The sequence below is a fragment of the Exiguobacterium sp. E4787 genome (assembly GCF_018618375.1).
Taxonomy (GTDB): Bacteria; Bacillota; Bacilli; order Exiguobacteriales; family Exiguobacteriaceae; genus Exiguobacterium; species Exiguobacterium chiriqhucha.
Window position 1 is genome coordinate 230687 of record NZ_JACSLY010000002.1, and the last position, 57671, is coordinate 288357.

The 57671-nt window shown below is 54.6% G+C and carries 56 protein-coding genes, 1 pseudogene and 1 riboswitch (2 of these 58 running past the window's edge); of the genes and pseudogenes, 3 read left to right on the plus strand and 54 right to left on the minus strand.

Going from position 1 to position 57671, the window contains the following annotated elements; all coding sequences use genetic code 11:
• From ffh to smc, 4 genes are all read right to left on the minus strand, one after another.
• Positions 1-465: the 5' end (the start) of a signal recognition particle protein gene (gene ffh, locus KNP80_RS03695; RefSeq protein ID WP_021067097.1), read on the minus strand. Its footprint begins 876 nt before the window's first position; only the first 465 of its 1341 coding nucleotides appear in the window; its start codon is at positions 463-465; the stop codon falls past the left edge of the window.
• 11 nt (positions 466-476) lie between these two features.
• Positions 477-800, minus strand: coding sequence for a putative DNA-binding protein (locus KNP80_RS03700; RefSeq protein ID WP_214719450.1), 324 nt, complete (start codon positions 798-800; stop codon positions 477-479).
• 96 nt (positions 801-896) lie between these two features.
• Positions 897-1898 carry a signal recognition particle-docking protein FtsY gene (gene ftsY / locus KNP80_RS03705; protein ID WP_021067095.1) on the minus strand — a complete coding sequence of 334 codons (1002 nt, stop codon included), beginning with the start codon at positions 1896-1898 and terminating at the stop codon, positions 897-899.
• Positions 1895-5452 carry a chromosome segregation protein SMC gene (gene smc, locus KNP80_RS03710; protein ID WP_214833695.1) on the minus strand — a complete coding sequence of 1186 codons (3558 nt, stop codon included), beginning with the start codon at positions 5450-5452 and terminating at the stop codon, positions 1895-1897. Before smc ends, ftsY begins: the two co-directional genes overlap by 4 nt.
• A 115-nt stretch (positions 5453-5567) precedes the next feature.
• Here smc and KNP80_RS03715 point away from each other — a divergent pair, with 115 nt between their 5' ends.
• Positions 5568-5762 (plus strand): DUF1128 family protein, encoded by a 195-nt coding sequence (locus tag KNP80_RS03715; protein WP_021067093.1) that lies wholly within the window; start codon positions 5568-5570, stop codon positions 5760-5762.
• Positions 5763-5812: 50 nt separating this feature from the next.
• Here the strand turns inward: KNP80_RS03715 and rnc are convergent, their stop codons facing one another.
• The 11 genes from rnc to KNP80_RS03770 all read right to left on the minus strand — a co-directional run bounded on the left by rnc (position 5813) and on the right by KNP80_RS03770 (position 15989).
• Complete coding sequence (gene rnc, locus KNP80_RS03720; protein ID WP_021067092.1) at positions 5813-6592, minus strand: ribonuclease III; 780 nt, start codon at positions 6590-6592, stop codon at positions 5813-5815.
• A 58-nt stretch (positions 6593-6650) separates the two neighbouring features.
• Positions 6651-6890, minus strand: a complete 240-nt coding sequence (gene acpP / locus KNP80_RS03725) for an acyl carrier protein (RefSeq protein ID WP_021067091.1) — start codon at positions 6888-6890, stop codon at positions 6651-6653.
• Between the two features lie 59 nt (positions 6891-6949).
• Positions 6950-7690, minus strand: a complete 741-nt coding sequence (gene fabG / locus KNP80_RS03730) for a 3-oxoacyl-[acyl-carrier-protein] reductase (protein ID WP_021067090.1) — start codon at positions 7688-7690, stop codon at positions 6950-6952.
• Entirely contained in the window at positions 7683-8603 is a 921-nt protein-coding gene (gene fabD, locus KNP80_RS03735; RefSeq protein WP_214719452.1) for an ACP S-malonyltransferase, read from the minus strand. Before fabD ends, fabG begins: the two co-directional genes overlap by 8 nt.
• Before the next feature lie 18 nt (positions 8604-8621).
• Complete coding sequence (gene plsX, locus KNP80_RS03740) at positions 8622-9611, minus strand: phosphate acyltransferase PlsX (RefSeq protein WP_021067088.1); 990 nt, start codon at positions 9609-9611, stop codon at positions 8622-8624.
• Entirely contained in the window at positions 9608-10177 is a 570-nt protein-coding gene (gene fapR / locus KNP80_RS03745; protein ID WP_021067087.1) for a transcription factor FapR, read from the minus strand. The genes plsX and fapR overlap by 4 nt, the downstream gene beginning before the upstream one ends.
• Before the next feature lie 92 nt (positions 10178-10269).
• On the minus strand, positions 10270-12300 hold the full coding sequence (gene recG / locus KNP80_RS03750) for an ATP-dependent DNA helicase RecG (RefSeq protein ID WP_214833698.1): 2031 nt from the start codon (positions 12298-12300) through the stop codon (positions 10270-10272).
• On the minus strand, positions 12287-13174 hold the full coding sequence (sdaAA, locus tag KNP80_RS03755) for an L-serine ammonia-lyase, iron-sulfur-dependent, subunit alpha (RefSeq protein WP_021067085.1): 888 nt from the start codon (positions 13172-13174) through the stop codon (positions 12287-12289). The genes recG and sdaAA overlap by 14 nt, the downstream gene beginning before the upstream one ends.
• A 12-nt stretch (positions 13175-13186) precedes the next feature.
• Positions 13187-13849 (minus strand): L-serine ammonia-lyase, iron-sulfur-dependent subunit beta, encoded by a 663-nt coding sequence (sdaAB, locus tag KNP80_RS03760; RefSeq protein ID WP_214833701.1) that lies wholly within the window; start codon positions 13847-13849, stop codon positions 13187-13189.
• Between the two features lie 63 nt (positions 13850-13912).
• The gene (locus tag KNP80_RS03765; protein WP_214832332.1) at positions 13913-15604 is read right to left on the minus strand and encodes a DAK2 domain-containing protein; all 1692 of its coding nucleotides are present in this window, start codon (positions 15602-15604) and stop codon (positions 13913-13915) included.
• Between the two features lie 22 nt (positions 15605-15626).
• Positions 15627-15989, minus strand: a complete 363-nt coding sequence (locus KNP80_RS03770; protein WP_016509701.1) for an Asp23/Gls24 family envelope stress response protein — start codon at positions 15987-15989, stop codon at positions 15627-15629.
• Positions 15990-16242: 253 nt separating this feature from the next.
• On the opposite strand from KNP80_RS03770, the gene rpmB reads away from it, so the two are divergent.
• Complete coding sequence (gene rpmB / locus KNP80_RS03775; RefSeq protein ID WP_015881349.1) at positions 16243-16431, plus strand: 50S ribosomal protein L28; 189 nt, start codon at positions 16243-16245, stop codon at positions 16429-16431.
• A gap of 58 nt (positions 16432-16489) precedes the next feature.
• On the opposite strand, the gene KNP80_RS03780 is transcribed toward rpmB, so the two are convergent.
• The 14 genes and pseudogenes from KNP80_RS03780 to gmk all read right to left on the minus strand — a co-directional run bounded on the left by KNP80_RS03780 (position 16490) and on the right by gmk (position 30367).
• Positions 16490-17077, minus strand: a complete 588-nt coding sequence (locus tag KNP80_RS03780) for a thiamine diphosphokinase (protein WP_214719456.1) — start codon at positions 17075-17077, stop codon at positions 16490-16492.
• Positions 17077-17649: an energy-coupled thiamine transporter ThiT gene (gene thiT, locus KNP80_RS03785; RefSeq protein WP_021067081.1), complete on the minus strand. Its 573-nt coding sequence runs from the start codon at positions 17647-17649 to the stop codon at positions 17077-17079. The genes KNP80_RS03780 and thiT overlap by 1 nt, the downstream gene beginning before the upstream one ends.
• A gap of 76 nt (positions 17650-17725) precedes the next feature.
• Positions 17726-17826: riboswitch (TPP riboswitch) on the minus strand.
• Positions 17827-17845: 19 nt separating this feature from the next.
• Positions 17846-18502, minus strand: coding sequence for a ribulose-phosphate 3-epimerase (rpe, locus tag KNP80_RS03790; protein ID WP_029595716.1), 657 nt, complete (start codon positions 18500-18502; stop codon positions 17846-17848).
• 1 nt (position 18503) lies between these two features.
• Positions 18504-19388, minus strand: a complete 885-nt coding sequence (rsgA, locus tag KNP80_RS03795) for a ribosome small subunit-dependent GTPase A (RefSeq protein ID WP_214719457.1) — start codon at positions 19386-19388, stop codon at positions 18504-18506.
• 44 nt (positions 19389-19432) lie between these two features.
• A complete protein-coding gene (gene pknB / locus KNP80_RS03800) occupies positions 19433-21376 on the minus strand; it encodes a Stk1 family PASTA domain-containing Ser/Thr kinase (protein ID WP_214719458.1) in 1944 nt (647 codons plus the stop codon).
• Between the two features lie 5 nt (positions 21377-21381).
• Positions 21382-22116 (minus strand): Stp1/IreP family PP2C-type Ser/Thr phosphatase, encoded by a 735-nt coding sequence (locus KNP80_RS03805; protein WP_214719459.1) that lies wholly within the window; start codon positions 22114-22116, stop codon positions 21382-21384.
• A gap of 8 nt (positions 22117-22124) precedes the next feature.
• Entirely contained in the window at positions 22125-23210 is a 1086-nt protein-coding gene (gene rlmN / locus KNP80_RS03810) for a dual-specificity RNA methyltransferase RlmN (RefSeq protein ID WP_021067076.1), read from the minus strand.
• Positions 23211-23212: 2 nt separating this feature from the next.
• Entirely contained in the window at positions 23213-24541 is a 1329-nt protein-coding gene (rsmB, locus tag KNP80_RS03815) for a 16S rRNA (cytosine(967)-C(5))-methyltransferase RsmB (protein ID WP_214833704.1), read from the minus strand.
• Between the two features lies 1 nt (position 24542).
• On the minus strand, positions 24543-25457 hold the full coding sequence (gene fmt, locus KNP80_RS03820; protein WP_353047970.1) for a methionyl-tRNA formyltransferase: 915 nt from the start codon (positions 25455-25457) through the stop codon (positions 24543-24545).
• Positions 25458-25502: 45 nt separating this feature from the next.
• A pseudogene (gene def / locus KNP80_RS15955) lies at positions 25503-25928 on the minus strand (peptide deformylase); the annotation flags it as partial.
• Between the two features lie 11 nt (positions 25929-25939).
• Positions 25940-28264, minus strand: coding sequence for a primosomal protein N' (gene priA / locus KNP80_RS03825; RefSeq protein ID WP_214832337.1), 2325 nt, complete (start codon positions 28262-28264; stop codon positions 25940-25942).
• On the minus strand, positions 28261-29451 hold the full coding sequence (gene coaBC / locus KNP80_RS03830; RefSeq protein ID WP_214833707.1) for a bifunctional phosphopantothenoylcysteine decarboxylase/phosphopantothenate--cysteine ligase CoaBC: 1191 nt from the start codon (positions 29449-29451) through the stop codon (positions 28261-28263). Before coaBC ends, priA begins: the two co-directional genes overlap by 4 nt.
• A 59-nt stretch (positions 29452-29510) precedes the next feature.
• On the minus strand, positions 29511-29720 hold the full coding sequence (rpoZ, locus tag KNP80_RS03835; RefSeq protein WP_214833709.1) for a DNA-directed RNA polymerase subunit omega: 210 nt from the start codon (positions 29718-29720) through the stop codon (positions 29511-29513).
• Positions 29720-30367, minus strand: a complete 648-nt coding sequence (gene gmk, locus KNP80_RS03840; RefSeq protein ID WP_029595720.1) for a guanylate kinase — start codon at positions 30365-30367, stop codon at positions 29720-29722. The genes rpoZ and gmk overlap by 1 nt, the downstream gene beginning before the upstream one ends.
• A gap of 131 nt (positions 30368-30498) precedes the next feature.
• On the opposite strand from gmk, the gene KNP80_RS03845 reads away from it, so the two are divergent.
• The gene (locus KNP80_RS03845) at positions 30499-32187 is read left to right on the plus strand and encodes an Rqc2 family fibronectin-binding protein (protein WP_214719465.1); all 1689 of its coding nucleotides are present in this window, start codon (positions 30499-30501) and stop codon (positions 32185-32187) included.
• A gap of 401 nt (positions 32188-32588) precedes the next feature.
• Here the strand turns inward: KNP80_RS03845 and KNP80_RS03850 are convergent, their stop codons facing one another.
• The 25 genes from KNP80_RS03850 to murG form a co-directional block, all read right to left on the minus strand.
• Positions 32589-33521 carry an FUSC family protein gene (locus tag KNP80_RS03850; RefSeq protein ID WP_251132321.1) on the minus strand — a complete coding sequence of 311 codons (933 nt, stop codon included), beginning with the start codon at positions 33519-33521 and terminating at the stop codon, positions 32589-32591.
• A complete protein-coding gene (locus tag KNP80_RS03855; RefSeq protein ID WP_251130302.1) occupies positions 33521-34336 on the minus strand; it encodes a hypothetical protein in 816 nt (271 codons plus the stop codon). Before KNP80_RS03855 ends, KNP80_RS03850 begins: the two co-directional genes overlap by 1 nt.
• Positions 34337-34452: 116 nt before the next feature.
• The gene (pyrE, locus tag KNP80_RS03860) at positions 34453-35082 is read right to left on the minus strand and encodes an orotate phosphoribosyltransferase (RefSeq protein WP_131471147.1); all 630 of its coding nucleotides are present in this window, start codon (positions 35080-35082) and stop codon (positions 34453-34455) included.
• A complete protein-coding gene (gene pyrF / locus KNP80_RS03865) occupies positions 35066-35770 on the minus strand; it encodes an orotidine-5'-phosphate decarboxylase (RefSeq protein WP_214832340.1) in 705 nt (234 codons plus the stop codon). The genes pyrE and pyrF overlap by 17 nt, the downstream gene beginning before the upstream one ends.
• Positions 35745-36671 (minus strand): dihydroorotate dehydrogenase, encoded by a 927-nt coding sequence (locus KNP80_RS03870; RefSeq protein ID WP_214719470.1) that lies wholly within the window; start codon positions 36669-36671, stop codon positions 35745-35747. Before KNP80_RS03870 ends, pyrF begins: the two co-directional genes overlap by 26 nt.
• On the minus strand, positions 36668-37387 hold the full coding sequence (locus KNP80_RS03875) for a dihydroorotate dehydrogenase electron transfer subunit (RefSeq protein WP_214832341.1): 720 nt from the start codon (positions 37385-37387) through the stop codon (positions 36668-36670). Before KNP80_RS03875 ends, KNP80_RS03870 begins: the two co-directional genes overlap by 4 nt.
• Positions 37384-40587, minus strand: coding sequence for a carbamoyl-phosphate synthase large subunit (gene carB, locus KNP80_RS03880; protein ID WP_214833715.1), 3204 nt, complete (start codon positions 40585-40587; stop codon positions 37384-37386). The genes KNP80_RS03875 and carB overlap by 4 nt, the downstream gene beginning before the upstream one ends.
• 1 nt (position 40588) lies before the next feature.
• Positions 40589-41671 (minus strand): carbamoyl phosphate synthase small subunit, encoded by a 1083-nt coding sequence (locus tag KNP80_RS03885; protein WP_214832344.1) that lies wholly within the window; start codon positions 41669-41671, stop codon positions 40589-40591.
• Complete coding sequence (locus tag KNP80_RS03890) at positions 41649-42929, minus strand: dihydroorotase (RefSeq protein ID WP_214833718.1); 1281 nt, start codon at positions 42927-42929, stop codon at positions 41649-41651. Before KNP80_RS03890 ends, KNP80_RS03885 begins: the two co-directional genes overlap by 23 nt.
• Positions 42926-43831, minus strand: a complete 906-nt coding sequence (locus tag KNP80_RS03895) for an aspartate carbamoyltransferase catalytic subunit (protein ID WP_021067059.1) — start codon at positions 43829-43831, stop codon at positions 42926-42928. The genes KNP80_RS03890 and KNP80_RS03895 overlap by 4 nt, the downstream gene beginning before the upstream one ends.
• A gap of 130 nt (positions 43832-43961) precedes the next feature.
• Positions 43962-45263: a uracil-xanthine permease family protein gene (locus KNP80_RS03900; RefSeq protein WP_214833721.1), complete on the minus strand. Its 1302-nt coding sequence runs from the start codon at positions 45261-45263 to the stop codon at positions 43962-43964.
• 49 nt (positions 45264-45312) lie between these two features.
• The gene (pyrR, locus tag KNP80_RS03905) at positions 45313-45846 is read right to left on the minus strand and encodes a bifunctional pyr operon transcriptional regulator/uracil phosphoribosyltransferase PyrR (protein ID WP_021067057.1); all 534 of its coding nucleotides are present in this window, start codon (positions 45844-45846) and stop codon (positions 45313-45315) included.
• 201 nt (positions 45847-46047) lie between these two features.
• On the minus strand, positions 46048-46959 hold the full coding sequence (locus tag KNP80_RS03910; RefSeq protein WP_214719477.1) for an RluA family pseudouridine synthase: 912 nt from the start codon (positions 46957-46959) through the stop codon (positions 46048-46050).
• Complete coding sequence (gene lspA / locus KNP80_RS03915; protein WP_021067055.1) at positions 46959-47432, minus strand: signal peptidase II; 474 nt, start codon at positions 47430-47432, stop codon at positions 46959-46961. The genes KNP80_RS03910 and lspA overlap by 1 nt, the downstream gene beginning before the upstream one ends.
• 58 nt (positions 47433-47490) lie before the next feature.
• Positions 47491-50217 carry an isoleucine--tRNA ligase gene (gene ileS, locus KNP80_RS03920; RefSeq protein ID WP_058763332.1) on the minus strand — a complete coding sequence of 909 codons (2727 nt, stop codon included), beginning with the start codon at positions 50215-50217 and terminating at the stop codon, positions 47491-47493.
• Between the two features lie 270 nt (positions 50218-50487).
• Positions 50488-51033, minus strand: a complete 546-nt coding sequence (locus KNP80_RS03925; protein WP_021067053.1) for a DivIVA domain-containing protein — start codon at positions 51031-51033, stop codon at positions 50488-50490.
• Positions 51034-51051: 18 nt separating this feature from the next.
• Positions 51052-51822: a YlmH family RNA-binding protein gene (locus KNP80_RS03930; RefSeq protein WP_214833724.1), complete on the minus strand. Its 771-nt coding sequence runs from the start codon at positions 51820-51822 to the stop codon at positions 51052-51054.
• Positions 51823-52095, minus strand: coding sequence for a YggT family protein (locus KNP80_RS03935; RefSeq protein ID WP_021067051.1), 273 nt, complete (start codon positions 52093-52095; stop codon positions 51823-51825). It abuts the gene before it with no gap.
• Between the two features lie 4 nt (positions 52096-52099).
• Entirely contained in the window at positions 52100-52567 is a 468-nt protein-coding gene (locus KNP80_RS03940) for a cell division protein SepF (protein ID WP_029595732.1), read from the minus strand.
• A gap of 23 nt (positions 52568-52590) precedes the next feature.
• Complete coding sequence (locus KNP80_RS03945; RefSeq protein ID WP_214833727.1) at positions 52591-53244, minus strand: YggS family pyridoxal phosphate-dependent enzyme; 654 nt, start codon at positions 53242-53244, stop codon at positions 52591-52593.
• Positions 53241-54002 carry a peptidoglycan editing factor PgeF gene (gene pgeF / locus KNP80_RS03950; RefSeq protein ID WP_214719480.1) on the minus strand — a complete coding sequence of 254 codons (762 nt, stop codon included), beginning with the start codon at positions 54000-54002 and terminating at the stop codon, positions 53241-53243. The genes KNP80_RS03945 and pgeF overlap by 4 nt, the downstream gene beginning before the upstream one ends.
• Before the next feature lie 54 nt (positions 54003-54056).
• Positions 54057-55202, minus strand: coding sequence for a cell division protein FtsZ (ftsZ, locus tag KNP80_RS03955; protein ID WP_021067047.1), 1146 nt, complete (start codon positions 55200-55202; stop codon positions 54057-54059).
• Positions 55203-55250: 48 nt separating this feature from the next.
• Positions 55251-56486: a cell division protein FtsA gene (ftsA, locus tag KNP80_RS03960; RefSeq protein WP_483297737.1), complete on the minus strand. Its 1236-nt coding sequence runs from the start codon at positions 56484-56486 to the stop codon at positions 55251-55253.
• Positions 56487-56773: 287 nt separating this feature from the next.
• The gene (locus tag KNP80_RS03965; RefSeq protein ID WP_214719482.1) at positions 56774-57544 is read right to left on the minus strand and encodes a cell division protein FtsQ/DivIB; all 771 of its coding nucleotides are present in this window, start codon (positions 57542-57544) and stop codon (positions 56774-56776) included.
• Positions 57545-57557: 13 nt separating this feature from the next.
• Positions 57558-57671 carry the 3' portion of an undecaprenyldiphospho-muramoylpentapeptide beta-N-acetylglucosaminyltransferase gene (murG, locus tag KNP80_RS03970; RefSeq protein WP_214719483.1) on the minus strand. 963 nt of this gene lie beyond the right edge of the window, so 114 of the gene's 1077 nt are visible here — the last part of the coding sequence; its start codon lies off the right edge, out of view; it ends in the stop codon at positions 57558-57560.

Consider the following 57671-nt stretch of genomic DNA (forward strand, 5'->3'; position numbering starts at 1 on the left):
TTGCTTGCCGAGTGTCTCGAGCTGTTTGATGGCCGCAGGCCGATAAATATCTGCCGCGACGAGAAGTGGACTCCGGTTATGCTTTTTGCGAATCAAGTTCGCGAGCTTCCCGGTCGTCGTCGTTTTCCCCGCACCTTGTAACCCGACCATCATGACGACTGTCGGTGGTTTTGGGTTAAATGTGATCGGGACGACGTCGCTTCCCATCAAAGTCGTTAGCTCTTCATGAACGATTTTGACAACTTGTTGGCCCGGTGTCAACGATTTCATGACGTCTTGGCCGATGGCCCGTTCTTTCACGTCGTTGACGAACTGTTTGACCACTTTGAAGTTGACATCGGCTTCAAGGAGAGCGAGACGAACTTCTCTCATCATCTCTTTGACATCTGCTTCGGAAATTTTACCTTTCCCCCGCATTTTCGCCAGTGTCGATTGCAACCGTTCGGATAATCCTTCAAATGCCATGCTTCAGCCCCCTACTCTAAATTCTCAAGCGCCGAAATCGTTTCCGTCGCATCGGGCGAATGCTCGACTTGACGTTTGAGCGTCTGAAGCAGTTGTTGCCGCTGTTCGAATTTGTCGAACAAGGCCAACTTCTCCTCATACTGCTCAAGCATCGCTTCGGTACGCTTTATGTTATCGTAGACCGCTTGACGGCTGACTTCAAACTCTTCCGCAATCTCTCCGAGCGAGTAGTCATCTAGGTAATAAAGAGACATATAGTTGCGCTGCTTCGGTGTGAGTAGTGCTTGATAAAAATCGAACAAGTAGTTCATTCGATTCGTCTTTTCGAGCGACATGACCTCCACCTCCACATGTTAAGTGAAATCCCTTTACAACTACCAATAGTACAGCCGTCCCTAGCTCTTGTCAAGTTTTTTTCTTAACAGAGAAACTTAGGCGAGGTCATCGTTTGTCTGTTGTTTTTCTTCGAAGATGTCCCCGAATAATCCGTATACGAACTGTTCCGGGTCGAACGCTTGTAAATCATCGATTTTCTCGCCGAGCCCGACGTATTTGACCGGAATATCGAGCTCGTTTCGAATCGCGAGCACGATACCGCCTTTGGCCGTGCCGTCGAGCTTCGTCAAGACGATGCCGCTCACGTTCGTCGCTTGTTTGAACGCCTTCGCCTGGACCATCGCGTTCTGCCCAGTCGTCGCGTCAAGCGCGAGCAACACTTCATGCGGTCCGTTCGGCACTTCGCGCTCGATGACCCGTTTCACTTTTTCAAGCTCGTTCATCAAGTTGACCTTGTTTTGCAAACGTCCGGCCGTGTCACAAATCAAGACGTCAACGCCGCGTGATTTCGCTGCCTGGACGGCGTCGAACACGACCGCGGCCGGGTCGGAACCTTCGGCTTGACGGATGACCGGGACTCCGACGCGTTCGCCCCATACTTGGAGCTGGTCGATGGCACCGGCCCGGAATGTGTCGCCCGCCGCGAGCATGACCGAACGGCCTTCCGACTTCAATTGATGGGCGAGCTTGCCGATCGTCGTCGTCTTGCCGACGCCGTTGACGCCGACGAACAAGATGACCGTCAATCCGTCTTGCATGTTCAACTCACGGTCCGACTCGTCCTCTTGAAGTCGCTTCGCCACGACTTCGACGAGCGCGTCGCGGACGGCGACCGGATCTTTCAAGTTGCGGCGCTTCACTTCTTCTTTCAAATCTTCGACAAGGTCCATCGTTGTCGTCACTCCGACGTCCGCCTGGATGAGCAGATCCTCGAGTTCATCGAAGAAATCCTCATCGACTTCGCGGAACCGATAGACGAGATCGTTGACGGCATTCGCGAACCCGTCGCGGGTCTTTGTCAATCCATCGGTAAACTTTTGTGACGCTTCTTGCGTCGAGGTCGTCAATTTATCTTTTAGCTTCTTAAAAAAACTCAACTTAATTCCTCCATCTCTTCTTCCGTCTCAACGACGCGCCTCGCTTCAGATAATTCGACCGAAAGCACCTCGGAGACCCCGTTTTGTTGCATCGTCACGCCATAGAGCGTATCCGCCGCCTCCATCGTCCCTTTCCGGTGCGTGATGATGACGAATTGCGTGTCGATCGACAGCGTCCGGATATATTCCCCGAACCGATGGACGTTCGCCTCATCGAGCGCCGCCTCGACTTCATCGAGTACACAGAACGGCACCGGACGCGTCTTCAAAATCGCGAATAAGAGCGCAATCGCCGTCAAGGCCCGTTCTCCCCCTGAGAGCAGACTGAGCGTCTGCAGTTTCTTCCCGGGTGGTTTGGCGACGATATCGATGCCCGTATTGAGCAAGTCGGACTCGTCGACCAATTTCAAATCGGCCTCGCCGCCACCGAACAGTTCGTGGAACGTCTGTTTGAAGTGACCGCGGACGAGCGTATACGTCTCTTTGAACAACCGTGTCACTTCGCGGTCCATCTCGTTGATGATGTCATACAAGTCCTCTTTGGCGCTGACGAGGTCGTCCCGCTGTTCAGACAAGAACATGAACCGTTCATTGACGAGATCGAACTCTTCAATCGCATTCAAGTTGACCGGACCGATTTCCTCGATTTGACGGACGAGCAGTTTGAACTCCTCTTTCGCCTCATCGAGCGGGATTGTGAGCGTCGGCAGCAAATCGAAGACGAGTCCACGTTCATCGAGCGCATCGAGTTTCCACTTCCGTTTCAACTCCAGTTCGTTCACGTCGGTCTCGAGTTTACGGACGTCCGCATCGAGTCGACGGCGCACGTCCGTCGCTTGTTGTTCGCGCTGTCTTAGAATCCGGTACGATTCTTCTTTCGCGTGAAGCTGGTTCAACTGTTGCGTCAGGCGCGCTTTGAGCGCGTCCATCTGTTTGACCGCCTCGACATGTTCGAGCTCGAGTTCGGCTGAAGAGACGACCCGGCCGCTCGCCACATGTTCGAGCTCACGTTCAATTTGACGAAGACGCGCCGTCTGTTTGGCGACCTCGGCCTCGAGCCGTTCGACTTCCGAGCGGACCCGGTCGAGGTCGAGCGTATGCCGTTGGCGATCGAGTTCGTTTTGACGGATGGCTTCTTGCAGTTGCCCCGTCGTCGCGGCACCTTTCGCTTGCTCACCACGGAGCGCCTCGAGCTCGGTCCGAATCGAGGCTTGTTTCACATCGGTCGCCTCGAGCTCTTGTGCGAGCCGCGTCAATTCGTTCGTCGCGGTTTCAATCGTATGGGCATAGCGGGCCATTTCATGATCGAACAGTTCAAGTTGCGCCTTGGCGTCTTGTGACACCCTCTCCAAGCTTCGGTACGCCTGTTCCGTCGAACGGAGCGTCTCTTCGGCCTCACGTTTTTTGAGCCTGATTGTCTGGAGCGACTCTCGCAACCGGGACATCTCATCGGTATACGTCGTCACGCGCAACTGTTGCTCATGGAGCATGGCCAGCCCTTGCGTCAATCCGTGCTTCAAGTCATCGAGTTCACGCGATTGCGTGAACAAGGCGACGCCTTGCTTCCGGCTACCCCCGGTCATCGAACCGCCGACGTTGACGATGTCCCCGTCGAGCGTGACGATACGATAGCGATACCCGGTCGTCTGGGCGATCCGGTTGGCGACTTCGAGTGAGTTGGCGACGATGACGGCACCGAGAAGGGACCGTTTCAATTTGTCGTAGGCCGGGGCCGTCTCGACGAGGTCGGCGGCGATGCCGACGAATCCGTCGAGCGATTCGAGCCGGTGCGCGACTTCACTCGGGACGTAACGTTCCTTCACGCTCGTCATCGGCACAAACGTGGCCCGTCCAGCATTCGCCTTCCGTAGCCGATCGATTTCTCGGCGACCGACCACATCCGTCTCGACGACGATGTGTTGTTGCGTCTGACCGAGCGCCGTCTCGATGGCGGCCTCGTAGGACGGGAGAACGCGAATCAATTCCGCGACCGCACCGAGCACGCCCGGCCCCCGTTCTTTCAACACGAATTTGACGGCATGGAAGTAGCCTTCATATGACTGCTTCATCCGCTCGAGCAATTCGATGCGGTCCTCGGTCTTCTGACGCCGGCGGTCGAGGTCGTGGTACGACTGCTCGGCCCGGGCCAGCTTGTCTCTCAGTGTCGTCTCTTGTTCGGTCAAATCGGCTTCTTGCGCGAGCAACGTCTCCCACGTCGTCCGTGCCTCATCGAGACGAGCCTGCTCGGCCTCGAGCGAAGCTGTCTGTTCGGTCCTCACATCGAGGCGATCCTTGTTCTCACGCAGGAGGCGGGCTTTCGCTTCCTCGGCTTGTTCGATATCCCGTCGTTCCCGCTTCTGTTGATTGCTGAGCGTGGCACGGGTCGTCGCCAGTTCGAACGCCTCGCCTTGGAGTTGTTCGATTTCCGCGTTAAAATCGCGTGTGGCTGCCGTCAATTGTGTGTCGAGTTTGACACGTGCCGCCTCGACGGTATGTAACGCCTCGGTTTTAGACGCCAAATCCGCCTCAGCCACGTGCAATTTCTGCGTCAACTGTTCGGCCTCTTCGGCCAACTCGACCCGCTGGCGCTCAAGACGTTCTTTCGTTTCCGCCCCGTGCTCTTCGCGGGCTTTCGCGAGCTTGATTTCGCCGGTCAATCGTTCCAGTTCGGTCGCCTGTGTCCGTTCGTCCTGGTGGAGCATATCGAGCGTTTCCCGATCGACGGCGAGTGTCGCCTCGAGCTCCGTCCGTTCCGCCACAATCGCGTTCAACGCGCCGTCTTGCTCAGCGAGATGGGCGGACGCCGTCCCGAGTTGTTCGTTCGTACGGGTGATTCCTGTGCCGAGTTCCGTAATCTCGGCACCGAGAATACCCGTCTCGAGCTCATCGTGCCGAGCTTTTGCGACTTGATACTCACGGGCGAGCGCGGCTTGTTCACGGAGCGGTTCGACCCGGTCGGCGAGTTCATACAAGATATCGTCGACGCGGGACAAGTTCAATTCAGTGTCCTGCAGTTTCCGTTCCGCTTGTTTTTTACGCTGGCGGTATTTCAAGACACCCGCCGCTTCTTCGATGACGGCACGGCGGTCTTCCGGTTTCCCGGAGATGACCTGCTCGACCCGCCCTTGGCCGATGATGGCGAAGGCATCACGCGACAGACCCGTATCCATGAACAGGTCGATCACATCTTTGAGACGACACGGCTTCTTGTTCATAAAGTAGTCACTGTCGCCGCTCCGCGTGACACGTCGCGTGACGCTTACTTCTTCATACGGCAGCCGCAAATGGGCGTCCGTATTGTCCAACACGAGCGTCACTTCGGCGACGTTGCGATGGTTCTCCCCTTCACTGCCGGCAAAGATGACATCTTCCATTTTCGCTCCACGGAGCGATTTGGCCGACTGCTCACCGAGTACCCAGCGAACAGCGTCCGATATATTTGATTTTCCGCTCCCGTTCGGTCCAACCACGGCTGTTACGCCGGGACGAAAATCCAGTTCAATCCGTTTGGCAAACGATTTAAAGCCAGCGAGTTCGATTCGTTTTAAGTGCATCGTGACCATCCTATCCTCAGTAAGCATTCATTTGTTTATTTTACCACAGTTGCCAGTTCGTCAAAATGCTAGAATCATGCTATTCTAAAAAGAACTGTAGAAAGGGGTACGACCGATGACTAACGAACAAATGATTGAGGAAATTCTCGACAAAATGAACATCATCAACCGCGGCGCCATCAAAGCGGAAGAATATAACCGTGCCGACGCCTCGGCCGTCAAAGAGATTTACGACTACGTGATGAATCGTTCATCGTTGTCGATTTCTGAAGTGGATGGAATCGTCGAAGAACTCGGGCAATTGACGTAACTAGATGATACAAAAAGGAGTGGACCCGTTGAGAGGTCCACTCCTTTTTGTTAAAGGCCGGCGTATTGCCGATTGAATTCGATTAACGCTTCTTTCGCCGCGAGCTGCTCGGCTTCTTTCTTCGATCGGCCGATGCCTTCCCCGACGATATCGTCAGACAGACGGGCATGGGCGACGAACTCCCTGCTATGGGCCGGCCCGCGCTCTTCGATAATCGTGTACGAGACAGGGCCGAGCCCTTCGCGTTGCACGCTCTCTTGAAGCTGACTCTTATAATCGGTCTGTTCTTCAAACACACCCGCTAAGACTTTCGGAAAAACCGCTTCGGCGAGGAACTGTTCGACTGGTTCAATCCCTTGGTCCAGATAGAGCGCACCGATGTAAGATTCGAACACATCGGCGAGTAACGCCGGACGCTTCCGACCGCCGGTCAACTCTTCACCTTTCCCAAGCAAGATAAAATCAGAGAAAGCATAGGCTTCCGCGAAGTTGACGAGTGACGGCTCACAGACGATGGCCGCCCGCAACTTCGTTAATTCCCCCTCGGAGCGCTCCGGATACGTCTCATACAAAAACCGAGACACCGTCAACTCGAGCACCGCGTCGCCTAAAAACTCTAAGCGCTCATTGTCTTTTTTCAGACCGCGTTGTTCGTTGACGTATGAGGAGTGGGTGAACGCTTGCATCAATAGGTCCTGATTCGTGAATCGAACGGATAGCCGTTCTTCAAGTGTCTTGAACTGCTCGAGAATCCGAGACCGTTCGAGCTCATTTCGTCGGCGTCGTTGCGCCGACCCTTGACGGTCAAACCGTCGCTTATCCTTTGTCATAATTCCCTCCGTGAATAAGCACAAGCCCACCGCTCATGACGAGCGGTGGGAGGCTTGATTACAATTTAGTTTCGATGTAAGCGACAACGTCGCCGACAGTTGCAAGTTTCTCTGCATCTTCATCTTCGATTGTGATATCGAATTTGTCTTCAAGGTCCATGACCATTTCCATAACTTCGAGCGAATCCGCACCGAGGTCGTCTTTAAATGATTTGTCGGCTGTGATCTCAGATACATCTTTCCCGAGTTTCTCTGCCACTGCTGCTTGTACGTCTACTAAGATTTGTTCTGTTGTCATGATAAAATCCCTCCAAATTAAAGTATATAAAATGTGATTCGATTGGTAAAGTTCTGATTTTAAGCCATCGTCATCCCGCCGTCAACGGCAATCGTTTGACCCGTCACGTAAGCCGCCTGGTGTGAAGCGAGGAATGAGACGACGTTCGCCACGTCTTCGACTTGGCCGAAGCGGTTGAACGGGATTTGTCCGAGCGTCGCCTCACGCTGGGCGTCGGTCAAGGCATCGGTCATGTCCGTCTGAATAAATCCAGGACAGACGGCGTTCACCGTGACATGGCGTCCGGCGAGTTCACGCGCGACCGATTTGGTCAGGCCGATCAGCCCGGCTTTCGCCGCCGCATAGTTGGCCTGTCCGGCGTTACCCGTGATGCCAACGACCGAGGCGATATTGATGATACGGCCCGACTTCGATTTCAAGAGCGTCCGCGTCGCGGCTTGCGACGTCAAGAACGCACCTTTCAAGTTCGTCGACAAGACATCGTCAAAGTCAGCCTCTTTCATGCGCATGAGGAGACCGTCACGCGTGATGCCCGCATTGTTGACGAGGCAATCGATGCGGCCGAACGTGTCGACCGTCGTCTTGATGAGCGCCTTCACGTCATCCGCATTCGAGACGTCCGCTTTGACGGCGATGGCCTCGCCCCCGTTCGCTTCAATCTCACTGACGACAGCCTTTGCTTTCTCAACACTACCCGAGTAATTCACGACGACCCGAAAGCCGTCCTCCCCTAAACGCTTCGCGATGGCGGCCCCGATCCCCCGGGACGCGCCTGTCACGATTGCTACTTGGTCATGCACGTACTTCTCCTCCTAACGCGGCCACCTCTTCGAGCGTCGTCGCCTGTTTGATCGTCACGTTCGCGTCGATTCGCTTGATGAGACCCGACAATGGCGACGTCGGACCAAATTCGATGAACGTGTCGACGCCAGCGTCGATCGCTTTGCGGACACACGCCTCGAATCGGACCGATGCGTACAGTTGCTCGGTGAGGAGTGTTTTCAATTTCTCCGGGTCGGTATGGACCTCGGCATCGACGTTCGAGATAATCCCGATCGCCGCCGGTTTGAACGGTGACGAAGCGAGCACGTCTTTGAACCGCGTCGCGGCCGGCATCATGTACGAGCTGTGGAACGCACCAGAGACATTGAGCGGTAAGACGCGTTTCGCGCCGGCCTTTTTCAAGTCCGTCTCGGCTTGTTTGACCGCGTCGACGTGTCCCGAGATGACGAACTGACCCGGACAGTTGTAGTTGGCGATTTGTACAAGGTTCCCGCTAGCACTGATTTTCTCCGTCACATGGAACGCCTCGTCGACATCGGTCATCCCGATGACGGCTGCCATCGCCCCATCCTTCACTTCTGACATGAGCTTACCGCGTTCGTGGACGAGTACGCTCGCCTCTTCCAAATCGATGACGCCGGCGATGACGAGTGCCGCATATTCTCCGACGCTGTGACCGATCACCATGTCTGGCGCGGCCCCTGTTTTGGCGTGAGCTTGTGCGAGTGATGCCGCATGTGCCACGATGGCCGGTTGGGCCAGTTCTGTCCGTTGAAGCTCTTCTTTTGATCCTGCCGCCATGGCGTCGAGTAAATCAAATCCGAGGCGACGGCCGATCGCGTGCAGTTGTTCAGGATTGTCGAGGAACGTTTGGCCCATGCCGACGGCTTGTGACCCTTGTCCTGGAAATACCCATGCTGTTTTCCCCATGTACTCACCTTCTTTAAATTAGTTTGTGGCTTTGGCTTGCTTGATCTTCGCGACGACGTCGTGATCGACCATGATTTTCGCCTGTTTGAGCGCGCTCATGATGGCGAGCGCATCGCTCGAACCGTGCGCTTTAATGACCGGGGCGTTGATGCCGAATAACCCGGCTCCACCGTGTTCCCGATAATCTAATGTTTGTTTCAATCGTTTCAACTTCGGTTTTAAGACGAGAGCGGCGAGCTTCGAGACGAAATCGCTCGTGAACTGTTCTTTCATCATCTTCATGAGCATCGATGACGAACCTTCGACACCTTTGAGCAAAATGTTTCCGGCGAACCCTTCGGTGACGATGACGTCCACGTCACCGGACATCGCCTCACGTGCTTCCACGTTGCCGACAAAGTGGACCGGTGCTTGTTCAAGGAGGGGGTACGCCTCTTTCGTGAGGGCGTTTCCTTTCCCAGCCTCGGTCCCGATGTTCAGTAGCGCGACGCGCGGGCGCTTGACGCCGCGGACGTGCTCAGCGTAGAGCGAGCCCATGATCGCATAGTCGACCAAGTGCTCAGGCTTAGCGTCCGGATTGGCCCCAACGTCTAAAATGACGACACCGCTACCCGTATATGTAGGGAACGTAGGTGACAACGCGGGACGCTCGATGCCGGGAATCCGTCCGATGACGAATAGTGACGCCGCCATGAGGGCGCCGGTATTCCCAGCCGAGACGAGGGCGTCGGCCTCTCCGTCTTTGACGAGTTTGGCCGCCACGACGAGCGAGCTGTCCTTTTTACGACGGACGGCCCGGACCGGCTCATCGTCTCCGGTGATGACTTCACTTGCCGGAACGATTTTGATTCGCGGGTCGGTCAACCCATAAGAGGCGAGTTTGACCTCATCTCCGACTAAAAACAGTTCCATCTGCTCATTCGGGAACGCGTCGGCAAACTGTTTGACGCCTTCCACGATTGCTTTCGGGGCATGATCCCCGCCCATTGCATCGATTGCTAATTTCATGCCTGTTCCTCCTCACCGCGACGATAGATCGTGAAGTCTCCGCTAAAGACACACTCTTCGCCGACATAACTATCCACTGTGACGTCCGTTCTTCCGTCCCGACGTAGTTTGATTACACGAGCCTTGGCAACGACTCGCTCTCCAAGATGGACCTGGCGACTAAACCGGATGTCCGCTTTAGTGGTCAACGCCAATTCATCATTGATGAGCGCCACCGCTAACGAGTTGGCCTGGGCGAACAATACGTGTCCCCGGGCGATCTCGTTGCGGCTAAAGACGTGTTCTCTCTCAATGTCGAGAACCGAGATGGCCGATTCATCGAGCTTCAAGTCAATCATATCACCGATGACCTCGCTCATGGCGAGCGACTTCACTTCATCGAGGTGTTCTGAGGCAACGTGCTTGATCCGTTCTCTCACTTCCGGAATCTTTAACTCCATCCGATCGAGTCGAATCGTTTGAATACTGACGGCAAACTGTTTCGACAGCTCTTCGTCTTTGATGAACGGGTTGCGATCAATCGTTTCTTGCAATAAGCGTTGCCGCTCTTTCTTAGGTACCCGCATTCAGTTCCCTCCTAAACTCTATGCTAAAGAACTTAATACCTGGTACTAATAGCAGTATATATTCTTTAGATTTTATTTTCAAGTTTTGTTTGTCATTCCAATCGTTCTCCGACGAGTAAGTCGAGTCGTTTCAAATAGTGCCGGAGCGGGGCATACGTCGCCTCATTCCAAAACGCCTCGCTCCCGAGCAGCCGGACGGCGTCTTGCATCGCCACTTCCATCACTTTTAAATCGAGTACTGGATCAGCGACGCGGAAGCTCGGCAGACCGCTTTGGGCCGTCCCAAAGAAGTCACCGGCCCCGCGGAGTTCCAAGTCTTTCTCGGCGAGCACGAATCCGTCATTCGTCTCGGTCATCGTCTTTAAACGAAGTTTCCCGACGTCGGACTTTGGATCCCCTACCAATATACAGTAAGATTGATCGGCGCCTCGACCGACACGCCCGCGCAGCTGGTGCAGTTGCGCCAAGCCGAATCGTTCGGCGTCGTGGATGATGATGAGCGAGGCGTTCGGCACGTTCACCCCGACCTCGACGACCGTCGTCGAGACGAGGATTTGGAGGGCGTTGCTAGCGAAAGCCTTCATGACCTCCTCTTTCTCGGTGCTCGACAGTTTACCGTGCATGAGACCGACCGCATAATTCGGGAAGCGCTCCCGTAACATGTCGTAGAGCGCGGTCGCGCTCTCGACTTCGAGCGTGTCCGATTCCTCGATGAGCGGCGCGATGACGTACGCTTGACGTCCGAGGGCGAGCTCACGGTTCACCATCGCATGGACCCGGTCAATTTGATCGGTCTTGGCCCAATACGTCTCAATCGGCTTCCGCCCGGCCGGCATCTCATCAATCGTCGAGACGTCCATCTCCCCGAAAGCGCTGATGGCGAGCGTCCGTGGAATCGGCGTCGCTGTCATATAGAGCACGTCGGCGAGTTCCGCCTTGTCACGGAGCATTTTCCGCTGTTCGACTCCGAACCGGTGTTGCTCATCGGTGATGGCCAGATGCAGACGCGAAAACTCGACCGGCCCTTGAATCAAGGCGTGCGTCCCGACGATGATATCGACGTCGCCGTCTTTAATCGCCTGGAGCAATTCGTTCCTAGCCTTGCCTTTGACCGAACTCGTCAGTAGCCCGACGCGCATGCCGTAAGGTTCGAACAGCGCCTGCAACGAGGCGAGATGCTGTTCGGCCAAAATCTCCGTCGGGACCATGAGCGCCCCTTGATAGCCGGCGCACACCGTCGCATACAAGGCGATCGCGGCAACGACTGTCTTTCCGCTCCCGACATCCCCTTGTAACAACCGATTCATCCGTTCTGGCTTTTCTAAGTCGCCGACAATCTCCCGGATGACACGTGTCTGTGCCCCTGTCAACGGGAACGCGAGCTGTTTGACGAACTCGTTCAACCGCTGCTTGTCGAGCGTGAGCGCGCGCCCTTTCCCCGCCCGCTCCATCTTACGGAACGCCTGGAGTTTCAATTGATAGAGCAGACACTCTTCATAGACGTAACTTCGGCGTGCCTGTTTATACGTCTCGACCGAATCAGGGAAATGCATCCCTTTCAACATCGTCTCCCGGTCCTCGAGACGATAACGTTGCCGAATCGATTCGGGCAGGCGATTCTCGAACGAGGTCGTCTGTTCGAATGCGAGTTTGACGATGCGTCCGAAATTCTTTTGGGTCAGTCCGGCCCGGAGCGAATAAATCGGTTGCAACCCATCCGAGAGCTCACCGAACTCGAGGTCGGTCGCACTGATCGTCATCCGGTTCATATCCCATTTCCCTTTGACCGTCACCGTGGCGCCGAGCGCGAGCTTGTCTTTATAAAAGGCCCGGTTGAACATCGTCACGTGGACGACATAACGCTCCTCGAGCAACAAGCGGAATTGGAGCCGGTTCTTGCCTTTGCTGTAATAGCGTACGAGCGGTGCCGCCTGGACGGTGCCGCTCCATTTGACGAGGTCTCCGTGAATGGCCGTCGTCACCGTGCCGCTATTATAATTTTCATAACGAAACGGGACGTGCTCCAGCACGTCCTCGATTCGTTCGAGACCCATCGTCTCTAATTTTTTGGCCATCTCTGGCCCGACCCCTTTCAGCGTCGTCAACGCCTCACTTCTGGACATTTTCTTTCTCTCCAAAGATGTTTCGTTCGAGACGGCGTGCCGTCGGCGTATTGGCGAGACCACCACGCGCTGTCTCTTTCAACGCGGTCGGCATCATCTGGCCAATCTCATGCATCGCGGAAATGACCTCGTCGCAAGGGATCCGTGACGTGATGCCGGCGAGTGCCATATCGGCCGCAACGATGGCGTTCGCCCCGCCCATGGCGTTCCGTTTGACGCACGGCACCTCGACGAGCCCCGCCACCGGGTCACAGACGAGACCGAGCATGTTTTTTAGTGCGATTGCAAACGCCGTCGCCGATTGTTCCGGCGTCCCGCCGGCCGCTTCGACGATGGCCGCGGCGGCCATCCCGGTCGCTGAGCCGACTTCCGCCTGACAACCACCAGCCGCTCCTGAAATCGAGGCGTTGTTGGCGACGACGAAGCCGAACGCTCCTGACGTGAACAAGTAGCGGACCATCGCGTCACGGTCCATCTCCAGACGTTCTTTGACCGCAAACAACGTACCCGGTACGACGCCGGCGCTTCCGGCGGTCGGGGTCGCGCAGATGCGTCCCATCGCCGCGTTGACTTCATTCGTGCCGATCGCTTTTGCGACCGCATCTAAAATCAAGTCTCCGGCGAGCGATTTGCCGGAACGGATATAGTCGGTCATGAGCACGGCATCGTTCCCCGTGAGACCCGTCACGGACGTCACGCCTTCGAGTGCCCGCGCGACCGCTTCTTCCATCACTTCTAGATTGCGCTCCATCATGCCGACGACTTCTTCCCGCGTCGAGCGTCTGACGTGCACTTCTTGCTCGATCATCACTTCTGAAATCGGAATGCCTCGCTCTGTTGCCGTTCTGACTAATTCTTCTACTGATTTAAACATATTGGTTTCTCCTTATTCCCCAAAGATGGCTACCCGCTCGATTTGAGGTAACCGCTCAATTTCCGCTAACACGTCTTTTGACAGATGTTCATCAATCTCAATCGCCATGAGCGCTTGCTTGCCTTTCTCGTGACGACTCACTTCCATATGCCCAATATTCAACTCATGCCGGGCCAAGATGCCGGTCACGGCCGCGATCGCCCCGAAGCGATCATGGTGCAACACGACGAGTGCCGGACCGCCGCCTGACAGTTTGAGCGGGAATCCGTTCAACTCGGTAATCTCGATCGTCCCGCCGCCGATTGAAATCCCGACGATTTCGAACGTACCATCCTCGTCCTCGAGGTGGACCCGGGCCGTGTTCGGATGGTCTGTCAACGCATCGCTCGTCTCAAAGACGACCTCGATGCCGCGCTCTTTGGCGATATCGAGTGCTTGCGGGATGCGCAAATCGAACGTATCGAAGCCCATGATGCCGCCGACGATGGCGACATCGGTACCGTGCCCCCGATACGTATCGGCGAACGACCCATAAAACGTGATGTGCGCGAGCCGTGGCATACGCCCGAACAACTTCCCAGCCATGAGGCCGATGCGCGCGGCTCCGGCCGTATGCGAACTCGATGGACCGACCATGACCGGACCGATGATATCAAACACACTGCGATATTTCATCGCATTTCCCCCTTTCAAAAAAGCCCTACCTTCATTATACAGAAGGTAGGGCTGAGTTACAGCTTATTCCACACTAAAAATGTAGGAGTAGAGCGGTTGTTTCCCGTCATGGACCTCGATTTCAATCTCGTCGTTCTTCGACTCGATATACGCCGAGAGTGCTGCGACGTCTTCCGCTGACGAACCTTCGCCCGTCAAAATCGTGATGATTTCGTCATCAGCATCCACGAGCGCGTCGACAAGCGCTTTCGCCGCTTCGAGGCTCGAAGCCGATGAGGCGACGATTTTCTTCTCGGCAATCGCCATGTGGTCGTCTTTACGAATTTCGACACCGTCGATGCTCGTATCACGAACTGCATACGTCACTTGACCAGACTTGACGGCGCTTGCCGCAGCCTTCATGCCGCGCTCGTTCGTTTCCACATCCGCTTCCGGATTGAAGGCGATCGCTGCCGCGAGTCCTTGTGGCACCGTCTTCGTCGGAATGACCGAGACGCCGCAAGGGGCGACCGAGGCCGCTTGTTCAGCAGCCATGATGATGTTCGAGTTGTTCGGGAAGATGAAGACGTGATCCGCGTTGGCCGCTTCAATTGCCTTGACGATATCTTCCGTCGATGGGTTCATCGTCTGACCGCCCTCGATGACGTGGGCCGCCCCGAGTGAACGGAACAATTCACTGACACCTTCGCCCATCGCGACCGTGACGATTGCGAACGGCGCTTTCGCCTTCGGAGCCGTCGGAGCAGCCGTTTGAACGCCGTGCTGGTTGGCGCCATGCTCTTCTTCTAAGATGGTCGAGTGCTGTTGACGCATGTTCTCGATTTTGACAGCGACGAGTTCCCCGTAACGCTGTCCTTTCGTGATGACGTCACCTGGCGTCTCGACGTGAACGTGAACTTTGAGCAACTCTTCGTCTGCGACGACGAGGAGCGAGTCACCGAGTTCAGACAATTCATTGCGGAACGTGTCCTCGTTGAACGGCGCGTCCTTCAATTTCTCGTCTTGGAACCGGACCATGATTTCCGTGCAATAGCCGAATTCGATGTCTTCCGTCGACATGAATCCTTGCGCGGCGTGGGCATGATGTTCAGCTTCAATGAGCGCATCCATGACCGGTGCATGTGGTTTCTCAAGTTCTTTGCCTTCGAGGCTTGCGAGGAACCCTTCATAAATGACGAGCAAGCCTTGGCCGCCTGAATCGACGACGCCGACTTCTTTTAAGACCGGCAATAAGTCCGGTGTCCGTTCGAGTGAAGCTTTCGCTTCGACAATCACGAGTTCCATGAACTCGTTGAAGTCGCTCGTCGACTCTGAAGCACGGAGCGCTTCGTCGGCCGCTTCACGAGCAACCGTCAAAATCGTTCCTTCAACCGGTTTCATAACCGCCTTGTATGCCGTATCGACGCCACGTTTCAACGCTTCGGCGAAATCGACTGTCGACACTTCTGTCTTGCCTTCGATTGCTTTACCGAAACCACGGAACAACTGGCTCAAAATAACGCCCGAGTTCCCACGTGCCCCCATCAAGAGACCGCGTGCAAACTTCGATGAGACGTCAGCGATATTCGCCGAGTTGAGTGCGGCCACTTCTTTCGCACCCGATGTCATCGTCAAATTCATGTTCGTCCCCGTGTCGCCGTCCGGCACCGGGAAGACGTTAAGCGAATCTACATAATCCGCATTCTGGCTCAAGTTGGCTGCACCGTTCGCGACCATGTTCGCGAACACCAATCCATCTAAACGTTTTAAACCCACACCAAATCCTCCTTCGTTCTCGTCAGTCATTCGTCAGACGAACGCCTTGTACGAATATGTTTACCGACGAAACGTTTAATCCTAAAGTTTCACCGAGCGTGTATTTTACACGGCTTTGCACGTTGTATGCGACTTCCGACACTTTCGTCCCGTAGCTTACAATGATGTGCATGTCGATATGTACGTCTTCTCCATCTTGACGTACGACCACGCCTCGGGCGTAGTTTTCACGTTTCAATAGTTCTGCGATCCCGTCTTTCAATTGAGCTTGAGACGCCATTCCCACAACGCCGAAACATTCCATCGCCGCACCGCCTGCGAGTGTCGCGACCACGTCGTTCGTGATGTCAATATTGCCATATGTTGTCTTCATTTCAATTGCCATATGGAGTAGCCTCCTTTATTCGGAATGATTCCTTCACTACATTCTACAATAAGTACCTAGTTATTAAAAGAACCTGCTCCATAAACTCGGTCAATTGTAGCCGTAACCCTCATTCATTATTAAAATCCTTTCCAGTAATGTCAAGTTTTTTTCTTGTCATCCTATGATTTTCTAGTTGCATCGTGAAAAAACCCGTGCTAATATAAACGAGTGTCTATTAGGACGAACCCACATAAAAAAGGAGGGGAAACGCATGGCACGTAAATGCTACGTAACAGGTAAATCACCTAAATCAGGTAACAACCGTTCGCACGCACTCAACAAGACAAAACGCACTTGGGGTGTAAACGTACAAAAAGTTCGTATTCTCGTTGACGGTAAACCTAAACGAGTTTGGGTTTCAGCTCGCGCTCTTAAATCAGGTCTCGTTGAACGCGTATAATTTTTATACACGAACGAAATAAATCCCAGCGGCATTCGCCGATGGGATTTTTTTGTGTTCATTTTTTGACATACAGCACGAGCACCATACCTTCGTGCACGATCAAGTCCGCCGTTTCATCGTCCCATTCGTTCGAGATGGTGAGCGCCTCATGGCTGACGACATCGTGACGGTCGAGCGGATATTTGACGCCGCGGATGGTCACGTTCGCCTGCTTCCATGGGATGAGCGACAAATAGTGACCGTCTTGACGCGGGAGTTCATAGCGTCCCGACCCGACGAGTCGTACCGTCTGCCCTGCCGTGACGAGACGCATCTCCGGATACGCCTCGAGCAGACCGATATTGCTGAGCGTCATATCGAGCCGGCCGCCGAGCGCGCCGTATACGAGCATCTCAGTCGCGCCATGCCCCCGTGCCGCCTCGAGAGCGATCTCGAGGTCGGTCACATCTTTCTCAGATGGATAACGGACGGCGTCGATCGGCACTTCGCCCGTGAAGGAGTCGAAATCGCCGACGACGAGATCTGGGTTCAGCCCGTGGTTCAACAGTGTCTCGTACCCCCCATCGACGCCGATGATGTAATCGACGTCACGCGGGAGTCCCGAGATTGGTTCCGGGCTGGCCGCCACAATCAACACCCGCATTAGCGGACGTCCCGGGTCGCGAGCGTCGCGAAGCGCGGCGCCGAGACGAACAAGAGGACGAGGACGACGGCCGACACGAGGAAGGACGGGAGCATGTACGTCATGTTATAGGCGAACGAGTAGGCGACGACCGGACCTTCCGCGTATTCGGCGAAGAAGACGATCCCCGACAAGACGTGGGCGCCGTAACGAAGCAGTGAGCCGAGGAGCGCGCCGAGCACCAAATAGACGACGAGCGTCTTTTTTGCCTCATCTTTGGCGGCTCGTTTCACTTGACCCGCGAACAGTCCCGCCATACCGACGACACCGTAAGCGAACGTGTAGTCGAGCAGGAACTGGACCGGCGTGAAGATGTAGGCCCCGAACAGCAATTGCAGCGTTCCGACGAGTGCACCGGTCGCAAGTCCGCCTTTCAAGCCGTGACGATACGCCATCACGAAAATCGGCAACATCGCCAAGCTGATTGACCCGCCTTGCGGCATCCGGAACGGGATGAGCAAATCAAAAATCAAACCGAGTGCGGCGAACAATGAGATTTCAATGAGCGCCTGTAATTTTAAACGTTGTTTCATCTATTTCCCTCCTTAAATTATGAGCGAACGACAAAAAGCAGCATGACGTAAACGCCATGCTGCTATCGAGTAGCAACGTGCATTTTCGCCACATCCCTACGTCCGTGTGAACGGAACAGGTTCAAAGGGTTAGCGTATGCCTCTCAGCCACAGAATGTGACACCCCTTGCGACAATATTTGTTGTTCTATGGACGATTATACACGAGATGCGTTGCGAATGCTATCGATTGCGTCTTTATAGCTCGGCTCGTTATAGATGGCCGAGCCGGCCACGAGCACGTCAGCACCGGCATCGATACATAATTTCGCCGTCTCCGCGTTGACGCCGCCGTCAATCTCGATTTCAAAGTCGAGACGGCGCGCTTGGCGCATCTCGTTCAACGCCGCGATTTTCGGCACGACCGATTCGATGAACTTCTGACCCCCAAAGCCAGGGTTCACCGTCATGAGAAGGACCATGTCGACGTCACCGAGCACGTGTTCAATCAACGATAGCGGCGTATGCGGGTTGAGAACGACGCCACACTTGGCTCCGGCCGCCTTAATTTGTTGAAGCACGCGATGCAAATGGTTCGTCGCTTCAACGTGAACTGTGACGATATCCGCTCCCGCTTTGATGAAGTCTTCGACGAAGCGCTCCGGCTGGTCGATCATTAAATGGACGTCGAGTACCATGTCCGACTTCTTCCGTAAGCTTGCGAGTACCGGGAGACCAATCGAGATGTTCGGGACGAATTGACCGTCCATGACATCAAAATGGATATAATCCGCGCCGGCTTCTTGGACCGCCTTCACTTCTGCCTCTAGGTTGGCGAAGTCCGCCGCTAAAATTGATGGTGCAATTTTAATCATGTCAGTACCTCCGTTGTCTATCGTTTAACTCTGCCATAAACGTAACATAATTCTCGTAACGGGTGGAAGCGATTTCTCCCGCCTCGACGGCCGCTTTGACGGCACAACCCGGTTCGTTCAAATGGGCACAGCCCCGGAATTTGCAGTCGTCATGCCGTTCGACAAACTCAGGGAAGCACCAGCGCATCTCCTCGACTGCGAGTTCTTCTGGGAACTCGAGGCTCGAGAAACCAGGCGTGTCAGCGACGAGCCCGTCAGCGAGCGTGATGAGCGTGACGTGACGCGTCGTGTGCTTGCCTCGGCCGAGCGACTTCGAGATTTTCCCGGTCGCGAGTTCAAGTTCCGGCGCGACCGCGTTCAAGAGTGAACTCTTGCCGACACCGGTCTGTCCGGCGAACACGCTCGTCTTCTCCTTAAACGACCCACGAATTTGTTCGATCCCCGCCCCGTTCTCCGTCGACGTCTCGATGACCTCATAGCCGATTGACCGGTATAAAGCTGCTGCTGCTTGAATCGTTTCGAGCTCCGACTCCGTCAACAAGTCCATCTTCGTTAAGACGATAATCGGGTGGACTTGCTTCGATTCGATTAAGACGAGGAAACGGTCGAGCAGATGGAACGAGAACGCCGGTTCCTTGACCGAGAACAGCAGGAACGCTTGATCGATGTTAGCAATCGGCGGGCGGACGAGATGGTTCGACCGCTCGTCGACGGCCAAGATGTAGCCTGTGCCGTCTCCTTGGTCTTGGATGTCGACATCATCGCCGACGACCGGCGAGATGTTCCGGTTGCGGAAATTGCCGCGGGCGCGACAACGGATCTCTTGTTTCTCTTCCGTCATGACATCATAAAACCCGCCTTGTAATCGAATAATCGTACCTTTCATCCTATGACCTCCTTAGAAAAAGAGGCGACGCGCACGCCACCTCTTCATTGTGAATCTTTTGCTTGTGCGTACGTCACCGTATCCGTTCGGACGACTTCCCCGTCGACTTCGATCGTCGCGGTTCCGACTTCGTCCGGTGCAATGACGAGTGTATACGAGTAAGTCGTCGTCTCCGTTATCTTATCACGCAACACTTCGACTTCGCCACGGGCGTCTACCGTCCGAATGACGACATCGAGTGCCACAGGTTCTTCGCCTTCAGCAGGCGGATCGATTTCGACGTTGACTTCCCGTTCAATCGAGACGTCGGTCGGTTCGACCCCTTGCGACACGATGACGGTCAATTCCGTCCCCGGGTCGACGGCTGTTCCGGCCGTCGGTAACTGACGAATGATTTGGTTGGCGGGCACGCTCGTTGAATACTCGTCTCGTTTGACGATTTTCAAGCTATTCTGTTCGGCGTACGTCGTCGCCTCCTCAAACGTATACCCGGCTAAATTGGCGAGTTCGACTTTATTGCTACCGGTCGAGACGACGAGCGTCACCGTCTCTTCAGACGGGACGACCTCGTTGTCCGGAGCAATCGATTGGGAGATGACATCGCCGCTATCGACCGTCTCCGACGCCTCGGATTGAATTTCGATATCCGCAAAGTCGAGGTCTTTGAGCGTCCGCTCGGCCGCCGACTGAGACAATCCTTCGACGTCCGGCATCGCAACCGTCTCTTTCCCGGCCGACACGACAATCGTCACGGTCGTTCCGCGTTTCGGTTTCCGACCGGCTTGCGGTGTCTGCGAAATGACGTCGCCAGCGGCGATGTTATCGCTCGCCCGCTCTGTCGCTTCGACGACAAAACCGGCTGTTTCGAGTTCGGTCGTCGCTTCGTCGTTCGTCATCCCGACGACGTCTGGCACGACGGCACGGGACATCTCATCGGCGATGACATATGCCCCGATTCCGCCGCCAATCAACAAGAAGAGGAGTAGGAGCCATAGCCACCACTTCTTCTTCCGTTTCGGCTTCGGGTTCGCTGTCTCAGGTTCGCTCGGTGCGACCGGTTGTTCCGGTGTCTCTTTGACGTTCGGTTCGTCCGGGACGACCGGTGACATGACGAGCGTCTGATCGAATGCGTCCTGTTCCGTACTGAGGCGTTTCGGTTCGTTCGCACGTTCCGGGTCGAGCGCCGTCATGCAATCCTTCTTAAAGGCGGCGACCGATGTGTGACGGGCGCCCGGTGATTTCGCCAGCGCCTGCATGATGCAGTTCTCAAGCGCTTGCGGGATGTTCGGGTTCAAATCCATCGGTCGAATCGGGTCGTCTTGCAAATGTTGAAGTGCGACGGCGACTGGCGTCTCCCCGATGAACGGAACGCGTCCGGTCACGAGTTCATACAGGACGGCACCGAGTGAATAAATATCTGACTTCTCATCGGCGAACTTTCCGCGCGCCTGTTCTGGAGAAAAGTAATGGACCGAGCCGAGCACTGACATCGTATGGGTCAGCGTCGCGTTCGACATGGCCACCGCAATCCCAAAGTCAGTCACTTTGACGTTGCCGCTCTGATCAATCATCATGTTTTGCGGTTTGATGTCCCGATGAATGATTCGATTCGCATGGGCATGGTCGATGGCATCACAAATCTGTCCCATGATGCGAAGCGCCTCGTCGACAGATATGTACTCTTCTTGCAAATATTGTTTGAGCGTCATCCCATCGACGTGTTCCATGACGATGTAATAGATGTCACGCTCGTCTCCGACGTCGTAGATGGCGACGATATTCGGATGGTTCAGACTAGTCGCCGCGTGGGCTTCCCGTTCGAACCGGCGTATAAATTGTTCGTTATGCGAGAATTCAGATCGCAACACCTTGATGGCGACGGTTCGGTTTAAAATTTCATCGTGAGCCCGGTAGACATTTGCCATGCCGCCGCTGCCGATTTGCTGTTCGATCCGATAACGATCGTTGATTCGTTCTCCACTTCGCATCGGATTCATCCTCTCTTTCTATCTGTGAACTGGACGAGGGCAACGGTGATGTTGTCACTCCCACCCAAACGGTTGGCTTGATCGATTAATTGATCCGCCTTGACGTCCGCCGAGACGGGACGTTTCAAGACTTGCTTGATCTCCTCATCAGTCAAATGAGTTGTCAAGCCGTCCGTACAGATTAAAATCGTGTCAAACTCGGGTTCGGCAAACACTTGCAGATCAGGTTCGACATGCTCATTCGAGCCGATTGAACGGGTGATAATGTTACGTTTCGGATGGACGCGCATCTCTTCCTCGGTCAATTCGCCGAGTTGTTTCAACACGTTCACGTAGGAATGATCTTCCGTCAATTGTTGCAGCTTATCATCTCGCAAGGCATACACACGACTATCCCCGACGTGGACGATAACAATCGTCTCGTCGTGCCAACAGACACCGGCGATCGTCGTCCCCATCATGAGGAGGTTGGCTTGTTTCGAGAAATCGAGCACTTGATTATTGGCCAGTTCCACGTTTTGGCGGAACCAATTCTCCATCTCCATCGGCGAGGCCGGAAGCGTCGAGAAGGCACGGCGAAACTGCTCGATGACGAGCTGACTCGCGACCTCCCCGGCTTCATGTCCTCCCATCCCGTCGGCCACGAGAGCAATCCCGGCATGTTCGTCCCCTAAAATCAAGACGGCATCCTCGTTCTGTGCTCTCACTTGGCCTCGGTCGGTTCGGTATGCTAACTCCATCTTCGTGATTACCTCGTTTCTTGTTCGCGCTCCTTCGCTCGAAGCTGCCCACAAGCCGCATCGATATCCGAACCTTGTTCGCGACGAATCGTCACGTTCACTTTTCGATCTTTGAGCACTTTTTCAAAGGCAAAAATTTGTTTACGTGGTGTGCGGACGTAATCGCGCTCGAGCACGTGGTTGACTGGAATCAAGTTGACGTGGCATTTGACGCCTTTCAACAAGTCAGCGAGTTGATGCGCGTGTTCTTCCGTGTCGTTAACCCCGCCGAATAAACCGTATTCGAACGTGATGCGGCGACCGCTCTTCTCTGTATAGTAGTTGACGGCTTCCATCAACTTGTCCAAGTTGTAAGCACGGTTGATTGGCATAAGGCGTGTCCGAATCTCCGTCGTCGGCGCGTGAAGCGAGATTGCGAAGTTGATGCGCATGCCTTCATCGGCAAACTTGTAAATCTTCGGTACGATCCCACTCGTCGACACGGTGATGTGACGTGAACCGATGTTCAAGCCGTCATCGTGGTTGACCGTGCGCAAGAAGCGCATCAATTCGTCGTAGTTATCGAACGGTTCGCCGATTCCCATGACGACGACCGAGTCGACCCGCTCTTCGCTCGCGTCGAGCGCGCGCTGGACGTCGAGGACTTGGGCCGTGATTTCACCGGCCTCTAAGTTACGTTTCAAACCACCGAGCGTCGAAGCACAGAACGTGCAACCGATACGGCAGCCGACTTGTGTCGTGACACAGACCGAGTTCCCGTACTCATGGCGCATGAGCACCGTCTCGATCGAATAACCGTCTTGAAGCTCGAACAAGAACTTGATCGTCCCGTCCTTTGATTCTTGACGGACGAGTTCTTTCAACGTCGTCAATTGGAACGCCGCGTCTAATTTTTCGCGGAGCGGTTTCGAGACGTTCGTCATATCGTCGAACGATGTCACGCGCTTGACGTACATCCAGTCATATAACTGTTTCGCGCGGAATGATTTTTCTCCTGCCTCGATGAGCCACTGTTCGAGCTCTGAGTACGTGAGGGAATAGAGAGACGGCTTGGCACCGACCAATGGATTTTTTTCAACTGCTTTTGGATTCATGTTTATACCTCTTTCTTGAATGCGGCGATATAGAAACCGTCCGTCCCGAACGACGTCGGGAGTAATTTGAGTTCAGCGCGGTCCGATGACACCATCGGGCGCAATACTTGTGGAAGACGGTCTTGGAGTGTCTCATCCCACGTCAATCCGGTCGACAAAATGTAATCGGCCTGCTGTTCATTCTCAGTAGGGTCGATGGTACATGTCGAGTACACTAGCGTACCACCTCGTTTGAGCAGTGGCAAGACGGCGTCAATGATTTCGCGTTGGACTTTCGGCAGTCCGGCGAGGGCGGACTTGTCTTTCGTCCATTTGATATCGGGCTTGCGGCGGATGACACCGAGTCCTGAACATGGGACGTCGAGTAAAATCTGGTCGAAGCTCTCCGGTTCAAATTTGTCCCCGGCCTGACGGGCATCGAGGGCAAGTGCGGTCACTCCATCGATATGCAGACGCTTCGCTTGACGTTCAATCAATTTCGCTTTATGCGGGTGCAAGTCGAGGGCGATGAGCGTTCCACCATCCATGCGTTCCGCCGTATGCATCGCTTTTCCACCTGGTGCGGCACATGCGTCGAGGACGCGTTCCGTTTTCCCGGCTTGAAGCGCATCGGCGACGATCATCGAGCTCTCGTCTTGAATCGACAACAAGCCCATATCGATGAACGCTGTCGCATGCACGTTCCCGGATTCGATGATGAGACCGTCCGCTGACAGTTCCGAACGTGTCGCGACGACATCGACTTCGGCGAGCCGCTCAATCATCTCTTCGACCGTGACCCGCTGGCGGTTGACCCGCACCGTGACCGGAGCCGGCTCATTGTTCAATTTACACATCGCCTCTGTCGTTTCGACGCCATACGTCTCTACCCATTCGGCGACGAGCCAATCGGGATGGCTATGTTCGATGGCGATCCGTTCAGCGTCCGGAAGCGTGCTCAAATCCGGGAACCCGTCCCGGATGACGTTGCGCAACACGCCGTTGACGAACTTGCCGGTACCCGAATGGCCCCGTTTTTTCGCAATCTCGACCGCTTCGTGCAAGACGGCACGATCCGGGATCTTGTCGAGATAAAACAGTTGATAGACGCTCATCCGTAAGAGTGGCAAGACGAAACGGTCCAGTTTTTTCGGGTTTTGGACCCGTTTCTCTAAAATATAATCGAGCGTCCGTTTGCGGCCGAGTGTCCCATAGACGAGTTCCGTGTATAGGCCGACGTCTTTCGTCGCCAATTTCTTCTGTTTCAATAAATCGTTGACCGCAATCGTCGAATAGGCGCCGCCTTGTTCGATTTTGATTAGCGTATCCAGTGCTGCAACTCGTACGTTCATATTATCCTCCTAGTCGATCGCCGACTTGTAACTTCTGGCCGGCCCCACGCATAAATGTGGCCCCGTCCATTCGTTTTTTACCAGATGGTTGCAAGTCGACCACTTTAATGGCGACCGCGTCGCCTGTCGCGACGACAAATCCATCCGCTTCAAGCCGGACAATCGTTCCCGGTTCACCCGTCCCTGTCGTTTTCAATCCGAAGAACAGTTTGACCCGTTCACCGGCAATCGTCGTATACGCTGTCGGGAACGGATTCATCCCTCTGATGTGGTTATAGATGTCTGCGCCGGAACGGGTCCAGTCAATCTGTTCCCGCTCCCGGCTGATGTTCGGTGCGAACGTGACGTCACGCTCGTCTTGCGGTACGGCTTCAATCCAACCGGCGAGGAAGGCAGGAAGCGTCTTGAGCAACAAGTCCGACCCTGCGACCGCGAGCTTGTCGAATAACGTGCCGACCGTGTCCGACTCTTCAATCGGGACGACCGTGTTGGCAATCATATCGCCTGCATCGAGCTTGTCGACCATATACATGATTGTGACGCCTGTCTCCTTGTCCCCGTCGAGAATGGCTTGATGAATCGGCGCACCGCCCCGATGTTTCGGCAATAGCGAGGCGTGGACGTTGATGGCGCCATGTTTCGGTGCTTCTAACAGCTCGGTCGGGACGATTTGTCCGTACGCCGCCGTCACGATCAAGTCCGGCTCGAGTGCCAAGATGTCCTCGTAATCGGTCCGCACCTTCTCAGGTTGCAATACCGGGATGTTGTGGCGCAAGGCACACTCTTTCACCGGCGTCGGTTTCAGTTCGCGTTTGCGTCCGACCGGCTTGTCCGGTTGCGAGACGACACCTACGACATTGTATCCTTCTTCGAGCAAGCGCTCAAGTACGGAGACGGCAAACGTCGGTGTGCCCATGAAGACGATGCGTTGATCCGTCCCTTTGTCCGGCACGGCGAGCTTGTCCGTGAACAGTACCCCGTCCAAATGGTCGATTTCATGTTGAATCGCGCGGGCGAAGAAACCGCTCGCCTTCACTTCTTGATAGCGGCCTTTCAAATCCTGCGTCTTGACGACGATTGTCTCGTGGCGTTCGACGAAACCGAACTCACCCGGGATGCTCAAACAGCCTTCAAGGCCGACCTCGGTCCCCGATGTCTCGATGATCTCCGGATTGATCAATACGAGCGGTCCCGTCTCATCATCCGTATGGACGACGGCGAGCCGTTGATTCAAATTGACCTGGGGAGCGGCCACGCCGACCCCATCATATTCATACATCGTGTCGAACAGTCGATCGACCGTCTGACGCAATTTTTTATCAAACTTTGTCACCGGATCACACGTGACCCGTAAAATCTCATTTGGAATCTCTACTACTTTATACATCTGGTTCCACCTCACATGAATACGTATGGGTTTACGTCGATACTCAATTGATATTCTTTTTTGCTGATCGCCTTCGCCCGTGCCTGTTGCAACGCGGCGAGGACCGGATATAACGCTTCTGGATGTTTCGTCTTGATGAACAGTTGATAGCGGAACATATTTTTTAACTTCGATAGCGGAGCCGGCATCGGGCCGTTCAACCGCGACTGGGCCACGTGCGCCTCGACGAAATCGGCGGCGAACAGCTCGGCCTCGGCTTGGGCGACGAGCGGACTTTCCGCCGCGAACGTGACGAGCGTGACGTACCAATACGGGGGATGGTTGCCGACTTGGCGCAGTTGCATCTCCCGGGCGTAAAACGATTCATAATCGTGTTCGCTCGCCGTCTCGATGACATAATGGTCCGGGTTGTACGTCTGGACGTACGCCTCACCCGGCAGACTGCCGCGCCCGGCCCGACCGGCGACTTGGGTGACGAGTTGGAACGTGCGCTCGGTCGCCCGGAAATCAGGCATGCCGAGCGTCGCATCCGCCGCGAGCACGCCGACGAGCGTGACGTTCGGGAAATCGAGCCCTTTGGCAATCATCTGGGTGCCGAGCAAAATGTCGGCCTCCCCATCCTCGAAGCGTTTCAACAGTTGTTCATGCGACCCTTTTCGTGACGTCGTATCTTGGTCCATCCGGATGATGCGCGCCTCAGGGATACGATTCAACAGCTCGGTCTCGATCTTTTGCGTGCCGGTGCCGAACTGTTTGATTTTCTTGCTGTCACACGTCGGGCACTTCGACGGCATACCGATCTCATAGCCGCAGTAGTGGCATTTGAGCCGGTCGCCGTGTTGGTGATACGTCAAGTTGACGGCGCAGTGCGGACAGGTAAGCCCTTCCCCACAGTCACGACACATGACGAACGTCGTGAAACCACGACGGTTGAGCAAAATGACGCACTGTTCTTTTTTCGCGATGCGGTCGTTGATAGCGACAAATAAATCTTCTGAAAACATCGTCGTGTTGCCTTTGGCGAGCTCACGCCGCATGTCAATAATATGGACCGGCGGCATGTCGCCGCCATACCGTTCGCTGAGTTGTAAATAGCGATAGACCCCTTTTTGGGCGCGGGCGTAAGACTCGAGTGACGGGGTCGCACTACCAAGGACGACCGGGCACTCGTGGTACTCGGCCCGCCAAATCGCGACGTCACGCGCGTGATAGCGCGGATTCTCTTCTTGCTTGTACGTCGTCTCATGCTCTTCGTCCAAGATGATGAGACCGATGTTTTCGAGCGGTGCGAAAATCGCCGAGCGTGCCCCGACGACGACATCAACTTCACGTCGTTTGATTTTGCGCCACTCGTCATATTTCTCTCCTTGTGACAAGGCGCTATGGAGCACGGCGACCCGGTCTCCGAAGCGACGTTTGAATCGTTTGACCATCATCGGCGTGAGCGAGATTTCCGGGACGAGCAAAATCGCCTGCTTGCCGTCATCGACGACTTGACCGATCGCTTCTAAATAGACCTCGGTCTTCCCACTGCCGGTGACACCGTGCAAGAGTAACGTCTCCCCGGCTTCCGCATCGCGGATGGCATGGACGGCCGTGGCTTGACTTTCATTCAGTTCGACCGTCTCGATGACCTGTTCAATCGTGGCGTACGGGTCGCGGTTCAGTTCGACCTCGGTCACTTTGACGGCACGGAGCGACTCCATCTTTTGCAGTTGTGCGCGCGATAACCCGATTTGACGTAACGAGGACCAGTACATCCGCGGGACTTCCTTTAGCAACTGAATCGCTTCTTGTTGTTTCTTCGCCCGGGCCGGGATGAGCGTCGCATCGATGAGCTCGATGACGAGGTCCGTCTTCACCGTCCGTTTCTCTTTTAACACCGGCGCGAGCAAGATGTCCCCTTTTTTGGCGAGCGCCAAGATGATGGACTGCGTCTCTTTCGGATACTCCGAAAGATGGGTACCGGCTCGAACGCCGTCCGGGAGCGTCTCGCCTTTAATCTCTTTGTCGTAACTCACTTTCAGCGCTGCCGGCAACATGGCGAGGAGTGCCGACGACCGGAAACAGAGCGTCGTCTCTTTCACATGGGTCGATAAGTCGAGCAACTCGTCCGTCAGTGATGATTCTTCATCTAATAGGGCTTCGAGCGGTTTCAACCCTTCGCGCGTCCCTTCTGAGACACCGGTGACGATTCCAAGCAGGCGTCGTGAGCCGAACGGGACCGAGACACGCATGCCCGGTTCGATTAACGTCTCGAACTGGGGCGGCACTTCATAATCGAACGGACGGTCTATTGTGATGACGGGCGCATCGACATGGACGTGGGCGATCATCGCAAATCTTCCTTAAAATGTGTGAGCAATTCGACAGCGAGTTCACGTTTGCTCTGTCGCGGTAAGCGTACGTGAGCCCCGTCCGCCCGAAACAACGTGACTTCGTTGTCATCGGCGCGGAAGCCGATATCTGGCTGGGACACATCGTTGGCGACAAGATAATCAACCCGTTTACGGGCGATTTTATCGCGGGCGTGTTGCTCGAGATTCTCCGTCTCTGCCGCAAAACCGACGAGGAGCTGATGCGTCTTCTTCTCCCCGAGCGTCTTCAAGATATCGGTCGTCTCTTCGAGTTCGATCGTCAACGGGCCGTGCACTTTTTTATGTTTCTCGCTATGGACCGTCTTCGGGCGATAGTCGGCGACGGCGGCCGATTTGATGACGAGGTCTTGGTCATCGAAACGCGCGAGCACCGTCTCGAGCATATCCGTGCCTGATTCGACGGCGATGGCGGTCACGCCGTCCGGTACGGGTACTTGCAGCGGTCCGTGGACGAGCGTGACGTGTGCGCCCATATCGCGGGCAGCCGCGGCGAGCGCGACGCCCATCTTGCCTGATGAGTCATTCGATAAAAAGCGGACCGGGTCGATGCGTTCGACCGTCGGACCGGCCGTGATTAGCACGCGTTTCCCGAGCAGATGTTTCGGGATGAACTGGCTCTCGACGATACGGACGAGGTCTTCCGGTTCCGGAAGGCGTCCGCCACCGATCCACCCGCACGCGAGATTGCCGACGCCCGGTTCGATGATTTGATAGCCGAACGTTTTGAGCGTCTCGAGATTGCGGCGCGTGGCCGGGTGTTCGAGCATATTGACGTTCATCGCCGGTGAGACGATGACGGGGCATTTGGCCGCTAAAATCGAGGTCGTGATGAAGTCATCGGCAATACCGGCTGCGAGTTTCGCAATCATGTTCGCCGTGGCGGGTGCAACGACAATCAAATCACTCGTATCGACGACGTCGATGTGGGCGATTTTGGTCGGATCGTGTTCCTCGAACACGTCGGTGTATACCGGATTTCGGCTGAGCGCCTGAAACGTCGCTTTGCCGACGAATTCTTCGGCTGACGCGGTCATCGCCACTCGAACGTTCGCACCGGCCTGGACGAGTTTCGACGTGAGCGCGCACGCCTTATACGCCGCGACACCGCCGCTCACACAAAGCAAGATATTCCGATCGTTCAACATTCACAATTCTCCCCCTTATAGACAATGAGACCCAAGTCGCATCCGACTTGGGTCACAATTCATCCGTTGTTTTGTTCGTTCGCGATGATTGTCGTGTCACCCGAATACAATTCTTCTAGCGCTTGACCGACCGGCTTATACGATTTTGGCGCGGCGATTTTTGTTGCTTTTCCGTCCTGAATTTGGCGGGCCCGCTTCGCGGCCACCGTGACGATTGTGTATTTCGACGGGATGATACGTTGTAAGGCATCAATCGAAGGGTATAACATTAAATGACCTCCATCATGGCTTTTTTATAGAGAGACGCGACACGTTCACGTTTACAATGTTCGGCCGTCACGATCGCTTTGATACGATCGATCGCTTTATCCACTTCATCATTCGTAACGACGTAATCGTATGCATCCATCAATTCAATTTCTTCCCGGGCGACGAGCAAGCGTTGCTTGATCACGTCTTCCGATTCCGTGCCTCGACCGACTAAGCGGTTACGTAGTTCTTGCAGGCTTGGCGGAGCCAAGAATAAAAAGACCGCTTCCGGGAAACGCTCTTTCACTTGGAAAGCGCCCTGGACTTCAATCTCGAGGATGACGTCCTTCCCGCTTTCGAGTGTCTCACGAACCCATTCAACCGGTGTCCCATAATAGTTGCCGACAAATTCAGCGTGCTCGAGCAATTGTTTATGCTCGATCATGTGTTCAAATTGTTCTCTCGTCTTAAAGAAGTAGTGTACGCCTTCCACTTCTCCTTCGCGCGGTTTGCGGGTCGTCGCCGAGACCGAATATTGAAGGTTGTTGTCCTTCTCTTCACGGAGTACTCGACAAACGGTACCTTTCCCGACGCCGCTCGGGCCAGACAAGACGATTAATAATCCTCGTTCTTTAAAATTCACTGCAAGACCTCCATCTTCTAACATCACATTTAATTATAATAGCAGTCAATCAATTGTTCCGGCAAGAAGAAGTTCGGATTTCCTACTTCATCGTACCATATTTTCCGTGAATCTGATAACGTAGAGACAGAAAAAGAACAAAGGTGATGAGACTAGTGGCATATGATGGATTAATGACATATCGTGTTGTAACAGAATTACAAGCGCTCGTCGGTGGGCGCATCAATCGCGTGCACCAACCGTATTCGCTCGATTTGATGATTCAAGTCCGCTCGAACCGCCAAAGCGTCCAATTGCTCGTTTCGGCGAATGCGATGTACGCGCGGCTCCAACTGACTGATAACCCGACCAAGAACCCGCAAGAACCGCCAATGTTTTGTATGATGCTCCGAAAACACATCGAAGGTGGCTTCATCACGGCAATCGAACAAGTCGGACGTGACCGTGTCATCGTCCTGTCAATCCGTTCACGAAACGAGCTCGGCGACGAAGAGAATAAGAAAGTGTATATCGAACTGATGGGACGCCACTCGAACGTCGTCTTGACGAACGAGGATGGCAAGATTTTAGACGCCATCAAACATCTCCCGCCGTCACAGAACACGTACCGGACGATCATGCCGGGCAGCGAGTACTTATTGCCACCGGCCCAAGACAAGTGTGATCCGTTGACGGAGCGTGAAGCCGGCTTGAAACGAATCGACTGGAATGCCGGCTCGCTCGACAAGCAGCTCGTGGCCAGTTTCGCTGGGCTCAGCCCGCAAATCGCCCAAGAAATCGTCCACCGAGCCAAACTCCCGAACCGGGCCAGCATCGAGGAGTCGTTCGTCAGCGTGATGAGCGACCTCGAAGGCCCTTACGTCTTCCAACAGCTCGCGTCGGGCAAAGAGCGCTTTAGTCCGATCGTGCTTACGTCCGGTGAGATTGCCTCTGAAGAGCGCTATGAGACGAGCAAAGACGTGCTCGACCGTTTCTTCTATGAGAAAGCGAACCGCGACCGCGTCAAACAACAAGCCCACGACGTCGAGCGTCTGCTCAAGTCCGAGCTTGAGAAAAACCTGTTGAAGCGCAAGCGACTGCTTGACGATTTGAAGGCGACGGAACGGTCCGACGAGCTTCAAAAATACGGGGAGCTGTTGACGACGTACTTGTTCCAGCTCGAGAAAGGCATGACCGTCGCCCACGTCGTCGATTATTATGACGAGGAAGGCGGCATGATCGACATCCCGCTCAACAAGCTGAAAACACCGAACGAGAACGCACAAGCGTACTACAAGAAATACAACAAGTTGAAAGTCGCCAAAGTCGAAGTGCAGAAACAAATCGAATTGAACGACGCCGAGATTGAGTATTTAGAGACGCTCGTCGCCCAGCTCGACGTCGCCTCACCGGCCGATATCGTCGAGATTCGAGAAGAGTTGGCCGAAGGCGGCTACATGAAACAACGGAATCAAAAGAAGAAACAGACGAAGAAAATTTCGCTCGAAGCGTATACGTCGTCGACGGGGACAGAGTTCTTCGTCGGGAAGAACAATACGCAAAACGATCATTTGACGTTCAAGTTCGCCCGTCGCGACGAGATTTGGCTCCATGTGAAAGACATACCCGGATCCCACGTCATCATCCGTTCGAGCGAACCCGATGAGACGACGTTGCTCGAGGCGGCGACGGTCGCCGCTTATTTCTCGAAGGCCCGTGCCTCGAGCGGTGTGCCGGTCGATTACACGAAAGCACGTTACGTGAAAAAGCCGAGCGGTGCCAAGCCTGGATTCGTCATCTATACGGATCAACAGACGGTGTACGTCACGCCGGATGAGCGGCTCGTCAAATCACTCCAGCAATGAGTTCTGGCCACGTCACATGACGTGGCTTTTTCTTGTTAGCCCATGGTCACTCGTCCTCTCGGCGCCTACGCTTTCCGCAGGCAACCCCGGAGCCGCATCGCGACTCAATGTCGTTGCTGGGTCTCCGTTGGGTTGCTTTCCTGCAGGAGTCGGGACGCCGGCGGACGAACGAAAGGATTGGTACACGTCTGATCGATAGGCGAGCAGACACATGCCAAGGCCGGCACCCGAACTCCTTGGGGATAGCGATGCAAGGATGACCCCGTAAAGTGCGGCACGCACTGCGGAGATATCCGCATCGCCCCAGAAACGGAGGGTGTCGCCAAAGGCATGTGTAAATATGACATCTCCACTTACATTGACAACAAATAAAGGCCCCGTCGCTAAAACGAGGCCTTCGTTTATTTCGGATTATGTTTGAACGCTTCGAGCTGTTCATGATAGTCGAGCAAATGCCCGTGTAAGATTTCAGAAACGGATAAATCCTCATGCGGCAACGTGAACAGCGCATGCGGCTTGTCACACGTATAAAGGATATCGTGGTGATGCGCGAGCAGGTATAAAAACTCGGATTCGAACGCCCGGCGCTCTTCCTCGTCCATAATCAACAGCGCCTCCCGGTGTTCAGCGTGACTCTCGAGCAACAAGACGAGCTTATCCTCGAGATGAATCAACAACCGGTATTGCTTCATCGTCAAATGCTTCAATTTCACGTTCGTCACTTTCATATCCTCTTGTAGCATCATGTGCAGCTCCTGATGGCCGAGGATGCGGGCCCGCGTCTCGAGCAACTCGGACGGCGAGCCGATGAGCTCGCGCCAGTGCTGGAACATGTACGCCGACGTCTTCCGAATCTCACTGAGCAACCGCTCCTCGTAACGAGGCGGCATGAACGCATAGTTGACACCGAGCGAGACGAAGACCCCGACGGCCGTCAATAATGAACGGGTCCACGCATAGTGGAAGAAGTCGGTCGTCGGATTCTCGAGCATGAGCACGATTGCGAACGCGGCATACGTCGACATGTGTGTCTTATCGAACGTCGTGTTGAGCGTGAGCGCGACGATGACGGCGAGTCCGATTGAAATCGGGTTGACCCCGAACGCATAGACGATCAAGAGACCGCACATGAGCCCGACCATCGTTCCGAAGATGCGGCTGAAGACGATTTTCGATGACCGCTTCACGGTCGGTTGCATCGCGACGACGGCCGCGATGGCCCCCATGCCAGAATAGATGCCGAATACGTACCAGGACAAAGCGATGGTGATGGCGACGGCGATGCCGGTCTTCAAAGTTCGAAGTCCGACTTTTGGGATGTAACGTTTGTTCATCATTTAAGCTCGACCTTTCCTGTCTCGGAAATGAGTTCGATGTTTGGTCGGTTCGAGTTCGACAGATGGTATACGCCGCCCCCGATTTCATTGAACCGTTCCGACGCCGTCACGTTGCCTGTGGTCGTGACGTTCACTTGTCCGGTCGCATTACGCGGCGCGTACGCGAGCGTCCCCGCCTCCGTCTGAATCGTCATGCTTTGATTGACGACGATGTCGCTCACGGTCGCGTTCCGATACGAACGGATATCTCCCGTGACGACACGGACGGTTTCGAGTGTCGTATCACTCCGTGTTTCGACACGAAGCCGATCACTTTCGAGTTTTTTTACATTAACGGCGTTCGCCTCCAAGACGATTGTCTTGGCAATCAATCCTTGGCCGGTCACTTGCTCGGCCTCGACTTCGATCGATGTCATCGAGCTCGGCAAGGCGACTCGGATTTTATAACGAGACGGTTCATCGCTCGCTCGACTGCCAAATTGACTGAATTGTCCGTATCGTTCGACGACCGAAATCGTATCGCCAACCGATTTGACTTTGATGCGACGCTCTTTCGAGTTCGTCTGTAACACATCAATGTGGACCTTCTCATTCGTACTTCGAACGAACTCGACATTTCCGTGCGCCGTCTCGAGCCGAAGTTTCTTCATTTGATAGCGGTCCTCGTACGTGTCCCCAAGTGCCAACACGTGACTGAATATGAATAAATTCAAGAAGAAAATGAGGGGCAAAACGGTGAGGACGAGTCCGAACGCAAGTTTACGATGTTTCGGGATCTCTTGAAAACGGACTTTCAAGGATTTTCCCTTCATTCTAGAATACGCCATACACATCTCCTTTGTTGACTGCTTTCCCTATTCTAACATGTTCAGTATGCCATGTACCGAATAGAAAAAGAATCCGCCCGGAGGTGGATTCTCGTTACAGATTATGAAGATAAGACACGTTCGCTCCAACCTGTCGGATCGTTTCGCCAGTCACGTAAGGAAGCATATTCTTCTTTACTGATGATTCGCTTCTTGACGGCAACGTCGAGCAAATCCGAAAGTGTAATCAGTGCATGCGCCGTGAAGCCGGAGTCTAACAGATTGATGGCGAGGCGGCTCAGACTGTAGGAGAAAATCGCTTGAATCTTGACGACTTCCCCGCCGGCTTCCTGAATCGCTTTGGCGGCCTCGATGCTCGACGAGCCGGTCGACAACAAGTCTTCAATCACGACGACACGAGCCCCCGGTTCAAACCGGCCCTCGATTTGATTCCCTTTCCCATGTCCTTTCGCACTCGAACGGACGTAGACGAGCGGCAACCCGAGCCGGTCGGCGACAAGCGTCGCATGGGGAATTCCCGCTGTCGCTGTCCCGGCGATGACGTCGACATCGAGCGGACGGATCACCTCAACGAGCGCGTCGATGATGAGGTTGCGGACGTCAGGATAGCTGAGCGTCAAGCGATTGTCACAATAAATCGGACTCTTCATCCCGCTCGACCACGTATACGGATTTTCTGGTGATAGGGTCACGGCCTCGATTTGTAATAAAGCTTCAGCGATTTGTCTCATAAGTTCGACTCCATTCTTGTAAGTAGTATGCATAGGCAGCGTTCGGGTCTTCAGCCCGGGTGATGGGTCGGCCGACGACGATGGCCGACACACCGGCGTCACGAGCCGCTTTCGGCGTGGCGATCCGGACTTGGTCGTCCGCTGTCTCGTTCATGCGGATACCGGGCGTCACGGTCAAAAATGACGAGCCGAGCGCTTGGCGAATCGAGTGGGCCTCATGCACGGACGCGACGACTCCGTCGAGCCCGGCCCGGCCGGCCATGGAAGCCTGGCGAAGGACGGCCTGTTCCAATCCTCCTTCGATGTGTAGCTCTTCGGCGAGCATTTGTTCATCGGTCGACGTCAACTGGGTGACCCCAATCAATTTCGTCGTATCAGTCACCTCACGTAAGCCGTCCAAGGCGTAACGCATCATCGTCTCGCCGCCGAACGTATGGACGTTCGTCAACTCGACGCCGAGGCGGCCGATTTGACGGAGCGTCCGCCTTGCCGTCTCCGGGATGTCATGAACTTTGACGTCTAAGAAGACCGGGTACCCGCTGTCGACGAGTTGCTCGACAAAGCGGCCCCCTTCCCGATAGAACAGTTCCATCCCGACTTTGACGGCCGGTTTTTGTTCGATTCGTTCCAATAATCGGAACGCGTCGGCGCCCGTTTCGACATCAAGCGCGAGATACAGTCTGTTCATAAGCTTTCCCCCTGATGTCTAAAATATGATCAATCCCAAGTTCGTCGAGTCGTCCTGGTAACGCTTCGATGATTTCCTGACAGACGTAAGGATTTTCAAAATTGGCCGTTCCGACCGCGACTGCCGAAGCACCCGCATAAATGAACTCCAAGACGTCGTCGACCGTCCGCACGCCGCCCATCCCGATAATCGGGATATCGACGGCCTGGGCGACCTCATAGACCATCCGAATGGCGACCGGTTTGATGGCCGGTCCAGACAAACCACCGATGCGATTGGCGAGAATCGGCTGCCCGGTCGTGACGTCGATGCGCATCCCGACGAGCGTGTTAATCATCGTGATGCCATCGGCCCCGGCCGCTTCGACCGCTTTCGCCATCGCTGTGATTGACGTGACGTTCGGTGACAGTTTGACGTATACCGGTTTTGTTGACGCCGCTTTGACGAGTCGGGTCAATTCCGCCGCCATGTCGGGATCGGTCCCAAATTGCATCCCGCCGCACTTCACGTTCGGGCACGAGATGTTCAGTTCGAGCGCCTTGATGGTCGGGTCGGCACTGAGCTCTCGCGCGACACGAATGTACTCTTCGGGCGTCGAGCCGGCCACATTGGCGATAATCTCGGTATCGAACGCGGACAAGAACGGTAGTTTGTGTTCGATGATGGCGTCGACACCCGGGTTTTGAAGGCCGATGGCGTTCAACATGCCTTGTGCCGTCTCGGCGACCCGCGGCGTCCCGTTGCCGAATCGCGACTCGCCTGTCGCCGCCTTAATCATGATTCCGCCTAACATCGATAAGTCATAGAGTTTGGCGAACTCTTCCCCGAATCCGAAACAGCCTGATGCTGGCATAATCGGATTCTTTAACTGTAAGCCTGGCAAATCGACGTGAAGTCTCATAGCGTCACCTCTTCTGCCCGAAATACCGGTCCGTCACTGCACACTTTGACGTAACCGCTTGGCGCTTCGCACACGCAAGCGAAACAAGCGCCGATGCCACACCCCATCCGATTCTCAATCGAGATATAGCGCTCTTCGATGTGTGACGCGGCGACCGCTTTCAGCATCGGTTCCGGCCCGCAGCTGAATAAGACATCGGCGTCGACCCGCGCAAGCGGACCTGTCACAAATCCCATTTCTCCATACGTTCCATCGACCGTCGTGATGATCGTCTCCCCAAGTTCACGGAACGCGTCTTCATAAAAAATGCTCGTTTTCGTATCAAACCCGAGAATTGCTACCGTCTCGATGCCACGGGCGGCGAGCAGGCGCCGCGTGTAGTAGAGCGGCGGCACCCCGATGCCCCCACCGACGAGCACGACCCGTTTACCCGTCTGTTCGAGCGGGAAACCGTTGCCGAGCGGTCCGAGGACGTCTAAGACGTCTCCCGTCCGACGCGCGGCCAAATCTGCCGTCCCACTGCCGATCACTTTATACAGGAACGTGACGACGTTGTCTTCGACGTTCGCGACCGAGAGCGGCCGGCGCAACAGCTCTGACGTCTTCATATGGAAGAACGTGCCCGGCGCAACGGCCTGCGGTGCGATCTCGATTTTCATCTCCATCGTCGCCGTCGCAATCAATCGGTTCGATAAAATGGTCGCGAGTTGTCTCATACGGTCACCCCGAATGTCGTGAAGGCCGGTAAACTCGTCGTTTGGAACGACAGGCTCTCGATGACTTGGAGCAGCGCCTCGACCGTGTCGAGCGACGTCAGGCAGAGCACCCCTTGCTCGGCCGCGGCCCGACGGATGATGAACCCGTCTTTCGTCGCAAGGGCGTCACGCGTCGTCGTGTTCAAGACGATATCGACTTCCCCTCGTTCGATGACGCTCAGCATCGTCTCTCCGGCCTCATTGATTTTCCCGACCGGGTGGACCGGCAAGCCATTTGTCGAGAGCGCATGCGCCGTGCCAGACGTGGCCATCAGGCGGAATCCGAGTCGGTTGAAACGGCGGGCGATGTCGAGCGCCTCTTCCTTGTCTTGGTCGGCGACCGTCAACAGGACGTTCCCTTTCAAGGCGATCGTCATGCCGGCGGCGACGAGTCCTTTATATAACGCCTTTTCGAGCGTGCGGTCTGTCGCCATGACTTCACCGGTCGATTTCATCTCCGGCCCAAGTGATGGGTCGACTTCTTTCAGTTTCGCGAAACTGAATACAGGGACTTTGACCGAAATCGCGTCCGCTTCCGGATGCAAGCCGGTCCCTAACCCGAGGTCTTTCAAACTCGTTCCGAGAATCGTCTGCGTGGCGATGCGTGCAACCGGAAGGCCCGTCACTTTCGAGATGAACGGGACGGTCCGGCTCGCCCGCGGGTTGACCTCGATGACGTATAAGTCGTCCGCGTAGACGAACTGGATATTGAGCAATCCTTTGATCCGGAACGCTTTGGCGAGTTTAATCGTGTAATCGACGACTTTCTGTTTTAACGCTTCGCTCAACCGCTGCGGCGGGTACACGGCAATCGAGTCGCCCGAGTGGACCCCGGCCCGTTCGATATGTTCCATGATGCCCGGGATGTAGACGTCCGTCCCGTCACAAATGGCGTCGACTTCAATCTCGATGCCCGTCAAGTAGCGGTCGATCAGGACGGGACGGTCTTTCGAGGCGACGACGGCGTGGCGCATATACCGCTCGAGCTCCGAGCGCTCATAAACGATTTCCATCGCCCGGCCGCCGAGGACGTATGATGGGCGGACGAGTACCGGATAGCCAAGCATGTCGGCACACGCGACGGCCTCTTCTACCGTGACCGCCGTCTTGCCTGGAGGCTGGGCGAGCTGTTCGGCCGAGAGCGTCGCTTCGAACGCTTTCCGGTCTTCGGCGCGGTCGATGTCTTCAAGCGATGTCCCTAAAATCTGGACCCCTTCTGCTTCGAGCGAGGCTGCCAAGTTGATGGCCGTCTGGCCACCGAACTGGACGATGACGCCGAGTGGCTGTTCGTTGCGGATGACCTCGAGTACGTCCTCGGTCGTAAGCGGTTCGAAGTAGAGTCGGTCCGAGATTGAGAAGTCGGTCGACACCGTCTCCGGGTTGTTGTTAATGATGATCGCTTCATAACCTGCGTCACGAATCGTCTGAATCGAGTGGACGGTCGCGTAGTCGAACTCGACACCTTGACCGATGCGGATCGGGCCCGAACCGAGGACGAGAATCGACGGCTTGTCCGTCTTCACGGCCTCGTTCTCAACTTCGTACGTCCCGTAAAAGTATGGTGTCTCCGAGGCGAACTCAGCCGCACACGTGTCGACCATCTTGTACACCGGACGGATGCCCCAGTCGTTCCGAAGCGTCGTCACCGTCTCCACGTTCTCGTTTACGATGCGGGCGATCATCTTATCGCTGAACCCGAGACGCTTCGTTTCGACGAGTCGTTCTTTCGTGAGCGGCTCAAGCCGGAGCGTCTCTTCATGTTGCCAAATCCGTGCGAGTTTCGATAAGAAGAAACGGTCGATTTTGGTCAGCTCATGCAACTGTTCCGTCGAATAACCGCGACGGAGTGCCTCATAAAGCATCCAGAGTCGCTCATCCGTCGGCGTCGTCAACTCGCGATCGAGCTCATCCGTCGTCAATTGTGCGAGCCGCGGTACGGCCAAGTCTTCTGTCCCGAGTTCAAGCGAACGGACAGCCTTAAGGAGCGCTTCCTCCAAGTTGCGGCCGATCGCCATCACTTCCCCGGTCGCTTTCATCTGGGTGCCGAGCCGGCGGTCAGCCGTCTCGAACTTATCGAAGGCGAAGCGCGGAATCTTAGCGACGACATAGTCGAGCGCCGGTTCGAACGAGGCGTAACTCGTCTCCGTCACCGGGTTCTTCAATTCTGACAACTTGTATCCGACCGCTACTTTCGCAGCCAACTTGGCGATCGGGTATCCCGTCGCTTTCGAGGCGAGCGCCGAACTGCGGGAGACACGTGGGTTGACCTCGATGACGTAGTACGTGAAGCTGTCCGGGTCAAGGGCGAACTGGATGTTGCATCCCCCTTCGATGCCGAGAGCGCGGATGATGTCGAGTGAGACGCTGCGGAGCATCTGATAGTCGCGGTCCGACAGTGTCTGCGTCGGAGCGAAGACGATCGAGTCGCCCGTATGGACCCCGACCGGATCAAAGTTTTCCATCGCACAGACGATGATGGCCTGGTCGCTCGAATCGCGCATCACTTCATACTCGACTTCTTTCATGCCGGCAATCGATTTCTCGAGCAACACTTGTGTCACTGGACTCGCTTTCAGTCCTGATTCGACGAACTGTTCGAATTCATTCCGGTCATGGGCAATCCCGCCACCGGTTCCTCCGAGCGTGTACGCCGGACGGATGATAATCGGATAGCCGATCCGGTCGGCAAAGCCCCAAGCCGACTCGAGCGACTGCACGATTTCGCTTTCCGGGACCCCGTGGCCGAGCTTATACATGAGGTCGCGGAACTGTTCCCGGTCCTCAGCTTGTTCGATGGCCGATAATTTTGTCCCGAGCAATTCGACGCCGCAATCTTCAAGCACACCGCGACGATCGAGTTCCATCGCCAAGTTGAGGCCGGTCTGGCCGCCGAGTGTGGCCAGGAGCGCGTCTGGTCGCTCTTGACGGATAATCCGTTCGACGAACTCCGGTTCGAGCGGTTCGATATAGACACGGTCCGCCGTCGTCGGGTCCGTCATGATTGTCGCCGGGTTCGAGTTGACGAGGATGACTTCATATCCTTCTTCTTTCAAGGCAAGACACGCCTGGGTACCAGCATAGTCAAATTCTGCCGCCTGTCCGATGACGATTGGGCCGGATCCGATTACAAGGATTTTCTGAATATCTGGTCGTTTTGGCATGTCACATTCCTACTTTCTGTTTGTTTTCTTGAACGAGTTGCATGAAACGGTCAAATAAATCGTTGGCGTCGTATGGACCCGGTGCCGCCTCGGGATGATATTGGACCGAAAACGTCGGATGATGCAGATGCTTCACACCTTCGACCGTGCCATCGTTGACGGCGCGATGCGTGACGACGAGTCCTGTCGTCGCGAGTGACGCTTCATCGACTGCGTAGCCGTGGTTTTGGGACGTGATTGTCACCGCTCCGGTCTCTAGTTCGACCACGGGATGGTTGGCACCGCGATGACCGAACGGGAGTTTGAACGTATTGGCACCGCTCGCGAGTGCGATCAACTGATGGCCGAGACAGATTCCGAAAATCGGGAGTGTCGGCATGAGGCGCTCGATGAGCGGTAACGCCGTCGGGACGTCTTTCGGGTCCCCCGGTCCGTTCGACAGCATGACGCCGTCCGGCTCATAGCGCATCACTTCTTCTGCCGTCACGTCGTGCGGCAAGACGACGACTTCACAGTCGCGTTTCACGAGTTCACGCATGATGCCGAGCTTCGCGCCGAAATCGATGAGGGCAATCCGTGGGCCGCTGCCGGTGCTGACATACGCCCGCTTCGTCGAGACACGCTCGACTTGATTGGTCGGCAGGAGAACATCGAAGCGGTGTTTGACCGTCTCCCACGTCGAGTCGCCGTCGACCATGACACCGCGCATGACGCCGAGTGAGCGCAAGTGACGCGTCAACATGCGTGTGTCGACTCCTGCTAGACCCGGGATGTTGAAGCGTTTGAGCGTATCATGAAGCGTCGCGGTCGAGCGGAAGTTCGACGGTGTGTCGCACACTTCTTTGACGATGAGCCCTTTCGCCATCGGAACGGTCGTCTCAAAATCTTCGCGGTTGACGCCATAGTTCCCGATCAACGGATTCGTCAACACAATGAGCTGGTCGCAGTACGATGGGTCAGACAACATCTCTTGATACCCGGTCATTCCGGTCTGGAAGACGACTTCCCCGATCGTCTCCACACTTGCACCAAACGCTGTTCCTACAAATGAAGTACCGTCCTCAAGCCATAATGTTCGTTTCATCGAATCTCCCCTTATATACGATTTTTCCAGCCACGATGGTCATGACCGGCCAGCCAACTAGTTTCTTCCCAGCGAACGGTGTGTTCTTCCCTTTCGAGCGGAACGTCGTCGGATTGACGACCCGCTCCGTCTCAGGGTCGATGAGGGCGAGGTCCGCCGCTCGGCCGACTTCAATCACACCGTACGGCAACCCGAACACGTCGCTCGGTCGTTTCGTCATCCACTCGATGAGCGCCGCCTCTTCCATCTGTCCTGTTTTGACGAACGTCGTGTACAAGAGCGGGAACGCCGTTTCGAAACCGGTGATCCCGAACGGGGCCCGTTCCATGCCGGCCGCCTTCTCCTCGGCCGTGTGCGGGGCGTGGTCGGTCGCGATCATATCGATCGTGCCATCGAACAAGCCCTCGAGTAGCGCCTCCCGGTCGTCCGCGCTCCGGAGCGGTGGATTCATTTTAAAGTTCGGGTCGAGGCCCGGGATATCGTCTTCACAGAGGACGAGGTGATGCGGGGTCACTTCGGCCGTGACCCGGATACCAGCTCGTTTGGCGTCGCGGATGACGCGCACCGACTGTCGTGACGAGACGTGGCAGACGTGATAGTGACAGCCTGTCTCTTCGGCGATCAAGACGTCCCGGGCGATATGGATGCTCTCGGCGAGGCTCGGGATGCCTTGGATGCCATGTTCTTCACTGAACCGGCCTTCGTGGACCGAACCGGCCTTGAGCGTATTGTCCTCGCAGTGGGCGACGACCGCCTTGTCGAGTCGTTTCGCTTCCCGCATCGCCGTACGCATCATTGCTGCCGATTGGACGCCGACCCCGTCGTCGGTGAAGGCGAACGAATCGGCGAGCGAGGCCATATTGACTTGCTCGGTGCCGAGCTGTCGTTTCGTGATGGCGGCGTATGGCAGGACACGCACGATGGCGTCTTGCTCGATTTTTGCCAACAGCTGGTCCATAGTGGCGCGGTCGTCTGGGACCGGACGCGTGTTCGGCATCGCACAGATTGTGGTGAATCCGCCGGCCGCAGCCGCCTCTGTCCCGGTCTTGATTGTCTCTTTCTTCTCCCCACCCGGTTCGCGCAAGTGGACGTGGACATCGACGAGTCCCGGGATGAGTAGCATCCCTGTCGCATCGATCACTTCGTGTCCTTCAGTCGTGCCGTTATAGTCGACCGAGCGGATTTCGCCGTCCTCAATCAATAGCGTCGTCGTCCGTTTCGTGTTCCCGTCATACCAAGTTGCGTGTTGAAGTATCATAATTGTCCCCCTAATGCTCGATTTAAGATGGCCATCCGGGCGTAAACGCCGTTCGTCATCTGTGGAAAGATACGCGACTGCGGATGTTCGATTAAACTGCCGGCAATCTCGACGTCCCGATTGACCGGGGCCGGATGCATGATGATGGCTTGCGGTTTCATCCGCTCGACGCGTTCCGGCGTCAAGCCGTAGCGTACATGGTAATCTTCTTTCGAGAAGATATCGCCCATGATGTGGCGTTCGTGCTGGACGCGCAACAACATGATGACGTCACAGTCGGCCAACACGTCGTCGAGGTCACGATGCTCGAGCCCCATCGACTCGTCCCACCAGGAGGCGGGGCTGCAGCCGACGACGTTCGCACCGAGCCGTTTGAGCACCGAGGCGTTCGAGCGGGCGACACGGCTATGGACGAGGTCGCCGCAGATGGCGATATTCAATCCCTCGAACGTCTTGAACTCTTCAAAGATCGTGACGAGGTCGAGGAGTGACTGGGAAGGATGTTCCCCGCTCCCGTCACCGCCGTTCAACACCGGGATATTCAATGTTTCGACGAGTTCATGATAGTATCCCGACTCCGGATGGCGGATGACGAGGGCATCGACCCCAATCGCCTCGAGCGTCTTGCACGTGTCGTAGAGCGTCTCACCTTTCGTCACCGAAGACGTCGCCACGTCGAACGGGATTTCCTGGACCTTCAAATGCCGTTCGGCCATTTGAAACGAATTTTTCGTTCGCGTCGAGTTTTCAAAGAATAAATTCGCGACCGTCTTCCCATCGAACAATGGGGGCATGTTCCCTTGTTTATAACGGAGCGACTCCTCGATCAAACCCATAATCTCGTCGAGGGATAGCGTGTCCAAGCTGACAAAATGCTTCGGTTGTTGTTTGATGATGTTCATGTTCGTCTCCTCCTTTTATGTGAAGGCAAAGAGAAAAGGCGTCTCTTCACCTACGTGAAGGGACGCCTTTATCTGGGCAGAACACACCCAAATAAACGAGCCTTCACTTTGCCGACCTCACGGGATCGAATTAAAAGTTACTTGCTTGTCGTGTGTCTTCAATTGTTTCAGCAGCAGGTTCTTCCACGCTTTCCGCTTTTGGCAAGAAGGCGTTCAAGAGAATCCCGACGACCGTTGCGAGCGCCATCCCTTGGACCGGGAAGCTGCCGAGTTGTACCATCGCCCCACCAAGTCCGATGACGAGGATGACCGAGGCGATGATGAGGTTGCGTTTCTCGGCGAGATCGACGTTGCTCTCGACCATCGTCCGGAGACCATTCGAGGCGATGACCCCGAACAAGAGAATCGAGATGCCGCCTTTGACCGGGTTCGGAATCGTCGAGATGAACGCTTCGACGTGTCCGAGGAATCCGAAACTGATGGCCATGAGTGCCGCTCCGGCGATGACGTAGACGCTATACACTTTCGTGATAGCCATGACCCCGTTGTTCTCACCGTAAGTCGTACACGGTGGACCACCGAGTGCCGAGGCGACCGCTTTCCCGACCCCATCGCCGAGGAGGGTCCGATGGAGACCTGGGTCTTTCATCGTCTCGCGGCCGATGATTTTCGACGTGACCATCTGGTCGCCGATATGTTCCGTCATCGTGACGAGTGCGACGGGGACGATGGCGAGGAGTGCCCCGACTTGCCACATCGGCATGTAGTCGACGAACACCATCGTGAAGTCAGGCAGTTGGAACAAGCTCGCTTGTCCGAGCGCCGAGTAGTCGATGATTCCGAACAGTGCGGCGATGAGGTAACCACCGATGATGCCGAACAAAATCGGGACAGCGCCCCATACTCCTTTGAGCGTCGTCATGGCGAGAATCGTAATGCCAAGCGTGAGCAACGCGACGGTGATGAACGTTCCGTTGTACGCCCCGTCTTTATTCATCGACATGTCGATGGCGACCGGTGCGAGCGATAAGCCGATGACCATGATGACCGGACCGACGACGACCGGCGGCAGCAAGCGTAGCAACCAGTTCACGCCGGTCTTATAGATGATGAGCGAGACGACGCCGTAAACGGAACCGGCGATGATGCCTCCGAACAAGGCGGCTTCGACACCCCATTGTTGGCTGACGGCGATAATCGGCGCGATGTACGCGAAGCTCGATCCGAGATAAGTTGGGACTTTGAAACGTGTGATGGCTAGGAATGAGAGCGTGGCCACACCGGAAGCGACGAGGGCGACGGACGTGCTTAGGCCCGTCAAAATCGGGACTAAAATCGTCGCTCCGAACATGGCAAAGACGTGTTGCAGGCTGAAGAGCAGCCATTGCGGTAAGTGAGCGGGACGCTCGTGGATGTTGAGGATGGGTTTCATATGTGGTTCTCCTTCCTGGCCTCTCTGGACCACCTTAAAGGTTTTTTGATTATTGCTGTTTGATGAATACTTCGTCTGTCGCATCGACTTCACTGAGTCTGACGACGACTTGTTCCGACTTCGACGTCGGGACGTTCTTGCCGACAAAGTCGGGGCGAATCGGTAACTCGCGGTGTCCGCGGTCGATCAAGACGGCGAGCTGGATATAATCCGGCCGACCGTGGTCGACGAGTGCGTCCATGGCAGCCCGCACTGTCCGGCCTGTATAAAGGACGTCGTCAATCAAGACGACCGTCTTGCCGTTGATATCATGCGGTAACTCGGTCGCTTTCACTTCCGGATCGAGTGATTTCTTTGATAAGTCATCCCGGTAGAGCGTGATGTCTAAGTTGCCGAGGGCGATCGGTTTGCCTTCGATTTCTTCGATTCGGCGGGCGAGCCGGTCGGCGAGCGTCTCGCCTCTGGTTTTAATCCCGACGAGTACGACGTTGTCCGTCCCTTTGTTTCGCTCGATAATCTCATGGGCGATTCGGGTAAGTGCGCGGCGGATGGCCGCTTCGTCTAAAATGGTGGAACGTTTCAACTAGTTCTCCCCTCTCACAAATTGTATAAAAAAAGAAGACTTCCTCATCCGGCTGGAAAAGGAAGTCTTCATATGTGAGGGCAGACCTCTGCCTCAAATAATCGACGTGTCGTGGCCGCGGCCACAATCCTTTCACAGCCTCTCTGGACTGGGTTTAAAGGTGTTATGCTTCCTAGACTATAAATCGGAATCGGTTGAAAGTCAACGCGTTTTCTCGATTTTGTCTAATTTGGCAAGCTCCGCCTCGAAGTCGGCTGGGAGTTTCGCCTCGAATTCAAGCCATTCGTTCGTACGCGGATGGAAGAAACCGAGCGTCGCCGCGTGGAGCGCCTGACCGTTCAATTGAATCGTACGGCGTGGACCGTATTTCGGGTCACCAGCAAGCGGATGGCCAATATAACGCATGTGAACGCGGATTTGGTGCGTCCGTCCCGTCTCCAATTTACACTCGACGAGCGTGAAATCTTTATACCGCTCGAGCAGACGGAAGTGCGTGATTGCTTCTTTCGCGTTCTTGTCGGTCACCGTCATCCGTTGACGGTCGTTCGTGTCACGCCCGATTGGCGCTTCGATTGTCCCGAGTTCATGGGCGACTTCGCCGTGGACGAGGGCGATATATTCACGCTTGATTTTACGATCCTTCAACTGGCTCGCGAGCGATTCGTGGGCCACATCGTTTTTCGCGACCATGAGGAGACCGGTCGTGTCTTTGTCGATGCGATGGACGATGCCTGGACGTTTGACGCCATTGATGCCTGACAAATCGTCACAGTGGTAGAGGAGCGCGTTAACGAGCGTCCCTGACGTATGGCCGGCCGCCGGATGAACGACCATGCCGCGTGCCTTATTGACGACGATGACATCCTCGTCCTCATAGACGACGTCGAGCGGGATATTCTCAGCTAACACTTCGAGTTCGACGGCATCTGGGACCGTCACGACGATTTCGTCGCCTTCTTGCAATTTATAGTTCGGCTTGACGATCTGTCCATTGACGAGCAGGTCTCCCGCCTTGATCCAGTCTTGGATTTGCGAACGTGACCAATCACTTTGTTCGCTCATCCATTTATCGATACGAGCCTTTTCTTCGGCGACAAATGTGTAAGTTTCCATTACGATTGTCCCCTTTCTTTGTTTAATTTTTCTTCGAACAAGACGCCGATGATCATAAAGATGACCCCGAACGTGAGCGCCATATCGGCGACATTAAAAATGGGAAAGTTGTATCCGAACGGGTACGTGTCGACAAAGTCGACGACTTCTCCGCGGAAGAGACGGTCGATAAAGTTCCCGATGGCACCGGCGAGTAGTAACCCGACGCTATAACCGAGCAAATCGAACCCGTTCACTTCTTTATGCAAGAAGTAAATCAAACCGACGACGACGATGGCCGTGACGATAAAGAAGAACACCATCTGCCCTTCGAGCATGCCCCAAGCCGCACCTTTATTACGGTAAGACGTCAAATAAAGCAACCCAGGGATGAGTTCAATCGACTGTCCGATTGTCATCGTCTGGACGACGATCCATTTGGTCACTTGGTCGAGCAAAATGAGGAAAAGTGCTAATCCGTAGTAACGTTTCATCAGATTCTCCTTTCAAGTCATAAGAAACCGGAGTGGACGATCGCCACTCCGGTCCGGCTTATGCGATGACTTCTGTACAACGCGGGCAAAGCTCTGGGTGCTGTTCGTCTTGACCAAGCTCGGTCGAGTACGTCCAGCAGCGGGCACAAGCGGCACCATCAGCTTTCAAGACGCTGATTTCGGCTGTCGCATAATCGACATCAGCCGAGTCGACGTAATCAAGCTGTGACACTTGTAGCAATTGGCGCACGTTGTCGATCGTCTCGAGCAACTGTTTCGTCTCACCTTTCGGCGCGACGAGCAACTTCGCTTCGAGCGGTTTCCCGATCAATTTCTCACCACGTGCAATCTCGATCGCTTTCAAGACGTCGTCACGGAACGTGAGGAACTTCGACCATTTCGCAAGCAACGCCTTCTCGTCTTCCGACAATGCCGCCACTTCGTCAAGGTCCGTCAAGAAGACGCTATCCGCTTGTTTCGCCGGCACTTCTTGCCATACCTCATCCGCCGTGTGCGGAAGGATTGGGGCGAGCAATTTCGTGAGCGTGACGACCGTGTCATACATGACCGTTTGAACGGCACGACGACGCGCGTCATCTTCGCGCTCGATATACAGGATATCTTTCGTGAAGTCGAGATAGAATGACGACAACTCGTTGACACAGAAGTTATGGCTCAAGTGATAGACGGCCATGAAGTCGAACGTGTCGTATGCTTTGACGACTTTCGCTTGAAGCTGTTTGAGTTTTGTCGCCATGAAGCGGTCCGCTTCCGGCATGTCTTCGAACGCGACACGCATCGACGGGTCGAATCCGTTCAAGTTACCGAGCAAGAAGCGCAACGTGTTGCGGATTTTCCGGTATACTTCCGACACTTGTTTAAAGTTATCGTGTGACGCGCGGACATCTGACTGATAGTCGACCGACGACACCCAAAGACGGACGATTTCTGCTCCGTACTGTTTGACGAGGTCGTTCGGTGCAATCGTGTTACCGAGTGACTTCGACATCTTGCGTCCGTCTCCGTCGAGAACGAAACCGTGGCTGAGCACGTTGCGATACGGCGCTTTGCCAGTCGTCGCGACAGCCGTCGAGAGTGACGAGTTGAACCAGCCGCGGTATTGGTCCGATCCTTCAAGGTACAAGTCGGCCGGGCGGCGCAAGTTGTCGCGCTGTTCGAGTACGCCCGCATGTGACGAACCTGAGTCGAACCAAACGTCCATGATGTCGAGCTCTTTACGGAACTCGCCGTTCGGGCTGTTCGGGTGTGTGAAGCCTGCTGGCAACAAGTCTTTCGCTTCGCGCTCATACCAGACGTTCGATCCGTGTTCATGGAACAAGTTGGCGATATGTTCGATCGTCTCGTTCGTGATGATTTCCGTTCCGTCTTCGGCATAGAAGATCGGGATTGGAACACCCCAGGCGCGTTGACGGCTGATGACCCAGTCCCCACGGTCACGGACCATGTTGTAAAGACGTGTCATGCCCCATTCCGGCACCCAGTTCACTTCTTCGATTTCACGGAGCATATCGGCCCGGAAGTCTTTGATTGAGGCGAACCATTGCGGAGTCGCGCGGAAGATGACCGGTTTTTTCGTACGCCAGTCGTGCGGGTACGAGTGTTTGATGAATTTCAAGTTGAGCAAGTAGCCGTTCTCTTCGAGCTTCATCCCGATTTGTTTGTTCGCGTCTTCATAGAACAAGCCTTCGAAACCTGGCGCCTCATCCGTCATATAACCACGGTCGTCGACCGGGCACAAGACGTCGAGTCCGTACGCTTGTCCGACACGATAGTCGTCTTCCCCGTGTCCAGGTGCCGTATGGACGAGACCTGTCGCGTCAGCCGTGACGTGATCGCCGATCATGACGAGCGAGGTCCGGTCGTAGAGCGGGTGTTGCGCCGTCATGTACTCGAACTCACGTCCGTTCCAAGAACCGCTCACCGTGTAATCCGTCCACTTGAGTGCCGTCGTCACTTCTTCCACGAGCGATTCGGCGACGATATACCCTTTGCCGTCATGCTCGATACGCGTGTACGTCAACTCGTCGCTGACCGCGATCCCGAGGTTGGCTGGAATTGTCCACGGTGTCGTCGTCCAGATAACGAAATGATCGGTCGTCTGAAGAACGTCTTTCCCGTCGACGACTTGGAACGCCACGTAAATGGCCGGTGACTTCTTGTCGTAATATTCGATTTCTGCCTCTGCGAGCGCCGATTCAGAAGAAGGTGACCAATAGACCGGTTTCTTCCCTTTATAGATGTAGCCCTTTTCGGCCATCGTCCCGAAGAGACGGATTTGAGCCGCTTCGTATTCTGGGAGGAGCGTGATGTACGGGTTGTCAAAATCAGCGAGCAATCCGAGGCGTTTGAACTGTTCACGTTGCGAGTTCACTTGTTCCATCGCATACGCTGCACACTTCTCACGGAACTCGGCGACCGTCATTTCTTTGCGGTTGACACCCGCTTTTTGTAGCGCGTTCTCGATTGGGAGACCGTGTGTGTCCCAGCCCGGAATCATCGGTGACTGGTAGCCGTTCAATGATTTGAAACGGACGATGATGTCTTTCAATACTTTGTTGAGCGCGTGGCCCATATGGATGTCACCGTTCGCGTACGGAGGTCCGTCGTGAAGGATGTATTGCGGTTTCCCGGCGTTTTTCTCTTGGACGCGGTTGTATAGGTCCATTTGTTCCCAAGCCTCATGCATCGCTGGCTCACGTTTAGGCAGATTTCCGCGCATCGCGAATTCTGTGTCAGGCATCAATAGTGTGTCTTTGTAGTTCATTGAAACTCCTCCTGCATCTTTTTTTGACAACAAAAAAACCCGCCCCTAATAGGGACGAGTTAGTCGACTCGCGGTACCACCCTACTAATCTCAGGGAAAACCCCGAGACCGCTCTTGGTAACCGATAACGAGGTCAGGCGGTCGCGCTTACTAACTTCAGCCCGACACTCATAGGGGATACCGATAAAGTCTTTCTCTTAGGCTTGCACCTTCCCTAAGTCGCTTCGTAGGTATGACTTTATCGACGTGTCCTAATCGACGTATTGTGTATTATCCGTGATGTTTTGTTGGTATGACTTCGTCGTCATTATACGCAAGTTCGGTCGTATCGTCAAGAACCGTCTGGACCGGCGGCTCCCCGACAATCGTGTCCCATTCAGTGCTGTTCAAGAGCTCCATCTGAGCATCGACGAGGACGCGGAACCGGGTCCGGTACAATTCGACTTTCTTGAGCATTTGAATGACTTCACGTTCGGCGAGTTGCTCTTTGCGTGACGCTTCTTCCTCACGGGCGAGCGCCTCGCGTTCGGCTTGCTTCAAAATGAGACTCGCTTCCTTGGCCGCGTTCGTCTTCACTTCTTCAGCTGCCTCTTGGGCGACGATAATCGATTTGTTCAACGTGTCTTCCATCGAGGAGAAGTAGTCGATACGGGCTTGCATATCGTTGACGAGCTCTTCGTACCTTCTATTCTCACGAATCAATAGTTCAAATTCTTTAATGATTTGATCTAAAAATTCATTGACCTCATCGATATCGTACCCGCGAAAACGAGTCGAGAACTCTTTATTATGAATATCAATCGGTGTCAACGCCATTCGACTTTCCTCCTAAGTTCAACGTATGATGCCATACTGGATTTTTATTTTCTCACGCTTTGTCGAGCCGAGAATCGCCGTCAGTTTGACACGGCCATACCCTCGGATCGAGACCAAATCGTCTGGTTCAAGGATGAAGCTCGGATCATCAATCGGTTTATGATTCACTTTACAGTCTCCATGTTTGACGAGCGCCTGCGCTTTTTGCCGAGATAAACCGAGCACTTCGCTGACGACCGTGTCAAACCGGAGTGATGAGACGATACCGAACTCCTCGCTCCATTTGACTTCAGGTACGACGAGCACAGCCTCAGGCACCACTTCGGAGATGCGAATCCGAGCCTTGCCGACCCGATCGACGTTCATCTCGATGAAACTAGCCGCGTCACGCGTCGTGGCGAACTGGGCGATGCCATCATCAAGGACGACGTCGCCAAACTTCTGCCGCTTCAACCCGGCGTTCAAGAGCGTTCCCGTCACTTGACGGTGCGTCAATTCGACGAACTTGGTCGGATAGTCGATTTGACGAATCGCAATCTCGAAATCGTTCGGATCGAGCTCGTAATAATCCGGAGCCAGGATCAGACGACGCCGTTCCGCGCCGACAAATCCGCCATCCTCGTAAATCGCGAGCTGCTTTCCGACGAGTTGCCGGACGATTTGTTGCTCGCGTGGATCTAAAAAGTCCGTCACTTTAAACATATAGTTGTTCTCGACTTGTTGAACCCAATCGAGCACTTGCTCGATAAATGCCCGTTCGTTCGGTCGATAATGATCGAAGACGCTCATTTAAATACCGAAAATCGCACGCACTCCAAATTGCGCCATCCGTAGCACAAATAAAGCGACGATTGGGGAGATGTCGAGCATCCCGCCGATTGGTGGGATGATGCGACGAAACGGATTCAAAAACGGTTCGCAAAGATACGACAAGATTTGACCAAACTTTGATTCACGCGCATTTGGGAACCACGATAATAAAATATAGGCAATCAAGACCCAACTATAATATCCAAGTAATGTAACGATCGTGTTGCCTAACGCAGGTATAGCATTTTCCATTCAGTTACCACCCTTTACTATTGAGTTCGTCCTCCGAAATCAAGTTCGAGATCGACCCCGTCAACTCGATGTTGTTCGGAGTACATAGAATCGTGTTATGTCCAATCGACGTCATCGTCCCTTCTAACGCATAGACGACACCTGACAAGAAGTTGACGACTTGACGAGACTGCTCTTTCGACATCCGTTGAAGGTTGACGATGACGGCCCGGTTTTCTTTCAACTGGTCGCTGATATCTTGGGCTTCGGCGAATACACGCGGCTCGGCCAAGACGACTTTTGAACGTTCTTTCTTCTTCGTGTTCAACGCGACGATATTGTTCGATGTTTTCGGACGGTCCTCAGTTTTGACGATTGCCTCCGTCATCGGTTGTGTCTTCGTTTCGGCGACAGCATACTCGTCTCCTTCGAACTGGTTGTTCGGATCTTCCTCGAGTCCAAAGAAGTCCTTCATTTTGTTTTTGATTGACATAACGGATTCCTCCTTAAAATATATTATTGCACAAGTACGGTTCCAATACGAACAAACGATGCGCCTTCTTCAATCGCCAACGTGTAGTCATTAGACATCCCCATTGACAGTTCGGTACACGGTGCATGCGGATAAGCATGACGCGCGACGTCATCGCGCAATTGTCTCAAGTTTCGGAACGTCTCCCGAATCACCGTCTCGTCCTCTGTGAACGGGGCCATCGTCATCAAGCCGATGATCCGCACGTGAGGATACTGTTTACAGTTCTCGATGAACGGGATGACTTCCTCTTTTTCGAGACCATGTTTTGATGCTTCGCCCGATACGTTCACTTGCACGAAACAATCGATCACGCCTTGGGCACGTTTATTGATCTCTTCAGCGAGCGAAAGGCGGTCGAGCGAATGAATCGCTGCCACATGGTCGATAATTTGTCTTACTTTACGTGTCTGCAGGCTACCGATGAAATGAAACTTGGCATCAGTCGGCAACTGTTCGACTTTTTCAAGCAATCCTTCGGGACGATTTTCGCCGAAGTCGCGGATGCCTTCTGCATAGAGGGCGTTCGCCACGTCGGGACCGACCGATTTCGTGACCGCGATGAGCGTCACCGCTTGATCGGTCCGATGCGCGTCGATCGTCTGTCTGACTTGATTCACATTATTGGCTATACTCACGATTTCTTCTCCTTGACGAGGACGGCCGCAAAGCGACGCTTGGCGTCTCCGTTCCGATACGAGAAAAAGGTTTGATCAGAAACGGTCGACAAGTTCGATTGGGTAACCTCGATATTTCGTTCCACAGCGAGCGTCTCATTCACTCGTTGCAGGGATAGACGGGCGTGGCCTGCTCGTTCGTCCATGACCGATGACGCATACGCAGCCGGTGAGACCGCTTCGACCGCATCCAGGACGCGGCGGTCGACCTCATAATGCTCGGCTGTGATGGCTGGCCCGACGAACATGTCGATCGCTTCGGCCGGAACACCGAGCGTGGCGAACGCATCCGTCATCGCGGCGACAATGTTCCCGACAGTCCCTTTCCAACCGGCATGCGCCACACCGATGACGCCATGGTGCTCGGCACAGAAGAACAGCGGGACGCAGTCGGCAAAGACGAGGGCGAGTGGCAACGCGTCGGCCGTCGTGATGAGACCGTCCGTCGCCGGAATCGTCTCGTCATAGCGATAGGCGCCTCTGCCGCGGTCGGCGTCGCCGACGACTTCAACGTTCGTCTGATGGACTTGGTCGGCCCAGACCGAATCCGCGAGGGCGAGACCCGCCGCGTCAAAGAAGTACTCCCGATTGGCGACGACCTGTTCTGCGTCATCGCCGACGTGGAGTCCGACGTTGCCTTGATTATGTCCGTCCGTCCGGGTCGTCACATAAGCCTGATAGCGATACGTCTCGGTTTCCCATGTATGTAACAGTCGCATATGATTCTCCTTTTTTAGAAAAAGGGGATGCCGAGAACCGGCACCCCCTGTTGTTTAGTTACGGCGTTGTCTTACGAACGCTGGGATGTTGATCGTCTCGTCTGGGACGTCCCCACCATAGACCGGTCTATGGAAGTTCCCTTCATCTTGTGGCGCAGCTTCTTGCGCTTTCGGTTGAGCCTCACGGTTCACTTCAGCTTCCGGTTGTTTCTTCGGTTGCTGAAGGAACGGGTTCGTCCCTTGCGCTTCTTCTGCGAATTCAGTTGCAATCACAGTAACGATAATCTCGTCGTTCAAGTTTTCGTTGATGACGGAACCGAAAATCAAGTTCACTTCTTCATCAGCGGCACTTTGAACGATTTGAGCAGCTTCCGTGACTTCGTACAAGCTGAGACTAAGTCCGCCCGTGATGTTCATCAAGACACCTTTCGCGCCTTCGATTGAAGACTCGAGAAGTGGAGATGAGATGGCTTTCTTCGCTGCTTCAACGGCACGGTTCTCGCCAGTGGCGACACCGACACCCATGAGCGCCGAACCTTTTTCAGTCATGATCGTCTTGACGTCAGCGAAGTCAAGGTTGATGAGACCAGGAATGGCAATCAAGTCCGTGATCCCTTGGACACCTTGGCGAAGGACGTTATCCGCTTCACGGAACGCTTCGATCATCGGCGTGTTGCGCTCGACGATTTCAAGCAACTTGTCGTTTGGAATGACGATGAGTGTATCAACTTTTTCTTTGAACGCTTGAATCCCGTGTTGGGCGTGTTGCATACGTTTGCGTCCTTCAAACATGAACGGTTTCGTGACGACACCAACTGTGAGCGCTCCGATTTCTTTTGAAATCTCGGCGATGACAGGTGCTGCTCCCGTTCCGGTTCCTCCGCCCATTCCAGCTGTGACGAAGACCATATCCGCGCCATCGAGCGCTTCAATCAACTGCTCACGGCTCTCTTCTGCCGCTTTTTTACCGATATCCGGATTAGCGCCGGCACCGAGGCCACGCGTCAATTTCGCTCCGAGTTGAAGCTTCACGTCCGCTTTCGACATGTTGAGTGCTTGCGCGTCCGTGTTGACGGCGATGAACTCGACACCTTGTACTCCGTGCTCGATCATGCGGTTGACAGCGTTTGAACCGCCGCCCCCGACTCCAATTACTTTAATTTTTGCTACGGCGTCAATCGCCTCATCAAAGTACATCATTTCAGGTATCCCCCTACGTAATTTCCAATTGTTAACACAACGTCAAATTTACACGCCAAATAATTTTTCCATTAATCGACCGAAACCGTTTTTCGTCTCACGGTCGTCCTGAACCACATTATCGTCGTGGTCATGGTCGTTCCCGGATTGAGACGCGCCGTCTGGTTTTGCGACGGCTACACGGTCATCCGACTTTTCAAGTCGTGACTTCGAGACGTGGTGATCGCTCATAAGCACGTACTTGAGGACGCCGACCGCGGTCGCGTATTTCGGATGTCTGACGCCAATCGACGATGGCTGATACAGTCTCGTCTTTTGACCCATGACACGAGTCGCTAGTTCTTGGATGCCAGGTAAAGCAGCGGCCCCACCACAGAGGAGATAGCCTCCGCTGAGCGTTGGAACGCCTACCTTTTGCACTCTATTCAACACGAGTGTGAACATTTCCTCTATTCTTGCCTCTAAAACGTAACTAATTTCTGATTGCGGTTCGAACGTGACTTCCCCGTTGATGTTCGTGAACGAGAATCCTTCTGAGACGTCTGCCATCTCTTCAAGGGCAAGTCCGTATTCTTCTTTCGCCACTTTGGCGTCTTGGTATTTGCAATTGAGCTTATACACCAAGTCGCGCGTCATATGATCGCCTCCGACCGGAAGGATATATGAGTAGACGAGGTCGCCTCGATAGAAGACCGAGACGGTCGTTTTTTCATGTCCGATATCGACCAAACCGATGCCAAGATCGATTTCATCGACCGATGCCGCACTCATGCCGAGCGCCAAGTTGCCGAGGACGAAACCTTCTAGTTTCAATCCTGCCCGTTCGATGGAACGACGAATACTATGTAAAATCGTCTTCGAACCGGTCACCATCTTACCGTGCATCTCTAAACGGTAACCGAGCATTCCGCGGGGATCGACGACACCTGTCTGTTGATCGACCGTGAAAGAAGAAGGAATAACATCGATGACGCTCATCTCATCCGGCAAGCGCATAACTTGCGCCGAATTGATGACTTCGATGACGTCTGTATCCGTAATTTCTTGGTCTTCTCGTTTAACTGATGCAATTCCATGACATGGGGCGATTTGGATATGTTCCCCTTCGATGGCAACGTATACCGACCGAATTTGATCACCTAGCGCCGCTTCGGCATGTTCGACGGCTTGCTTGATGGCTTGAACCGTCTTATCGATGTCGACGACGGCGCCACGTTTTACTCCTGCAGACGGGGCACACCCCTCCGCCAAAATGTTAAGCGTTCCCCCGAGTAATTCACCCACGACGAGCTTAATTTCTGACGTTCCTATATCCAATGCGGCCACATAACCATTCGCTTCCAAAAGGGAAACACCTCCGCGCTTTAATTTCTGTGATTGAATTCCGTTACATTGTTACAGATATCCAAAAATATTGTTAGGTCCGGCAAGATATCTCACGTCTAAGTTTACAACAAATAAGATAGTGAGAAAAGGTAGAATCCTACAAATTACGCAGTTTTGGGGTGTCAATTCGATTACAATCGATAAAAAAACAGCCCTTATGTGTCTAAGGGCTGTAAAAATTCAGATTATTCTTTCGGTTTTTCGTACGGGACGAAATAATATCCACCATCCATAACGACGGTTCCGCGTTGTCCTTTTGGAATGTTCTCATAGATTTCGCCGTATTTCGATACCGTTTGACTGAGCTTGAACGTCGGCGTCTGAATCGTGTTACCGTCGTTCATATAAATCTCATATCGCGTCGGTTCGCCTTTCTGTTTCGAGAAGACGATTTCTGACATTCGGGCCCGCATCGCGTCATCGACTTGCTCGAGTTCACTCGCGATTTTCTCGAGTTCCGCCGAATCCGTGAATTCACGCAACAACGGACCATCTTTTAGTTTCGCTGGATCCGTGATGGACCCGGTCGGATGCAACGAACCATCAGCAAGGACGACGACTTCCTCTTCGTCCGTTCGAGAGTAAGCAATCATTTTCTCTTCTTCAACGTCAATCGTCACGACGTTATACCAAGAACGGTCGACGTTGACATCTTTCACGCCAGGCACTTTACGAAGTTCCTGTTCAATCCCGTTCGGCGAGACTTGAACAATTTTCGTGGACGTGTCGATGTCCGTTTCGGCGAGCACATACGCTTCTGTCAACCAAGACAGGCCGTTCACGTTCACCGCTTTCACATCAGACACCGATGTCTGCATATATACGACGAGCGCAATCAACACCGCGAACAACAACAGGATGGTCGACAACCGTCGGTTCGCTTTCTTACGGCGTTGATCTTTCATATACGGGATCCGGTCTTCCAAACTACGAACGGTATTCTGACGTGTCTCCATGGCTACTCTCCTTTTATCCGCGGACTTCTTCGACGAGGTCGGCGAGCGACTCCGCGGCGTGCGGGAATCCTAACCGTTTCGAGGCTGCGGCCATCTCATCGTGATGGGCCAATACATGCCGGATTGA

What these genes read in the sequence shown, in the direction of transcription:
- KNP80_RS03700 (WP_214719450.1), bottom strand. Translation starts at nt 800, where the DNA reads ATGTCGCTCGAAAAGACGAATCGAATGAACTACTTGTTCGATTTTTAT.
- smc (WP_214833695.1), bottom strand. Translation starts at nt 5,452, where the DNA reads ATGCACTTAAAACGAATCGAACTCGCTGGCTTTAAATCGTTTGCCAAA.
- KNP80_RS03715 (WP_021067093.1), top strand. Translation starts at nt 5,568, where the DNA reads ATGACTAACGAACAAATGATTGAGGAAATTCTCGACAAAATGAACATC.
- rnc (WP_021067092.1), bottom strand. Translation starts at nt 6,592, where the DNA reads ATGACAAAGGATAAGCGACGGTTTGACCGTCAAGGGTCGGCGCAACGA.
- acpP (WP_021067091.1), bottom strand. Translation starts at nt 6,890, where the DNA reads ATGACAACAGAACAAATCTTAGTAGACGTACAAGCAGCAGTGGCAGAG.
- fabD (WP_214719452.1), bottom strand. Translation starts at nt 8,603, where the DNA reads ATGGGGAAAACAGCATGGGTATTTCCAGGACAAGGGTCACAAGCCGTC.
- plsX (WP_021067088.1), bottom strand. Translation starts at nt 9,611, where the DNA reads ATGAAATTAGCAATCGATGCAATGGGCGGGGATCATGCCCCGAAAGCA.
- fapR (WP_021067087.1), bottom strand. Translation starts at nt 10,177, where the DNA reads ATGCGGGTACCTAAGAAAGAGCGGCAACGCTTATTGCAAGAAACGATT.
- recG (WP_214833698.1), bottom strand. Translation starts at nt 12,300, where the DNA reads ATGTCCAGAAGTGAGGCGTTGACGACGCTGAAAGGGGTCGGGCCAGAG.
- sdaAA (WP_021067085.1), bottom strand. Translation starts at nt 13,174, where the DNA reads ATGTTTAAATCAGTAGAAGAATTAGTCAGAACGGCAACAGAGCGAGGC.
- sdaAB (WP_214833701.1), bottom strand. Translation starts at nt 13,849, where the DNA reads ATGAAATATCGCAGTGTGTTTGATATCATCGGTCCGGTCATGGTCGGT.
- KNP80_RS03770 (WP_016509701.1), bottom strand. Translation starts at nt 15,989, where the DNA reads ATGGCAATTGAAATGAAGACAACATATGGCAATATTGACATCACGAAC.
- rpmB (WP_015881349.1), top strand. Translation starts at nt 16,243, where the DNA reads ATGGCACGTAAATGCTACGTAACAGGTAAATCACCTAAATCAGGTAAC.
- KNP80_RS03780 (WP_214719456.1), bottom strand. Translation starts at nt 17,077, where the DNA reads ATGCGGGTGTTGATTGTGGCGGCCAGCCCGGAACCAATCTCGGGACTC.
- thiT (WP_021067081.1), bottom strand. Translation starts at nt 17,649, where the DNA reads ATGAAACAACGTTTAAAATTACAGGCGCTCATTGAAATCTCATTGTTC.
- rpe (WP_029595716.1), bottom strand. Translation starts at nt 18,502, where the DNA reads ATGATTAAAATTGCACCATCAATTTTAGCGGCGGACTTCGCCAACCTA.
- rsgA (WP_214719457.1), bottom strand. Translation starts at nt 19,388, where the DNA reads ATGAAAGGTACGATTATTCGATTACAAGGCGGGTTTTATGATGTCATG.
- pknB (WP_214719458.1), bottom strand. Translation starts at nt 21,376, where the DNA reads ATGCGAAGTGGAGAACGAATCAACGATCGTTATCGGATCGAACAGCAA.
- KNP80_RS03805 (WP_214719459.1), bottom strand. Translation starts at nt 22,116, where the DNA reads ATGGAGTTAGCATACCGAACCGACCGAGGCCAAGTGAGAGCACAGAAC.
- rlmN (WP_021067076.1), bottom strand. Translation starts at nt 23,210, where the DNA reads ATGAATCCAAAAGCAGTTGAAAAAAATCCATTGGTCGGTGCCAAGCCG.
- rsmB (WP_214833704.1), bottom strand. Translation starts at nt 24,541, where the DNA reads ATGAACGTACGAGTTGCAGCACTGGATACGCTAATCAAAATCGAACAA.
- fmt (WP_353047970.1), bottom strand. Translation starts at nt 25,457, where the DNA reads ATGGGCACACCGACGTTTGCCGTCTCCGTACTTGAGCGCTTGCTCGAA.
- priA (WP_214832337.1), bottom strand. Translation starts at nt 28,264, where the DNA reads ATGATCGCCCACGTCCATGTCGATGCGCCCGTCATCACAATAGACCGT.
- coaBC (WP_214833707.1), bottom strand. Translation starts at nt 29,451, where the DNA reads ATGTTGAACGATCGGAATATCTTGCTTTGTGTGAGCGGCGGTGTCGCG.
- rpoZ (WP_214833709.1), bottom strand. Translation starts at nt 29,720, where the DNA reads ATGTTATACCCTTCGATTGATGCCTTACAACGTATCATCCCGTCGAAA.
- gmk (WP_029595720.1), bottom strand. Translation starts at nt 30,367, where the DNA reads ATGTTAGAAGATGGAGGTCTTGCAGTGAATTTTAAAGAACGAGGATTA.
- KNP80_RS03850 (WP_251132321.1), bottom strand. Translation starts at nt 33,521, where the DNA reads ATGAACAAACGTTACATCCCAAAAGTCGGACTTCGAACTTTGAAGACC.
- KNP80_RS03855 (WP_251130302.1), bottom strand. Translation starts at nt 34,336, where the DNA reads ATGAAGGGAAAATCCTTGAAAGTCCGTTTTCAAGAGATCCCGAAACAT.
- pyrE (WP_131471147.1), bottom strand. Translation starts at nt 35,082, where the DNA reads ATGAGACAAATCGCTGAAGCTTTATTACAAATCGAGGCCGTGACCCTA.
- pyrF (WP_214832340.1), bottom strand. Translation starts at nt 35,770, where the DNA reads ATGAACAGACTGTATCTCGCGCTTGATGTCGAAACGGGCGCCGACGCG.
- KNP80_RS03870 (WP_214719470.1), bottom strand. Translation starts at nt 36,671, where the DNA reads ATGAGACTTCACGTCGATTTGCCAGGCTTACAGTTAAAGAATCCGATT.
- KNP80_RS03875 (WP_214832341.1), bottom strand. Translation starts at nt 37,387, where the DNA reads ATGAGACAACTCGCGACCATTTTATCGAACCGATTGATTGCGACGGCG.
- carB (WP_214833715.1), bottom strand. Translation starts at nt 40,587, where the DNA reads ATGCCAAAACGACCAGATATTCAGAAAATCCTTGTAATCGGATCCGGC.
- KNP80_RS03885 (WP_214832344.1), bottom strand. Translation starts at nt 41,671, where the DNA reads ATGAAACGAACATTATGGCTTGAGGACGGTACTTCATTTGTAGGAACA.
- KNP80_RS03890 (WP_214833718.1), bottom strand. Translation starts at nt 42,929, where the DNA reads ATGATACTTCAACACGCAACTTGGTATGACGGGAACACGAAACGGACG.
- KNP80_RS03895 (WP_021067059.1), bottom strand. Translation starts at nt 43,831, where the DNA reads ATGAACATCATCAAACAACAACCGAAGCATTTTGTCAGCTTGGACACG.
- KNP80_RS03900 (WP_214833721.1), bottom strand. Translation starts at nt 45,263, where the DNA reads ATGAAACCCATCCTCAACATCCACGAGCGTCCCGCTCACTTACCGCAA.
- KNP80_RS03910 (WP_214719477.1), bottom strand. Translation starts at nt 46,959, where the DNA reads ATGGAAACTTACACATTTGTCGCCGAAGAAAAGGCTCGTATCGATAAA.
- lspA (WP_021067055.1), bottom strand. Translation starts at nt 47,432, where the DNA reads ATGAAACGTTACTACGGATTAGCACTTTTCCTCATTTTGCTCGACCAA.
- ileS (WP_058763332.1), bottom strand. Translation starts at nt 50,217, where the DNA reads ATGAACTACAAAGACACACTATTGATGCCTGACACAGAATTCGCGATG.
- KNP80_RS03925 (WP_021067053.1), bottom strand. Translation starts at nt 51,033, where the DNA reads ATGGCGTTGACACCGATTGATATTCATAATAAAGAGTTCTCGACTCGT.
- KNP80_RS03930 (WP_214833724.1), bottom strand. Translation starts at nt 51,822, where the DNA reads ATGAGCGTCTTCGATCATTATCGACCGAACGAACGGGCATTTATCGAG.
- KNP80_RS03935 (WP_021067051.1), bottom strand. Translation starts at nt 52,095, where the DNA reads ATGGAAAATGCTATACCTGCGTTAGGCAACACGATCGTTACATTACTT.
- KNP80_RS03940 (WP_029595732.1), bottom strand. Translation starts at nt 52,567, where the DNA reads ATGTCAATCAAAAACAAAATGAAGGACTTCTTTGGACTCGAGGAAGAT.
- pgeF (WP_214719480.1), bottom strand. Translation starts at nt 54,002, where the DNA reads ATGCGACTGTTACATACATGGGAAACCGAGACGTATCGCTATCAGGCT.
- ftsZ (WP_021067047.1), bottom strand. Translation starts at nt 55,202, where the DNA reads ATGATGTACTTTGATGAGGCGATTGACGCCGTAGCAAAAATTAAAGTA.
- KNP80_RS03965 (WP_214719482.1), bottom strand. Translation starts at nt 57,544, where the DNA reads ATGGAGACACGTCAGAATACCGTTCGTAGTTTGGAAGACCGGATCCCG.